38 protein-coding genes and 1 pseudogene are annotated in these 40,980 nt (G+C 68.6%); 22 read left to right on the forward strand and 17 right to left on the reverse strand.

The genetic code is table 11. The annotated features are described in order from the left end of the window. Nucleotides 1-666, forward strand: a 666-nt coding sequence (locus ABT116_RS12950) for a glycine-rich domain-containing protein (RefSeq protein ID WP_502983860.1), incomplete at its 5' end; no start/stop codon positions are given. Between the two features lie 325 nt (nucleotides 667-991). Next, a pseudogene (locus tag ABT116_RS12955) lies at nucleotides 992-1,374 on the forward strand (cyclophilin-like fold protein). A 54-nt stretch (nucleotides 1,375-1,428) separates the two neighbouring features. Here ABT116_RS12955 and hisC read toward each other — a convergent pair. Then, complete coding sequence (hisC, locus tag ABT116_RS12960; RefSeq protein ID WP_351631760.1) at nucleotides 1,429-2,508, reverse strand: histidinol-phosphate transaminase; 1,080 nt, start codon at nucleotides 2,506-2,508, stop codon at nucleotides 1,429-1,431. Between the two features lie 431 nt (nucleotides 2,509-2,939). Between hisC and ABT116_RS12965 the strand changes: the two genes are divergently transcribed. The 3 genes from ABT116_RS12965 to ABT116_RS12975 all read left to right on the forward strand — a co-directional run bounded on the left by ABT116_RS12965 (nucleotide 2,940) and on the right by ABT116_RS12975 (nucleotide 6,467). After that, nucleotides 2,940-4,052: a LacI family DNA-binding transcriptional regulator gene (locus ABT116_RS12965; protein WP_351631763.1), complete on the forward strand. Its 1,113-nt coding sequence runs from the start codon at nucleotides 2,940-2,942 to the stop codon at nucleotides 4,050-4,052. A 276-nt stretch (nucleotides 4,053-4,328) separates the two neighbouring features. Beyond that, complete coding sequence (locus ABT116_RS12970; RefSeq protein WP_351631766.1) at nucleotides 4,329-5,417, forward strand: metallophosphoesterase; 1,089 nt, start codon at nucleotides 4,329-4,331, stop codon at nucleotides 5,415-5,417. Nucleotides 5,418-5,600: 183 nt separating this feature from the next. Continuing rightward, entirely contained in the window at nucleotides 5,601-6,467 is an 867-nt protein-coding gene (locus ABT116_RS12975; RefSeq protein WP_351631769.1) for a hypothetical protein, read from the forward strand. 148 nt (nucleotides 6,468-6,615) lie between these two features. On the opposite strand, the gene thiC is transcribed toward ABT116_RS12975, so the two are convergent. Further along, a complete protein-coding gene (thiC, locus tag ABT116_RS12980) occupies nucleotides 6,616-8,400 on the reverse strand; it encodes a phosphomethylpyrimidine synthase ThiC (protein ID WP_351631772.1) in 1,785 nt (594 codons plus the stop codon). A 548-nt stretch (nucleotides 8,401-8,948) separates the two neighbouring features. Between thiC and ABT116_RS12985 the strand changes: the two genes are divergently transcribed. Further along, nucleotides 8,949-10,454, forward strand: coding sequence for a YibE/F family protein (locus ABT116_RS12985; protein WP_351631775.1), 1,506 nt, complete (start codon nucleotides 8,949-8,951; stop codon nucleotides 10,452-10,454). Nucleotides 10,455-10,581: 127 nt separating this feature from the next. Here the strand turns inward: ABT116_RS12985 and ABT116_RS12990 are convergent, their stop codons facing one another. The 4 genes from ABT116_RS12990 to ABT116_RS13005 all read right to left on the reverse strand — a co-directional run bounded on the left by ABT116_RS12990 (nucleotide 10,582) and on the right by ABT116_RS13005 (nucleotide 12,865). Next, nucleotides 10,582-11,016, reverse strand: coding sequence for an SsgA family sporulation/cell division regulator (locus ABT116_RS12990; protein WP_033309865.1), 435 nt, complete (start codon nucleotides 11,014-11,016; stop codon nucleotides 10,582-10,584). Nucleotides 11,017-11,114: 98 nt separating this feature from the next. Next, entirely contained in the window at nucleotides 11,115-11,852 is a 738-nt protein-coding gene (locus ABT116_RS12995; protein WP_351631840.1) for an IclR family transcriptional regulator, read from the reverse strand. Nucleotides 11,853-12,169: 317 nt separating this feature from the next. Continuing rightward, nucleotides 12,170-12,382, reverse strand: coding sequence for a DUF5326 family protein (locus ABT116_RS13000; RefSeq protein WP_020271174.1), 213 nt, complete (start codon nucleotides 12,380-12,382; stop codon nucleotides 12,170-12,172). Between the two features lie 165 nt (nucleotides 12,383-12,547). Beyond that, nucleotides 12,548-12,865, reverse strand: a complete 318-nt coding sequence (locus tag ABT116_RS13005) for a cupin domain-containing protein (RefSeq protein WP_351631779.1) — start codon at nucleotides 12,863-12,865, stop codon at nucleotides 12,548-12,550. 60 nt (nucleotides 12,866-12,925) lie between these two features. On the opposite strand from ABT116_RS13005, the gene ABT116_RS13010 reads away from it, so the two are divergent. The 5 genes from ABT116_RS13010 to ABT116_RS13030 all read left to right on the forward strand — a co-directional run bounded on the left by ABT116_RS13010 (nucleotide 12,926) and on the right by ABT116_RS13030 (nucleotide 16,756). After that, a complete protein-coding gene (locus tag ABT116_RS13010) occupies nucleotides 12,926-13,303 on the forward strand; it encodes a phage holin family protein (RefSeq protein ID WP_344460579.1) in 378 nt (125 codons plus the stop codon). A gap of 6 nt (nucleotides 13,304-13,309) precedes the next feature. Then, the gene (locus ABT116_RS13015) at nucleotides 13,310-13,801 is read left to right on the forward strand and encodes a low molecular weight protein-tyrosine-phosphatase (protein ID WP_351631781.1); all 492 of its coding nucleotides are present in this window, start codon (nucleotides 13,310-13,312) and stop codon (nucleotides 13,799-13,801) included. Next, nucleotides 13,798-15,042 carry a cystathionine gamma-lyase gene (locus ABT116_RS13020; protein ID WP_351631784.1) on the forward strand — a complete coding sequence of 415 codons (1,245 nt, stop codon included), beginning with the start codon at nucleotides 13,798-13,800 and terminating at the stop codon, nucleotides 15,040-15,042. Before ABT116_RS13015 ends, ABT116_RS13020 begins: the two co-directional genes overlap by 4 nt. A gap of 194 nt (nucleotides 15,043-15,236) precedes the next feature. Further along, complete coding sequence (locus ABT116_RS13025) at nucleotides 15,237-16,142, forward strand: LysR family transcriptional regulator (protein ID WP_351631787.1); 906 nt, start codon at nucleotides 15,237-15,239, stop codon at nucleotides 16,140-16,142. 131 nt (nucleotides 16,143-16,273) lie between these two features. Continuing rightward, nucleotides 16,274-16,756, forward strand: coding sequence for an NUDIX domain-containing protein (locus ABT116_RS13030; protein WP_053670118.1), 483 nt, complete (start codon nucleotides 16,274-16,276; stop codon nucleotides 16,754-16,756). A gap of 9 nt (nucleotides 16,757-16,765) precedes the next feature. Here ABT116_RS13030 and ABT116_RS13035 read toward each other — a convergent pair whose 3' ends face one another. Next, nucleotides 16,766-18,406, reverse strand: coding sequence for a globin domain-containing protein (locus tag ABT116_RS13035; protein WP_351631790.1), 1,641 nt, complete (start codon nucleotides 18,404-18,406; stop codon nucleotides 16,766-16,768). Nucleotides 18,407-18,975: 569 nt separating this feature from the next. Here ABT116_RS13035 and ABT116_RS13040 point away from each other — a divergent pair. After that, nucleotides 18,976-19,839 carry a GNAT family N-acetyltransferase gene (locus tag ABT116_RS13040; RefSeq protein ID WP_351631793.1) on the forward strand — a complete coding sequence of 288 codons (864 nt, stop codon included), beginning with the start codon at nucleotides 18,976-18,978 and terminating at the stop codon, nucleotides 19,837-19,839. Nucleotides 19,840-19,908: 69 nt separating this feature from the next. Here the strand turns inward: ABT116_RS13040 and ABT116_RS13045 are convergent, their stop codons facing one another. Continuing rightward, the gene (locus tag ABT116_RS13045; protein WP_351631796.1) at nucleotides 19,909-20,331 is read right to left on the reverse strand and encodes a GlcG/HbpS family heme-binding protein; all 423 of its coding nucleotides are present in this window, start codon (nucleotides 20,329-20,331) and stop codon (nucleotides 19,909-19,911) included. Nucleotides 20,332-20,399: 68 nt separating this feature from the next. Then, nucleotides 20,400-21,608: an MFS transporter gene (locus ABT116_RS13050; RefSeq protein WP_351631799.1), complete on the reverse strand. Its 1,209-nt coding sequence runs from the start codon at nucleotides 21,606-21,608 to the stop codon at nucleotides 20,400-20,402. A gap of 141 nt (nucleotides 21,609-21,749) precedes the next feature. On the opposite strand from ABT116_RS13050, the gene ABT116_RS13055 reads away from it, so the two are divergent. Both ABT116_RS13055 and ABT116_RS13060 read left to right on the forward strand, forming a co-directional pair. Continuing rightward, nucleotides 21,750-22,214, forward strand: a complete 465-nt coding sequence (locus ABT116_RS13055; protein ID WP_351631801.1) for a MarR family winged helix-turn-helix transcriptional regulator — start codon at nucleotides 21,750-21,752, stop codon at nucleotides 22,212-22,214. 64 nt (nucleotides 22,215-22,278) lie between these two features. After that, nucleotides 22,279-22,731 carry a GNAT family N-acetyltransferase gene (locus ABT116_RS13060; RefSeq protein WP_351631804.1) on the forward strand — a complete coding sequence of 151 codons (453 nt, stop codon included), beginning with the start codon at nucleotides 22,279-22,281 and terminating at the stop codon, nucleotides 22,729-22,731. Between the two features lie 57 nt (nucleotides 22,732-22,788). Here the strand turns inward: ABT116_RS13060 and ABT116_RS13065 are convergent, their stop codons facing one another. Together ABT116_RS13065 and dnaB are read right to left on the reverse strand one after the other, a co-directional pair. Next, on the reverse strand, nucleotides 22,789-24,174 hold the full coding sequence (locus tag ABT116_RS13065; RefSeq protein ID WP_351631806.1) for a serine hydrolase domain-containing protein: 1,386 nt from the start codon (nucleotides 24,172-24,174) through the stop codon (nucleotides 22,789-22,791). Between the two features lie 70 nt (nucleotides 24,175-24,244). Next, a complete protein-coding gene (dnaB, locus tag ABT116_RS13070) occupies nucleotides 24,245-25,726 on the reverse strand; it encodes a replicative DNA helicase (protein ID WP_351631809.1) in 1,482 nt (493 codons plus the stop codon). Between the two features lie 460 nt (nucleotides 25,727-26,186). Between dnaB and ABT116_RS13075 the strand changes: the two genes are divergently transcribed. After that, complete coding sequence (locus tag ABT116_RS13075; protein WP_351631812.1) at nucleotides 26,187-27,524, forward strand: MATE family efflux transporter; 1,338 nt, start codon at nucleotides 26,187-26,189, stop codon at nucleotides 27,522-27,524. Nucleotides 27,525-27,693: 169 nt separating this feature from the next. Here ABT116_RS13075 and rplI read toward each other — a convergent pair whose 3' ends face one another. The 4 genes from rplI to rpsF form a co-directional block, all read right to left on the reverse strand. Then, nucleotides 27,694-28,140, reverse strand: coding sequence for a 50S ribosomal protein L9 (gene rplI, locus ABT116_RS13080; RefSeq protein ID WP_033309881.1), 447 nt, complete (start codon nucleotides 28,138-28,140; stop codon nucleotides 27,694-27,696). An 18-nt stretch (nucleotides 28,141-28,158) separates the two neighbouring features. Continuing rightward, entirely contained in the window at nucleotides 28,159-28,395 is a 237-nt protein-coding gene (gene rpsR / locus ABT116_RS13085) for a 30S ribosomal protein S18 (RefSeq protein WP_003949403.1), read from the reverse strand. A gap of 45 nt (nucleotides 28,396-28,440) precedes the next feature. Continuing rightward, a complete protein-coding gene (locus tag ABT116_RS13090; protein ID WP_351631814.1) occupies nucleotides 28,441-29,034 on the reverse strand; it encodes a single-stranded DNA-binding protein in 594 nt (197 codons plus the stop codon). A 70-nt stretch (nucleotides 29,035-29,104) separates the two neighbouring features. Beyond that, nucleotides 29,105-29,395, reverse strand: a complete 291-nt coding sequence (gene rpsF, locus ABT116_RS13095) for a 30S ribosomal protein S6 (RefSeq protein ID WP_030847098.1) — start codon at nucleotides 29,393-29,395, stop codon at nucleotides 29,105-29,107. 263 nt (nucleotides 29,396-29,658) lie between these two features. Here rpsF and ABT116_RS13100 point away from each other — a divergent pair, with 263 nt between their 5' ends. The 3 genes from ABT116_RS13100 (at nucleotide 29,659) to ABT116_RS13110 (ending at nucleotide 32,365) form a co-directional block, all read left to right on the forward strand. After that, nucleotides 29,659-29,964 carry a hypothetical protein gene (locus tag ABT116_RS13100; protein WP_351631817.1) on the forward strand — a complete coding sequence of 102 codons (306 nt, stop codon included), beginning with the start codon at nucleotides 29,659-29,661 and terminating at the stop codon, nucleotides 29,962-29,964. A gap of 166 nt (nucleotides 29,965-30,130) precedes the next feature. Then, the gene (gene femX, locus ABT116_RS13105; RefSeq protein ID WP_351631819.1) at nucleotides 30,131-31,252 is read left to right on the forward strand and encodes a peptidoglycan bridge formation glycyltransferase FemX; all 1,122 of its coding nucleotides are present in this window, start codon (nucleotides 30,131-30,133) and stop codon (nucleotides 31,250-31,252) included. A gap of 81 nt (nucleotides 31,253-31,333) precedes the next feature. Next, nucleotides 31,334-32,365, forward strand: a complete 1,032-nt coding sequence (locus ABT116_RS13110; RefSeq protein WP_053670130.1) for an alanine racemase — start codon at nucleotides 31,334-31,336, stop codon at nucleotides 32,363-32,365. A 102-nt stretch (nucleotides 32,366-32,467) separates the two neighbouring features. Here ABT116_RS13110 and ABT116_RS13115 read toward each other — a convergent pair whose 3' ends face one another. Both ABT116_RS13115 and ABT116_RS13120 read right to left on the reverse strand, forming a co-directional pair. Next, complete coding sequence (locus ABT116_RS13115) at nucleotides 32,468-33,979, reverse strand: glycosyltransferase family 87 protein (protein ID WP_351631822.1); 1,512 nt, start codon at nucleotides 33,977-33,979, stop codon at nucleotides 32,468-32,470. 121 nt (nucleotides 33,980-34,100) lie between these two features. Further along, a complete protein-coding gene (locus tag ABT116_RS13120) occupies nucleotides 34,101-36,752 on the reverse strand; it encodes a transglycosylase domain-containing protein (RefSeq protein WP_351631824.1) in 2,652 nt (883 codons plus the stop codon). 402 nt (nucleotides 36,753-37,154) lie between these two features. On the opposite strand from ABT116_RS13120, the gene ABT116_RS13125 reads away from it, so the two are divergent. From ABT116_RS13125 to ABT116_RS13140, 4 genes are all read left to right on the forward strand, one after another. Further along, nucleotides 37,155-37,838 (forward strand): PadR family transcriptional regulator, encoded by a 684-nt coding sequence (locus tag ABT116_RS13125; protein WP_351631827.1) that lies wholly within the window; start codon nucleotides 37,155-37,157, stop codon nucleotides 37,836-37,838. A 44-nt stretch (nucleotides 37,839-37,882) separates the two neighbouring features. Continuing rightward, nucleotides 37,883-38,965 carry an inositol-3-phosphate synthase gene (locus ABT116_RS13130; protein WP_351631830.1) on the forward strand — a complete coding sequence of 361 codons (1,083 nt, stop codon included), beginning with the start codon at nucleotides 37,883-37,885 and terminating at the stop codon, nucleotides 38,963-38,965. Nucleotides 38,966-39,052: 87 nt separating this feature from the next. After that, a complete protein-coding gene (locus ABT116_RS13135; RefSeq protein ID WP_351631832.1) occupies nucleotides 39,053-40,315 on the forward strand; it encodes an MFS transporter in 1,263 nt (420 codons plus the stop codon). Nucleotides 40,316-40,437: 122 nt separating this feature from the next. Further along, nucleotides 40,438-40,950 carry an LppU/SCO3897 family protein gene (locus ABT116_RS13140; protein WP_351631835.1) on the forward strand — a complete coding sequence of 171 codons (513 nt, stop codon included), beginning with the start codon at nucleotides 40,438-40,440 and terminating at the stop codon, nucleotides 40,948-40,950. The last annotated feature ends 30 nt before the right edge of the window (nucleotides 40,951-40,980 follow it).

Here is a 40,980-nt window from a genome sequence, read left to right on the forward strand (position 1 = left end):
GGTTCGGGAACATCACACACCTCTGCCAGTAGCCGAATCCCCGGTCCTGGGGGCGGAGGCGGCTCGGTGATCCAACTCCTCTCTCAGCAGCGCAAGAAAGTCGATGACCACGTGGTGGTGACGATCGGGATCGGTGGACAAGGCGCCGCGCAGGCGGCGTCGGCCAACGGTTCGTTCAACCCAGGGGAGGACGGCGGGGTCACTCAGTTCGGCGACATCGCAACCGTGCCAGGTGGCGGCGGCGGAGGTCTTCTCTCAGGGAACCGCGTCGGCGGCTCGGGGTCGATCTCTCCTGGCAGTCGCGGCGGCAACGGTGGCAGTAACGGAGGCCCAGGGGAGTTGTCCGATTCGACACCGGTACGCCAAATCTCGGGCGGTGGTGGTGGCGGCTCGGGGAACCAGGCGGGCGGTGGTTCCGGCTGGAACAACCCCGGTGTTGCGGCCGGTGCAGTTGGTCGCAACGCGAACGTCGTGACGGCGTGGTGGTCCTATCTCGCGTCTGGCACCGGCGGCGGCGGCGGAACGGCGGCGAGCCCGGCCGGAAAGAACGGCGGATACCCGAGTGGCGGGGGTGGCGGTGGATACCAATCCGCGGTCGGAGCCGCAGGCGGTTCCGGCGCAGACGGACGGATCGTCGTCGTCGAATACTTGAAGGAGACAGCGTGAACACAGCGACACCAGTTATTGATTGCGGCGGATTCGCCGGTCCTGCAAGAGCATTCCGTGTGACGCCGCCACTTCGTGATCCCTCGAACGGCCGAACCTTCGACCATGTGATCGTTTGTTTCACCGAGTTCGGTGGCCCACGTATTGAGGTCTTTGGAGGAACCGAGCACGGTACCGCGCTCCTGATGAATCCGCTTCCGGGTTCTTGCATCCTTCAACATGCCCAAAGCCAGGTCCACGTCGCCGCTCCTTACACCGCTTGTGAAAGCGTTCACATTCACAAGCCATTATGCAGCACGGACTTTCGAGCGCCTCGAGGGGGTCCCTGTCTCCCTGGTCACAGTCAAGCCCTTGGCCCGCGAGTCATCTCACCGCCTCGCTCGACGACACCCGACCAGTCAGGCTCTCGCCAAGGCGCTGCCCCTCGTCTCCACGGCTCGCACCTGGGGCGCGGAGGTGTACTTCGACACAGGGGTGTCGGTTTCACGTGAAACAGGCGCCCGAGAGGTCGTCGAACCGGGCGCCGTCGTCTTCTGGACCGACGGCGATGCCCTCGCTCTCCCCTACGGACCCACTCCGATCTCGCGGGGCGATGAATGCCGTCTCGCCGGCCCGTGCAATGTCCTGGGCCGCTTCAACGGCGACCCCGGGCTGCTCGCGATCGTGCGGGACGGAGACCCCGTCCGCGTGGAACTCCTGGACGCCTGACCAGGCTCGGCGCGGAGAGTCACCCCTCCTTGCCCCCTGGCGGGCACACAAGCCCTACTGCTCCTTGCGGAACCCCTCCGACACCTTCAGGAAGATGTCGTTCGCCTCGGCCTCTCCGACCGTGACCCGCACACCCTCGCCCGGGAACGGCCGGATCACCACACCCGCCTGCTCGCAGGCCTGCGCGAACGCGACCGTGCGCTCCCCCAGCCGCAGCCACACGAAGTTGGCCTGGGTCTCGGGCACCGTCCAGCCCTGCGAGCGCAGACCGTCGACCACGCGCGTGCGCTCACACACCAGCGAGCCGACCCGGCCGAACAGCGCGTCCTCGGCCCGCAGTGAGGCGATCGCCGCCTCCTGCGCGAGCTGGCTCACGCCGAACGGCACCGCCGTCTTGCGCAGCGCCGCGGCCACCGGCTCATGGGCGATGGCGAAACCGACGCGCAGCCCGGCGAGACCGTACGCCTTGGAGAAGGTCCGCAGGACACAGACGTTGGGCCGGTTCCGGTAGAGCTCGACGCCGTCCGGCACCTCGGGGTCGCGGATGAACTCGCGGTACGCCTCGTCGAGGACCACCAGCACATCGCGCGGGACCCGGTCGAGGAAGCGCTCCAGCTCCGCTCGCCGCACCACCGTGCCGGTCGGGTTGTTGGGGTTGCAGACGAAGATCAGCCGGGTCCGATCGGTGATCGCGTCGGCCATCGCATCGAGGTCGTGCACATCCCCGGGCGTCAGCGGCACCTGGACCGACGTCGCGCCGCTGATCTGCGTGATGATCGGGTACGCCTCGAAAGAGCGCCAGGCGTAGATCACCTCGTCACCGGGGCCTGAGGTCGCCTGGATCAGCTGCTGGGCGACACCGACCGAGCCCGTGCCGGTGGCCAGGTGGGAGAGAGGCACCCCGAACCGCTCGGACAGCTCGTTCATCAGCGCCGTACAGGCCATGTCCGGGTAGCGGTTGAAGTTGCAGGCCGCCGCCGTCACGGACTCCATCACGCCCGGCAGCGGCGGATACGGGTTCTCGTTGGAGGACAGCTTGTAGGCCACCGGACCACCTGCCGCGGCGGGCTTGCCCGGCTTGTAGGTGGGGATCCCCTCCAGCTCGGCGCGCAGCTTGGGGCTCGTCTCGCTCACCGCAGTCCTCCTCGTGAAGACCGGCGGCCCATGACCGCCGCCGACATCCAATACTCCTCACCTTATGAGGATTCGGCGCCGCTGCGTATAGCCACGACCGAGCGGCCGGCCCCGTGCTCCCCCGTCTCACAGGCATCTGGGGCATCACCGCACCAAGGCGTACGAATCCGGGGGCGCGCCGCACATATATCTATGCGCCGGTGGTGCACGCCGTGGCGCGCATCCCTCGTGCAGGTGAGTTGAGACCTCTTCGCAACCTCGGCCCGTTGGCAGGCCCGTACGCGCCGACACAACACGTACTGGCAAGAAAGCGCTCAACACCCATGGCTTCCAAGGCAATTGAGGCTAAATGATCATGCAGAAACGTGCCTGTCAACGCGTGCATATGCGTCCGCACTACCCCACGTCATGAGCCCTACTATCGGCTCGCCATGACAGCAGCAGGGAAGCACCAGGTGAGCCGCGCGGAAACCTCACGACGAGGCAGTCGGCCGGGTCGGGCCGGCATCAGAGATGTGGCCGCCGCCGCCGGAGTCTCCATCACGACCGTCTCCGACGCCCTCAACGGCAAGGGACGGCTCCCGGACGCCACCCGGCGCCATGTCCGGGAAGTCGCCGACCGCCTGGGCTATCGGCCCTCGGCCGCCGCCCGGACCCTCCGTACCGGCAAGTCGGGCCTCATCGGCCTGACCGTGACCACGTACGGGGATGAACCTTTCACCTTCACGGAGTTCGCGTACTTCGCCGAGATGGCGCGGGCCGCCACCTCCGCCGCGCTCGCCCGTGGCTACGCCCTCGTCATCCTGCCCGCGACCTCCCGACACGACGTGTGGTCGAACGTCGCCCTGGACGGCACGGTCGTCATCGACCCCTCCGACCAGGACCCGGTCGTCAGCGAACTGGTCCGGCAGGGTCTGCCGGTGGTCTCCGACGGCCGCCCGGCCGGTGCGCTGCCGGTCACGGCCTGGGTCGACAACGACCACGAGGCCGCCGTCCTCGGCATCCTCGACCACCTGGCCGACGCCGGCGCCCGCCGCATCGGCCTGCTGACCGGCACGACGACGGACACCTACACCCATCTGTCGACCACCGCTTACCTGCGCTGGTGCGAGCGCGTCGGCCAGGATCCGGTGTACGAGGCCTACCCGGCGCACGATCCGTGCGCCGGCGCCGTCGCCGCCGACCGGCTCCTCGCCCGGCCCGACCGGCCCGACGCGGTCTACGGACTGTTCGACCCGAACGGCACCGACCTGCTCGCCGCCGCCCGCCGCTACGGCTTGCGCGTCCCCGACGACCTGCTGCTGGTCTGCTGCAGCGAGTCCACGGTGTACGCCAACACCGAGCCGCCCATCACCACGCTCTCCCTGAAACCGCGCCGCATCGGCACCGCGGTGGTACAGCTCCTCATCGACGCCATCGAGGGAGTGGACTCCGACCGCCCGGTGGAACAGGTGATACCGACGGAGCTGATCGTGCGCACCTCGTCCCAGCGACGCCCTCCGCGCACGACGGTCAGCCCTCCGCGATCACACGAGGACACGTAGGTCCCGCACAGATAAGAGGAAGAACGCCCTCCGGGGGAGAAACAGGGCCGGTCCCCCGGAGAGAAGGGATCGTTCTCGCGAAGAGAAGAAGAGCGTGGGCGGTCACACGGTGGTCAAACCCCGGCCCAATCGGGGCGAAAGCCGCGGTGAACTGGACTCTTGCTCTGATTCACCACCCCTGGGTCATCACATGGCGCGATCCGCATTCCTATGATGGGCCCACGACACCCGCGGGCCGCTACGACCAGGCAGTCCGATGCGGTGCAATGCGGCGCGATGGTGGAGGGGTCGATGACTCAGGGGGCCGGTCAGGGACCCGAGGTGGAGCGGACGGCGACGTTGCGCGACTTCCGGGTGCCCGCGTACGTCCACGAGGCCGGTCCGTACGTCCACAGCGTCCACCCCGGTGACGTCGCCCCGCCGCCCGAGGAGACCTACCCCGAGGGATACACGCCGACCCAGCGCGACCTTCCCGTCGTCAACCGGGGTGACACTGTTCAGGTGACCGTGGATCCCGAGACCGCCGCCCCGCAGTCCACCACCGGGCAGGGCCCGCTGTACGTCGTGGGTGACGTGCACGGCTACCTCGACCAGCTGGTGTCGGCCCTCCAGGAGAAGGGCCTGCTCGACGCCGCCGGCAGCTGGTGCGCGGGCACCGCCCGGCTGTGGTTCCTCGGCGACTTCACCGACCGCGGCCCGGACGGCATCGGCGTCATCGACCTGGTGATGCGACTGTCCGCCGAGGCCGCCGCGGCCGGCGGCTACTGCAAGGCGCTCATGGGCAACCACGAACTGCTGCTGCTGGGTGCCAAGCGGTTCGGCGACACGCCCGTCAACTCCGGCGCGGGCACCGCCACCTTCCAGGCGGCCTGGTTGCTCAACGGCGGCCAGAAGACCGACATGGACCGCCTCCAGGACCACCACCTGCAGTGGATGTCCCGCTTGGACGCCGTCGAGGAGGTCGACGGCCACCTGCTCGTCCACTCCGACACCACCGCCTATCTCGACTACGGCCGCTCCATCGAAGAGGTCAACGACACCGTCCGCGAGACGATCACCCGTAACGACGCGGACGAGGTCTGGGACCTGTTCCGCAAGTTCACCAAGCGGTTCTCCTTCCGCGACGAGGGCGGCGCGGACGCCGTGCGCTCCCTGCTCGATACGTACGGGGGCACCCGCATCGTTCACGGGCACAGCCCGATCCCCTATCTGCTGGGCGAGGTCGGCTCCGAGGACGACGAGGACAACCGCGACCCCGTGATCGAGGGACCGCACGTCTACGCTGACGGACTCGCCATCGCGATGGACGGCGGCGTGACCATGGCCGGAAAGCTGCTGGTCCAGCAACTGCCCCTGGATACGTGAACGTTCACCGGGCAGGCGTTCCCGGTCGGAGGACCGGGCCGGTGACGGGTCAATTTCGGTAAACCCCCTGTCACCGCATACCGTCACCGCTCTACCATCGGCTTATCCGTAGCAGGCTCCCCTCCGTTTCTGCCCGACGGCTCGTCAGCATGCCGAGCCCCAAGCCCTACGGAGCATCGGGGGATGCACATGAACAGCGTTCCGCAGCACCTGCTGAGCGAGGACCGCCAGGAATACGAGCGGATCCTCGATGAGGCGCTGCGCTCCGCACCACACCGTCCGGAACTGGCCGCTGTCGGACAGCGGCTCAACCCCGAACAGCTGCGCACCATGGCGCTGAGCGCCACCGCGCTCATCACGGCGGCCGCCTCGACCGAGTACCAGCACTACGTCAAGGTCCGCGACGAGCTGCGTCAGCCGGCATCGGCCGGCTCACCGGCCGTGCGCGGGTCCAACTCCTCCGAGCCGGGCACGGGTGCGTCGGGGCTCGCCGCCACCGTGGGAGGGGTCGCCGAGACCACCGGCGCGGGCGCCGTCGCCGTCGTCGCCGTCCTCGCCCCCGTCCTGGCCGGTACCGCCGCGGCGATCTTCCTGCTCGTCGGCTACATCCTGCGGATGCTCGACCCCGAGCAGGGGTTCGCCCGGACCATGCTCACCACGGGCTGGGTGTTCGGTGCCGTGACCGCGGTCGCGATCCTCGTCGCCGGGGTGGGGCTGCTGCTCACCGCTCTGCGCAACAAGCCCACGGCCGACGGCGGGCCGTACGGCGAACTGCAGGCCGAGGTGGCCCAGGCCAAGGAGGCCTGGCACGAGGCCCTGCTGCAACGCGGCATCCTGCCGTTCCTGCGGGAGGCACTCGCCGACCCCGGCGCGGCCGCCGCGCTGCACCACACGCCCTCGCCCACTCCGGTCAGCCGCATGCCGCACCTCGGCTACGACCGCCCGGGGTTCACCAGCCCGGACGACGGCGACCGCGGCTCGCGCCCCAGCTTCAGCAGCCCGGACTACAGCAGCCCGGACTTCGGAGGACCGGAGCACCGGCCCGAGTAACCGTCGGAGCCCGTCCGGGCGCCCCGCCCTCCACGGGAGGCGAGACTCCGGGCGGCTCCCCGCACGGCATCTCCCACAGGCCGGGGCCCGTCGGCCCCGGGCCTGTGCGTGGCGCGGGGCCCGTGGGCCCCGGGCCTGTACGTGGCGGTCAGTCCGCGATGGGCAGGTACACGCGGTTCCCGCTCGCCGCGAACTCCTTCGACTTCAGGGCCATGCCCTCCTCGACCTCGGTCCGTGTGCCGCCGTGTTCGCGGCGGATGTCCTGCGAGATCTTCATGCTGCAGAACTTGGGACCGCACATCGAGCAGAAGTGGGCCGTCTTGGCGGGCTCCGCGGGCAGGGTCTCGTCGTGGAACTCCCGTGCCGTGTCCGGGTCGAGGGCCAGGTTGAACTGGTCCTCCCACCGGAACTCGAAACGAGCGTCCGACAGCGCGTCGTCCCACTCCTGCGCGCCCGGGTGTCCCTTGGCGAGGTCGGCTGCGTGGGCGGCGATCTTGTAGGTGATGACGCCGGTCTTGACGTCGTCGCGGTTCGGCAGGCCCAAGTGCTCCTTGGGAGTGACGTAACAGAGCATCGCCGTGCCCCACCAGGCGATCATCGCGGCACCGATGCCGGAGGTGATGTGGTCGTACGCGGGGGCGACGTCCGTGGTCAGCGGGCCGAGCGTATAGAACGGAGCTTCATCGCAGATCTCCTGCTGAAGGTCGATGTTCTCCTTGATCTTGTGCATCGGGACGTGGCCCGGGCCCTCGATCATGGTCTGAACGTTGAAACGCTTCGCGATCCGGTTGAGTTCCCCGAGCGTGCGCAACTCCGCGAACTGCGCCTCGTCGTTGGCGTCCGCGATCGAACCGGGCCTGAGGCCGTCCCCGAGCGAGTACGTGACGTCGTATGCGGCGAGGATCTCGCAGAGCTCCTCGAAGTTCTCGTACAGGAACGACTCCTTGTGGTGCGCGAGGCACCAGGCCGCCATGATCGAGCCGCCCCGGGAGACGATGCCGGTCTTGCGGTTCGCCGTGAGCGGCACGTACGGCAAGCGCACACCCGCGTGGACCGTCATGTAGTCCACGCCCTGCTCGGCCTGTTCGATGACCGTGTCCTTGTAGATCTCCCAGGTCAGCTCCTCGGCCCGGCCGTCGACCTTCTCGAGGGCCTGGTAGAGCGGCACGGTGCCGATGGGTACGGGGGAGTTGCGCAGCACCCACTCACGCGTGGTGTGGATGTTGCGGCCGGTGGACAGGTCCATGACCGTGTCGGCGCCCCAGCGGGTCGCCCAGGTCATCTTCTCGACCTCCTCCTCGATGGAGGAGGTCACCGCCGAGTTGCCGATGTTGGCGTTGACCTTCACCAGGAATCGCTTGCCGATGATCATCGGCTCGATCTCCGGGTGGTTGACGTTGGCCGGCAGCACGGCCCGGCCTGCGGCGATCTCGTCGCGGACCACCTCGGGCGAAACGTTCTCCCGGATGGCCACGTACTCCATCTCGGGCGTGATCTCGCCGCGGCGGGCGTACGCGAGCTGCGTGACCGCCTTGCCGTCCCTGCCGCGACGCGGCTGACGGGGCCGGCCGGGGAAGACCGCGTCCAGGTTGCGGAGACCGCCACGGGGCGAGGTGTGCTTGATGCCGTCGTCCTCGGGACGGACGGGGCGGCCCGCGTACTCCTCGGTGTCGCCGCGCGCGATGATCCAGTTCTCGCGCAGCGGCGACAAACCCCTGCGGACGTCGGTGTCGACGAGTGGATCGGTGTAGGGGCCCGACGTGTCGTACAGCGTGACCGACTGGCCGTTGGTGAGGTGCACCTGGCGAACCGGCACGCGCAGGTCGGGGCGGGTGCCCTCGATGTACGCCTTGTGCCAGCCGATGGACTTCCCGACCTCCTGGGACTTCTCGTCCTGAACGGAGGCAGGCGTGCGTGCGTCCTTGTTGGTCATGAGACCTACTCCCTACGCCGGCATTACCCGGTAACAGGTTCGGCGGTCGACGCAGCGGTTTCCGTCCGGCGATGTTTCGTGTGAAACATCACTCGACTCCGGCGATGTTTCATGTGAAACATCGCCGGGACGGAGGTCAGCGCCCTCTCAGCCCGGTGCTCCGAGCTCCCGCGTGTACAAAAGGTGCCCCCACGCTAGCGGCAATTCTGGCGCGGTGAACAGAGGGCCCCCCTCGTTCTTGCGATGATCGGGCGGTGACCACGACGCAGCGTCCCTCCTTCCCACCGCCCGAGCCGCGCCGCGGATCCGGCGCCGGAAACGGCAACGGCCGTGGTGACGACCACGATTTCGCCGCCGGGGCCGGGCATGGACCGGCCAGGCAACAGGGACCGGCCAGAGCACAAAGGCCGGCCAGAGGGCAGAGCCCTGAGCTCGGGTACGGGCAGGACGAGGGGTTCGGCCCAGGGGACCGGGGTGAGTACGGGCCTGGTTCCGGCGGCGGCCGGGGCGCCGGTTCTCCGGCCGGTCATGCCGGCCACAGTGGCCCCATGGGTGGGCAGGGCCCCGGACATGGCACCGGTGGTGGGTACGGATCGGGGCCCACCGGAGGCGGCGGTCACTGGCACGGCGGAGGAAACGGGCACGGCGGAGGCAACGGACAGGGCCACGGTCACGGTGGAGACGACGGGCACGGCCCCGGCCAGGGCGGTGGCGACGGACATGGCCATGGCCATGGCCCAGGTTCCGGCTCGGGTGGCGGGCACGGACATTCCCACAGTCACGGTCCGGCCACACCCGTCTCCCTGCATCTGCGCAAGGTCATCGCGGCGATCCTGATCCCGTTCGCCGCTGCCGTACTGGTCGGTCTCGCCGTGCTGTGGCCGGGCGGCGCTCCGGCGCACGAGCGCACGGGCGTCGGTTTCGACCGGCAGACGCAGGACGCCACCGTCACCAAGGTGGTCGAGGTGAGCTGCAAGGAAGCCGGTGCTTCGGGCGTGCCGCCGACCGGTGACACCTCCACCGCCGAGGGCTCCTCCGCGGTGCAGCAGGAGAAGGGCACCTGCAAGCGGGCGACGATCAGGGTCGACAGCGGCGACGACAAGGGACGAACGTTCACCGAGATCGTCCAGCCCGACCAGTCCCGCCAGCTGCACGAGGGCCAGGAGGTCGTGGTCGCCTACGAGCCCTCCGCACCGAAGGACCTGCAGTACTCGGTCACCGACATCAACCGCCGTCTGCCCATGGCTCTGCTCGCGGGCATCTTCGCCCTGGCCGTGGTGGTCGTCGGGCGGATGCGGGGTGTCATGGCGCTGGTCGCCCTGGCCATCAGCTTCATGGTGCTGAACTTCTTCATCCTGCCCGCGATCCTGCAGGGCTCCAACCCGCTGGTCGTGGCGGTGGTCGGCGCCAGCGCCATCATGCTCATCGCCCTGTACCTGTGTCACGGCCTGTCCGCCCGGACATCCGTGGCGGTGCTCGGCACCCTCATCTCACTACTGCTGATCGGCATTCTCGGCTCGGTGTTCATCGACTGGGCCGCCCTGACCGGGAACACCGACGACAACACCGGCTTGATCCACGGCCTCTACCCGACGATCGACATGAGCGGTCTGCTGCTGGCCGGTGTCATCATCGGCTCGCTCGGCGTACTCGACGACGTCACGGTCACGCAGACCTCGGCGGTGTGGGAGCTGCACGAGGCCAACCCGTCGATGGGCTGGCGGGGGCTCTACCGCGCGGGCATCCGGATCGGCCGCGACCACATCGCCTCGGTCGTCAACACGCTCGTCCTCGCCTACGCGGGTGCCGCGCTGCCGCTGTTGCTGCTGTTCTCCATCGCACAGAGCAGTGTGGGGACGGTCGCCAACAGCGAGCTGGTCGCGGAGGAGATCGTGCGCACGCTGGTCGGTTCGATCGGCCTGGTCGCCTCGGTGCCGGTCACCACCGCCCTGGCGGCGCTGGTGGTCTCAGCCGATCGCTCCGGCGCGGAACCCGCCCCGGAGGCCTCCGCGGTCCCGGCGCGCGGGGGGAGGGGCAGGCGCCGCAAGCGCTGACGCCTGAGAGCCCGAGGCGTACTGCACGGCTGCAGGAAGATCGTAGGACGATCGCAGGAAGAAGCGTTCCTGCACAGCTCGGCGGCGCCCGGTGAAGCGTTACTCCACCGTGCCGCCGGGCCATGTCTCAGCCGGCGCCCTGCTCGGCGAGGATGCGGTCCAGGGCCTCGTCGAGGTGCGCGTCGAAGTCGGCGAGCGAGCCTTCCTGGCCCAGCGGCACCAGCTTGTCCGTACGGTCGAGGAAAGCGACGAGCGGTGCCGTCGACGAACGGAACAACGCCTGGTCGCTGCCCACCTGAAGCCGGATCAACACCTCGCCCAACGCGTCGGGTTCGACGGGTGTGACGCGCACATCGCCCTCCCCGCACGGCCGGCCGACCCCGTCGATCAGCAACTCCCGCCCGAAAGCCCACGTCACGGGGGCATCACCGGGCAAGTGGAACGTCAGCCGGACGGCATAGGGATCACTGGACTCATAGCGCAGCTCCACCGGGATGCGGAAGGAGAGCTCCTCGGACACGAGGAAGCTCATCATGACCTCTGCTTGTACGGACTCGCGCATCGATAACCCCGTCAATCGCCGCTACTGGCCGGGAACGAACCTCTGACACTTGGTGGAATCTTGCTGAACGTACACAGCAGATCACAAGGAGTGAGTTTTCACATACTGATAGAGAGCGCGAGTGAGCCGAGCAGCCGCCCCATCTCGGCCTGCAATTGCCGGGCCGCGGGCAGCAACCGGTCGGCCTGGTGTGCGGGGAGTGAAATGGCCATCGTCGCTGCCGTGGTGCCGAGGGTGAGGGGGATCGCGGCGCAGACCGCGCCCAGGGCGTACTCCTGGCGCTCGGTCACCGGCTCCATCCGCCGGATCCGCTCCAGGCGCCTGAGCAGGCTGTGGTTGTCGCGCACCGTGTAGGGCGTGAGGGGCTGCACCGGATAGCGGTCGAGGTGGTCACGGCGTGATTCCTCGTCCAGTTGGGACAGCAGGCACTGCCCGACGGCGTGCGCGTGCCCGGTCTCGCGGAAATCGGCCCATTCCTCGACCGCCGGGTTGACGGGGGTGTCGGAGACGCACATGACCTCGATCTCGCCCTCGCGGTAGACCGCGTAGTACACGGGCACGCCCAGGGCGTCCCGCCAGTGTGCGAGGGCGTCGACGATCGTGCTGCGACGTTTCTGCCGCGCCCCGCTGCTGCTCAGCCGCTCGGCCGCGTCACCGAGGAAGAACAGGCCCTTGTCCCGGCGCAGATAGCCCTCGTGCACGAGCGTGCGCAGCAGGTGGTACGTCGTGGGCAACGCCAGCCCGGTCTCACGGGCCAGTTGCTTGGCCGGGGCGCCGTACTCGTGCGCGGCGACGGTCTCCAGCAGGCGCATCGCACGCTGCACCGATCCGATCAGGGTCGGCGCAGGCGGTGCGGCGTTGGAGGGCGGTGACCCGGAGGGCACTGCCGAGCGGGGTTGCGCGGGGACCGTGCCGAGGTGGACGGGTGCGGTGTCAGCCGGGACCAAGGGGCTCTCCCGAAGCGCGAGGGGGCAGACCCGTGCGGGGAACACGGGTGGGGGTGAATGCCGCTCGCGGGGAAGTCCCCGCGTCGAGTTCCGGACTCTATTCGCCTGCCACCGCATGCAGACGGCCCCGCGGGGAAACTTCCCCCGCCCGAGGGAACCGGTGATTCCAGGCGTTTCCCGCTACCCCCACCGGTTTCCCACCGGTCTCACCAGTCGCTGCGCGACGAGGAGCTCGACGTGAACTTGCGTACGACGTAGATCAGTCCGCCGACCAGGGCCACGAAGACCAGCACCTTGAAGAGCAGTCCGATGACGAAGCCGACCACACTGGCGATCAGCCCGCCGAACACGACCAGGGCGATGACCGGCACCGCGATCCACTTCACCCACCACGGCAGTCCCGTGAAGATCTCTCGCATCGCCCTCGTCCTTACCTCTCCGCCCGTTCGAGTGCCGGGTCCTGTCGGTCCTGTCGGATCTCTGATGTCCTGCACTCGATGCTAGGTCCGGGAGGGGGTCGAACGGGTGCCTCGCATCCCTTGTCCTCCCCTGACCGATCCCCTAGGGAACCCCGAGACGCTGCGTCACCTCTCGGGCGGAGAGAAGACCACCAGCACCCTCAGGTCCTCGGTGATGTGGTGGAACTTGTGAGCGACGCCCGCCGGCACGTAGATCACGCTGCCGCGCGCCACCTGGGTCGTCTCCATGCCGACGGTGATCGCGGCCCGGCCGCTCACAACGAAGTAGACCTCGTCCTGATTGTGCGGCTTCTGTGGATCCTGTTCGCCCGCGTCGAGGGCGTACAAGCCGACCGACATGTTCTGCTCCCGCAGAAACTGCAGGTAGGCGCCCTCGTTGGCGGCGCGCTCCGCCTCCAGTTCGTCCAGCCGGAATGCTTTCATCGCCTTGTCCGCCCCTGCCTCTTGTGCCCGTGTCCGATCAGGTCTGCCACGATCAGACACATGAAGAATTTCCTAGTCAAGACGATCGCGAACGCGGGCGCCCTGGCGGTCGCCGTATGGCTGCTCGACAAGATCACCCTGACCGGTGACAGCACGGGCAAGGAGTTCGCCACCCTGATCATCGTGGCGCTGCTCTTCGGCCTGGTGAACTTCCTGGTCAAGCCGGTGGTCAAGCTCCTCAGCCTGCCGTTGCTGATACTGACCCTCGGCCTGTTCACGCTGGTCGTCAACGCGTTGATGCTGCTGCTCACCTCGTGGCTGGCGGACAAGCTCGACCTGAGCTTCCACGTGGACGGCTTCTGGACGGCTGTAGTGGGCGGCCTGATCATCTCGGTCGTCTCCTGGGCGCTGCACGTCATCCTGCCCGACGGGGACTGAGCGGACATGACGTACCGGGTCTGCTTCGTCTGCACGGGCAACATCTGCCGCTCGCCGATGGCCGAGATCGTGTTCCGCGCGCGGGTGGCCGAGGCCGGTCTCGGCGAGCTGGTGGAGGTCGACAGCGCCGGTACGGGCGGCTGGCACGAGGGCGACGGCGCCGACCCGCGCACCGTGGCCGTCCTGGAGGACAACGGATACCCGGGCGGCCACACGGCCCGGCAGTTCCAGTCGTCGTGGTTCTCCCGCCTCGACCTCGTGATCGCCCTCGACTCCGGCCATCTCGGGGCCCTGCGCCGCCTCGCGCCCACGGAGCAGGACGCGGGGAAGGTACGGCTGCTCCGCTCGTACGATCCCGCCGCCGGCGACGACCTCGACGTACCGGACCCCTACTACGGGGGAATGGACGGCTTCGAGGAGTGCCTTGAGATGGTGGAGGCGGCGAGCACCGGTCTGCTCGCCGCAGTGCGCGAGGACGTGGAGGGACAGGCGGCATGAGTGATTCCGCGACGGGTGCCGGAGGTGGCGGGGCACATTCCGCAGGTGACGTCGCCGGTGCCGCAGGTGACGTGGCCAGTGCCGCGGGCGAGGTGACGGGCACTGCGGGGCTGGCCGCGGGCGCCGGTGACGGCACGCGTGCGGTGCGCGCGGGGCTGCCCGAGCCGGTCAAGCACGAGCCCACCCTGCCCGGCCCGGTGTTCGCGGCCCACTTCCATCTCCCGGGCGACCCGACGGGTCCCTACACGTACGGCCGCGACGAGAACCCGACGTGGACGCTGCTGGAACGCGCCGTCGGCGAGCTGGAGGCGCCCGGCCGGGACGACGCGGAGACCCTCGTCTTCGCCTCGGGCATGGCGGCGATCTCGGCGGTGCTCTTCTCCCAGCTGCGCACCGGCGACGTGTGTGTCCTGCCCGACGACGGTTACCAGGCGCTGCCGCTGGTCCGCGCCCAGCTGGAGGCCTACGGCATCGAGGTGCGCACGGCGCCCACCGGCGGGGACGCCCAGCTCGACGTCCTCGACGGTGCGAGGCTGCTGTGGATCGAGACCCCGTCCAATCCCGGGCTCGACGTCTGTGACATCAGGCGGCTCGCCGAGGCGGCACACGCGCGCGGTGCCCTGGTGGCCGTCGACAACACCCTCGCGACCCCGCTCGGCCAGCGTCCGCTGGAGCTCGGCGCCGACTTCGCGGTGGCCAGCGGCACCAAGCAGCTCACCGGCCACGGCGATGTCCTCCTCGGCTATGTGGTCGGCCGGGACGCCGAGGCCATGGCTGCCGTGCGCCGCTGGCGCAAGATCGTCGGTGCGATTCCCGGGCCCATGGAAGCCTGGCTCGCACACCGTTCGATCGCGACGCTCCAGCTGCGGGTCGACCGGCAGAGCGCCACGGCCCTGGCGGTCGCGAAGGCGCTGCGCGAGCGGCCCGAGGTGGCAGGACTGCGCTATCCCGGACTGCCCGACGACCCTTCCCACGAGATCGCCGGGCGGCAGATGCGGCGCTTCGGCTGCGTCGTGTCGTTCACGCTGCCCACCCGCGCGCGTGCCGACCGGTTCCTCGACGCGCTGCGCCTTGTGGACGACGCGACGAGCTTCGGCGGTGTGCGGTCCACCGCCGAACGGCGGGGCCGCTGGGGCGGGGACGCGGTGCCGGAGGGCTTCATCCGGCTGTCGGTAGGCGCCGAGGATCCCGAGGACCTGGTGGCGGATGTGCTGCGTGCGTTGGACGAGTCGGCCGACTGACCACCCCCACGGACGGTCCGAGCCTCCCCCCTCGTGGCTCGGACCGCCCTCCGGTTCCGCGCGCGAGAACCGCGCGACCAAGGCTAGTTGACTCTCTGTCAGTGTCCAATCACAGTAGCGACAGAGACCTATCGACATATTTATAGTTGGGCACGGCCGGGGCAGGGAGCAGGGGCCGAAGAAGGGAGTGTGCGGTGGATCTGGCCTTGCTGCGGACCTTCGTGACCGTGCACCGGGCCGGCTCCTTCACCCGCGCCGCCGCCCTGCTCGGCCTCTCCCAGCCTGCTGTCACCTCGCAGATACGGACGCTGGAGCGGCAACTGGGCCGCCCTCTGTTCCTGCGGCAGGCCCGCGGCGTGACCCCGACGAGCATCGGCGACGAACTCGCCCACAAGGCCGCACCTCATCTCGACGCCCTGGTGGAGATCACCGAGACCGGCCTCGACGACGACTCCTCCTTACGGACGCTGCACCTCGCGGGTCCTCCGGAGTTCACCGCCGAGCGAGCCCTGCCCGCCCTCACGGAGCTGACCGGCGAGGACGGCCAGGGCTTCGCCTTGCGCGCCTCGTTCGGTACCGCCGAGGAAACCCTGGAAGGGCTTTCCGCCGGGCATCATGATCTGGCCATCAGCACGGCACAGCCACGCGGCGCCCTGCTCACGGCGACTGCGCTCTGCGACGAGGAACACGTTCTGGTCGCCGCACCGCGCTGGTCCGAGCAGATCGGCGACGGGCAGCCCGACCGCAGGCCGGAACCGGCCCTCGAGAAGGTGCCGGTGGTGGAGGTGCACGAGTCGCTGCCGTTCGTCTCCCGCTACTGGGCCTCCGTCTTCGACTCGCACCCGGCCGCCCCCGGCACCGTGATCGTCCCCGACCTCCGTGCGGTCCTGGCGTGCGCGGTCGCGGGCGCCGGCCTGGCGGTGCTGCCCCGCTATCTGTGCGCGGCGGCGCTGGAGCGGGGCGATGTCGTCGCACTGCACGAGCCGGCGGTGCCGCCGCTGCGGACGTACTTCCTGGTGGTCCGGACCGGGACGCTCGCGATGCCCCATATCGCGCGGGCTCACGACTGGCTGCTGCGGTCCTCGGCCGACTGGTGCTGAGGCGCTCGGAGACGCGCGCCGGGTTGCACGGACGTGAGTTGCGGGCGCTCGGGGCAGTGCCTCACTCTGGGAGCTCGACCGGTGACGTTTCGCGATGTTTCACGTGGAACCAGCCGGGCCACATTTCACTCATGACCGTCCGACCCGTGGTCAAGCGCACCGCCCGCGCCGTTCTGCTGGACGGTGCCGACCTGATCCTGATCAAGCGCACCAAGCCGGGTGTCGATCCCTACTGGCTCACCCCCGGTGGCGGGGTCGAGCCCAAGGACTCGACCGTCGTCGATGCCTTGCACCGCGAGGTGTACGAAGAGCTCGGCGCGAAGATCACCGATGTGGTGCCCTGCTTCGTGGACACCATGGAGCACATAGGAGAGGACGGCGGTGCGACCGGGGTGAAGGTGCAGCACTTCTTCGTCTGCCGCCTGGAGTCCATGGACCCCTCCCTGCGCCACGGTCCCGAGGTGGACGAGCCGGTCGGCGAGTACGAGATCGTGCGCGTGCCCTTCACCAGGGTCGGAATCGCCTCCGTCCATCTCGTGCCACTGTCGTTGCGGCACTACCTGGACGGCAACATCGAGGGCGTGCTCGCCATGCACGCGCCGGACCTGGGCTGAGACGCCTGATCAGCTTCCGGTCGCGACCAGTTCCTCCACGGAGTCGTGCCGTATGCGGTCCGACGGGATACCGATGTCCCGCAAGGCGTCCACACCGCTGCGGATCATCCCGGGCGGGCCCGAGAGGTAGGCGTCGAACTGGTCCCACGGCCCGTAGCTGCGTATGGCGTCCGGCAACTGCAGGTGCGCCTGCTGGTCGATGATCGCGCGGACCGAAAGCCAGGGGTGGGTCTGCTGGAGGCGGAGCATGGTGTCGATGTCGTACAGGTCTTGGTCGGTGCGGGCACCGTAGAAGACCTCGACCGACCGGCGATCGCCATGCTCGGCGACATCCTCGACCAGGGCCTTGATGGGCGCTATGCCCGTGCCGCCGCCCAGGCAGAGCAGGCCGTTGTCGGTGGTGTGGTCGACGGTCATGGAACCCGCGGGCGGGCCGAGCCGGATGATGTCGCCGGGGCGGGCACGGTGCACCAGGGCGTTGGAGACCCAGCCGGCCGGTACGGCCTTGACGTGGAACGACAGCAGACCGTCGGACCGGGGCGCCGACGCGAACGAGTAGTGCCGCCAGATCCGCGGCCACCAGGGCGTCTCCACGCTCGTGTACTGCCCGGCGAGGAACGGGTACGGCTGGTCGGGTCGGACGGTGACCACCGCGACGTCCGGCGTTCTCAGGTCGTGCGTGACGATCTCGGCGTACCACCAGGCCGGGGCACGCAGTTCGTCCGCGGCCGCTGCGTCGATCATGACCTGGGAGATCGTGGTGTAGGCCCGGATCCAGGCCGCCTCCGTCTCCGCGTTCCACACCCCGGCGGCGTACTTGCTCAGCGCGCCGATGAGGCACTCGCCGACGGCCGGGTAGTGCTCGGCCCGCGTCCCGTACTTGCGGTGGCCCCGGCCGAGTTTTTGCAGGTAGTCGACGAGGACGTCCTTGTTGTCGATGTGCTCGGCGGCTGTGAGCAGCGCTCTGAGGAGCCGGTCCCGCTGGGTGTCCATCGCGGCTGGGAACAGCGACCGCAGGTCGGGGTGGCGGACGAAGAGCAGGGCGTAGAAGTACGACGTGACCTTGTCGGCGACCGGCGCGACCTCGGCCATGGTGCGGCGGATGAGGAGGGCGTCAGGGGAGCCCTCTTCGGCCGGTGGAGTGGTGGCCTGGCTTGAGGGTGGCACCGGTGCGTGTTCCTGGGCGGGAACCCGCTGTTCGGGGTGAGTGCGGGGCGGAGCCACGGTGGAGGCGAAGGGCGTCGGGGTGAGCGCCGTGGGTGCGGGGCCCGGCGACGAGACGGTGGTGGGGCCGGAAGCCGCAGCGGGGGACGGAGCGTGCTGTACGGCCGGAGGGGCAGGCGTGGGTATCGCGGCCGGATGTTCACGCGCTTGGTCGGGCCGACCGGTGTCCGTGCTGCGGGATGTCGAGCCGGGGAGCCTGGATGTGGCGTCTGCCGGTGCTTCCGGGGCGGAGCCGGGCCTGCCCACCGGGCGTATCGTGGCCGGTCGACGCCCTTCCGCCGTGCTGTCCGGCGTACCAGCGGCGGCGCTTTCCGGTGCTGTCGTCGGGTTCTTGCGGGGTGTGAACCAGTCGCCCCCGCCGCCAGAAGTGCCGTTGTCGGCCGACGTGGTGGTCGGAGCGTCCATGGTGTGCCTCGCCTCGAGCATCTTTCGGTCGGTCTGCGCACTTCCGAAGCCGGAAGGTGCCTGCTTCCCCCGTGGACGGTCTCGTTCCCATCCTTGTCGCGGCCAACGCGGCCACATTCAACCCGTATTCCGGCTCCGTACGGACAAGTAAGGCGAGAGTGTGACATTGGCCGCAGTGACTCTCATCGAGCTTCCCACCCGCCTGCCCGCTTCCGGCGCATACCCGGAAACGCGGGTCTTCGATCTCTCCGTCCCGTTAGGCTGCATTGCCCTGCACTGCCCCATACTGGGCAGGGCGTCCCGTCCCGGATGCGAACCGGACTCGACCCTACCGGCCACTGCCGTGCACACAAGTCCCCCCTTCACTCGTCACGAATGAGGGCACGACGCGAATCGCCAAGTCCGTCAACGATGAGGCCGGAAAGCCCCGTTCAGCGTCCCGACCGGACGCCCGGCGTTCTTACCTGTTTCACGTGAAACATCCGGCACCGGTCCGCGTCCTGTGCGGGCGGCGACAACTGGCCAAAAGCTCGTACGTCTCCGCTGAAACAGGTGGACGTCAGGGGCCCTCGTCGGACAGCCTGACCTGCGTGCCGACTCCTTCCCTTGCCTCATTGCCCATCCGTCGTCTGACGCTCCACGATCAAGCCGCCTGCGCCGACTTGTCCGAGGACCGGGGGTGGCCACGGGAGGAGCACAAGTGGGGCTTCCTGCTCACGGCCGGGAAGGGCTACGGCATCGACGACCCCGAGGGTGGTCTGGTGAGCGCCTGTGTCGTCACCGAGTACGGACCGCAGGAGCCCGCCCTCGCCGCGGTCGGCATGGTCCTGGTCGCCGGACGGCATGCCCGGCAGGGCGTGGGACGGCGGCTGATGCGGCACGTCGTCTCGGCGATGGGCACCACGCCCCTCACTCTGCACGCGACGCCGAACGGCCGCCCCCTCTACGAGGAACTCGGCTTCAAGGTCACAGGACAGGCCGAGATGGTCCTGGGGCGCTTCACTCCCGGCGGACCGGAACCGGACGTCGCCACCCGCACCGCCACCGCCGAGGACCTCACCGCGATCCTCCGTCTCGACGAGCAGGTGTTCGGGAGCGACCGCACACACATCGTCACCAGACTGCCGGCATTCGCCGACCAGTTGCGCGTGGCCGAGGGCGGCGGGCGGATCATCGGGTACGCGGCCGCCTGGCCCAACATGGACACCCACGTCGTCGGGCCGCTCATCGCACGCGACACGTCGGTGGCCCAGGCTCTCATCGCCTCCCTTGCCGCCCACACCGACCGTCCCCTGCGCACCGACATCGACGTGCGGCACGAGGAACTCCTCGCGTGGGTGAAGGAGCGCGGCCTGCGATCCGTCGCCTTCAACTCGGTGATGGCGTACGGGATCGCCGAGTTGCCCGGCGACTGGACCCGGCGGTTCGCGCCGGTCACGGTCGCGGCGGGCTGACGAACCCGATACGACGACGCCGGCTCCCCGGGGACGGGGAACCGGCGTCGTCGCGCTGCAGGGACCGGGTCAGGCGAGAGCCTCCACGGCGGCCGTGGCGAAGCCGTGGTCCTCCTCCGGGGCACCGCCGCCGACGCCGATCGCGCCGATCAGTCGGCCCTCGCGGTGCACCGGGACGCCACCGGCGATGAACAGCAGCGGCCGGTCGAGCGCGGTCGGCAGCGTGTGGAAGAGGCCTCCGGGCTGCACCGCGTCCACCAGGTCGGCGGTGGGCGCGTTCAGCTGGAGCGCCGTGTAGGCCTTGCGGGTGCTGGTCTCGCCGGAGATCAGCACGGCTCGGTCGTCACGCCGGAAGGCGAGCAGATGGCCGCCCGCGTCCAGGACGGTGACACTGACGGTGACGCCTGCGACCTCGGCGGCACGTCGGGCTGCGGCCACGAGGACATCGGCGTCCTGGGTGGTCAGCGGGGCGACTGCGGTGGTGGTGCTCATGAAGGGGTTCTCCTGGAGGACTTGCGGTCGTTCCGGGTCATGGAGCAGGTGGCAGGTGGTCCCGTCGCTCAGTGGCGGACGGCAGCGCGCTGCTCAGCTGGTGCGGCTCCCGTGACGACGGTGCTGGGCCCATCGGCGCGGCGCTCCAGGGCGGCCGAGAGGAAGGCCAGGACCAGAGCACCGGCGGCCAGGGCGGCACCGACCCAGTTGGGGGCGGTGTAGCCGAGGCCCGCCGCGATCACCAGGCCGCCCAACCAGGCGGAGAGCGCGTTGCCGAGGTTGAAGGCGCCGATGTTCACCGCGGAGGCCAGGGTCGGGGCGCCGTGCGCCTGGTCGAGCACGCGCTTCTGCAGCGGCGGCACGGTGGCGAAGCCCAGGGCACCGATGAGCGCGATGGTGATCGCCGAGAGCAGCTTGTCGTGGGCGGTGAGGGTGAACAGGGCCAGGACGACGGCCAGGGCACCCAGGGAGACGTACAGCATGGGCATCAGGGCGCGGTCGGCGAACCTGCCGCCGACCAGGTTGCCGCCGACCATGCCTAGGCCGAAGAGGACCAGCAGCCAGGTGACGGAGGCGTCGGCGAAGCCCGCGACGTGGGTCATCATCGGCGCGATGTACGTGATGGCCGCGAAGACACCGCCGAAGCCCAGGACGGTCATGGCCATCGCGAGGAGGACCTGCACGTTCTTGAACGCGGCCAGCTCGTGTCGCAGACGCACGCCCTCCGCCTTGGGCATGTCGGGGACGAGCCGGGCGATGCCGGCCAGGCCGACGACGCCGAGGGCGGCGACGATGCCGAAGGTCACCCGCCAGCCGACGGACTGCCCGACGAGCGTGCCCAGCGGGACACCGACGACGTTGGCGACGGTCAGACCGGTGAACATCATCGCGATGGCACCGGCCTTCTTGTCCGGAGCGACGAGGTCCGCCGCGACGACCGACCCGATGCCGAAGAAGGCGCCGTGGGCCAGCGAGGCGACGATCCGGCCGATCAGCATGACGGAGAAGGCGGGGGCGAGGGCCGAGAGCAGGTTCCCCACGATGAAGAGGCCCATCAGCAGCATCAGCATCCGCTTGCGGGAGATTTTGGTGCCGAGCACGGTCATCAGCGGCGCGCCGACCATGACGCCGAGCGCGTAGCCGGTCACCAGGTAACCGGCGGTGGGGATGGGGACCCCGTAGTCGGCCGCGACCTCGGGCAGCAAGCCCATGATCACGAATTCCGTCGTTCCGATCCCGAAGGCCCCGATCGCGAGGGCCAGAAGCGCGAGAGGCATGGAGGGGTTACCTTCCAGACGATTGCAGGAGCGCTTAGCATGCGTCCACAATAATTGCATACGCGGGCTATGTGCAAACGCCGTCAATTGCGGTTCTGCTCTATCCTGGGTGTCAGCCGCTCCGGGACGGAGGAAACGCCAATGACAGCGACGGACCCCGCGCTCACCGCTCTCGCCCAGAGCTGGTGCGCCCTCTCCCTGCTCCACGGGAGGATCGAGGCCAACATCGAGCGCGCCCTGCAGGCCGGGCACGACCTCAGCGCACGCGAGTACTCCCTGCTGGACGTACTCAGCCGGCAGCACGACGGGGACGGGGGCCATCTGCAGATGAAGCAGGTCGCCGACGCGGTCGTTCTCAGCCAGAGCGCCACCACGCGCCTGGTCACCCGGCTGGAGGACCGGGGGCTCCTGGAGCGTTACCTGTGTCCCACCGACCGCCGGGGCATCTACACCAACGTCACCGCGGCGGGCCTCGAGTTGCTGGAAGCGGCACGTCCGACCAATGACGCCGCCCTGCGCGAAGCCCTCGACGAAGCGGCAAAGAACCCCGAGCTGGCACCCCTGGTCCGAGTTGTGGAGACACTGAAGGCTCCGGTGCCCGCATAGGGCGCCCGAGCACAGAGTCGGCGTGCGGCAGCTGCGCACCGCCGACTCTGCGTAAGGTGCGTCCATGGGAGATCTTGAGATACGTGCCGCCGTCGCCGACGACGTCCCTGCGATCGTCGCCATGCTCGCTGACGACCCACTGGGCGCACAGCGCGAGTCGCCGGACGACCTCGCTCCATACCTGGCCGCGCTGGAGCGGCTCAGCGCGGACCCGAACCAGCGCCTGGTCGTGGCGGTCCGGGAGGGCAGGGTCGTCGGCACACTCCAGCTCACGATCATTCCCGGGCTCTCCCGAAGGGGTGCAACCAGGTCGATCGTCGAAGGGGTGCGCATCCATGCGGACGAGCGCGGCAGCGGCCTGGGAACCCAGCTCATCGAGTGGGCGATCGAAGAATCCCGGAACGAGAGGTGCCAGTTGATCCAGCTGACCTCTGACAAGACGCGCACCGACGCCCACCGCTTCTACGAGCGCCTCGGGTTCACGGCCTCCCACACCGGCTTCAAGCTCCAGCTGTGACCGATGGGCTGGGCGTCCTGTTTCACGTGAAACAGGACGCCCAGGCATCCCACCGCGCTAACCGATTCCGCGCCATCCCTCGGGGTCGACACCACCCGGCACAGGAGCACCCTCGTCGTACGGCTGACGCGTGAACACGAACGAGCCGAGGTCCAGGTGGCTCACGGCCCCGTCCGGCCGCCGTACGGCCTTCAGAAACTCGCCGGCGTAGTACCCCTCCAGTCCCGTCCAGGTGCCGTCACCGTTCGGGCGGAACCGCGATCGGCGGCCTCCGCCGGTCAACGGCCCCAAGGAGACGAGCCCGTCGGCCGTCAGTCGCAGAGCGAAGGCGTGCGTCCCCCAGTACCACTGCCCCGTCAGCTCCAGCAGCGACGGGTCGACATCACGGAGCGGCTTCCACGGTGCGGGGATCCGCGGCTCCGCATCGGCGACGATACGGACCAGGTCGGCGGCGACGGGGAACAGCAGCGGTCCTGACGTGGAGTTGGCCAGGGCGATCGCCGCCACATCGTCCTCGACGCTGATCATGAGGCAGGCGAGGAAACCGGGCAGCGACCCGGTGTGGCCGACGAGGGACCGTCCGTTCCGTCGCCGGATCTCCATGCCCAGGCAGTAGGCGTAACCGCTCGCCACGTCCGCCGCCTCGTGGGGCGCGGCCGGCGTCCTCATCTCCCTCACCGATCCGGCACTCAGCACCCGCTCGTCGCCGTTGAGCAGGAAGGCCGCGAACCGCGCCAAGTCACCGGGCGTGGACCAGAGTTGACCGGCCGGCGCCATGCGCCCCAGATCCTCGGTGGGCTCGGGAAGCATCACGTCGGCCCAGGGATGCACGGCCCAGCCACCCGCGTGGGGCGCCTGCGGCCGCACACTCGTGCGATGCAGCCGCAGAGGTTCGAGCACTTCACGCCGAAGGACATCCTCCCAGGAAGCCCCGCGGAGCTTCTCGATCAGCGCGCCGAGCAGGGCGTAGCCCGGGTTCGAGTAGTGGAACCGGCGGCCTGGCGGGGTCAGCAGGGGGCGATCACCCAGTACGTCGGTCAGCTCGGGCCGCAGGGATCCGGGGCTCCGCTCCCACCACGGGCCCGGAGACTCGGCCGCCAATCCCCCCGTGTGCGCGAGGAGTTCACCGACGGTCGCCTCCCCCACGCCGGTGCCCGGCAGATGCTTCTCGAGCGGATCACCCAGATCCAGAGCGCCCTCGTCGCGCAGCCGTAGTACGAGAACCGCCGTGAAGGTCTTGGTGATCGAACCGATCCGGTACTGCACGTTCTCGTCCGGCGCGTGCCCCTCCACCGAGGTCCGTGCGCCCGTCCACACCGTCGTACCGTCCCGCACGACGGCCGCGACAAGCGACGGAGCCCGTCCCTCGGCCTGCGCGACGGCGATGCGGTGCAACAGAGCGCGACGGGTGCCGGGAAGCAACTCTCCCTGAGATGTCGTCATGGGCCCAGTCCACCCGGCCGGCAGTCCCGCGTCGAGCACATTTGGGCAGGGGCTGTGAGACCTGGTCGGATCAGGTCTGGGCCATGTCCACGAACCGTGAGTAGTGTCCCTGGAAGGCCACCGTGATCGTCGCCGTCGGGCCGTTTCGGTGCTTGCCCACGATGATGTCCGCCTCGCCCGCCCGGGGCGACTCCTTCTCGTACGCGTCCTCGCGGTGCAGAAGGATCACCATGTCGGCGTCCTGCTCGATGGAGCCCGACTCACGCAGGTCGGACACCATCGGTTTCTTGTCCGTGCGCTGCTCGGGACCACGGTTGAGCTGGGACAGCGCGATCACCGGAACCTCCAGCTCCTTGGCCAGGAGCTTGAGGTTCCGGGACATGTCCGAGACCTCCTGCTGACGGCTCTCGGAGCGCTTGGAGCCCCCGGCCTGCATCAGTTGCAGATAGTCGATGATCACGAGCCTGATGTCGTTGCGCTGCTTCAGCCGACGGCACTTGGCGCGAATCTCCATCATCGACAGGTTCGGGGAGTCGTCGATATAGAGCGGTGCGGACGAGACCTCGGGCATTCGGCGCGCCAGACGCGTCCAGTCCTCGTCCGTCATGGTGCCGGACCGCATGTGGTGAAGGGCGACGCGGGCTTCGGCGGACAGCAGGCGCATCGCGATCTCGTTGCGCCCCATCTCCAGGGAGAAGATGACGCTCGGCAGGTTGTGCTTGATCGACGCGGCCCGGGCGAAGTCCAGGGCCAGTGTCGACTTACCCATGGCGGGACGGGCAGCGATGACGATCATCTGCCCCGGGTGCAGGCCGTTGGTGAGCGAGTCGAAGTCCGTGAACCCGGTCGGCACCCCGGTCATCTCGCCGCTGCGCGAGCCGATCGCCTCGATCTCGTCGAGCGCGCCCTCCATGATGTCGCCGAGCGGGAGGTAGTCCTCACTGGTGCGCTGCTCGGTGACCGCGTAGACCTCCGCCTGGGCGCGGTTGACGATCTCGTCGACGTCGTCGTCGGCCGCGTATCCCATCTGCGTGATGCGCGTACCGGCCTCGACCAGGCGGCGCAGGACGGCCCGCTCGTGAACGATCTCCGCGTAGTACGCCGCGTTGGCCGCCGTGGGCACCGTCTGGACGAGGGTGTGCAGATACGAGGCCCCGCCGACCTTGTTGATCTCGCCGCGCTTGGTCAGCTCGGCGGCGATCGTGATGGGGTCGGCCGGCTCGCCCTTGGCGTAGACGTCGAGGACGGCCTGGTAGATCGTCTCGTGGGCCGGTTTGTAGAAGTCGTGGCCCTTCAGGATCTCGACGACGTCGGCGATGGCGTCCTTGGACAGGAGCATGCCGCCCAGGACGGACTGCTCGGCGTCGATGTCCTGCGGCGGTACCCGCTCGAACGACGGGGACGATCCACCGTCCCACGCCCCGTTGTCCCTGCCGCGCTCGTGCTGTTCGTCGCGGCCCCGGGCTCCGTCACCACGTCGGCGGGAAGCGGGCAGACGATCACTGGGACCGCTGTCGGCCCAGGGGTCGTCCAAGGGCTCGGAAATGCTCACCGAGCCACCTCCTCCCGTCCGCCGAAGCAGACCTAGCCGTGCCCCTCTGTTCTACGGCACGGCACTGACAAATAAGAGGCCCAACTCCGGTTGGCTCGCGCCGGTTTTGTGGCGTTTTGGAAACCGGCGGACGGAGCGGGCGCCGGACTACCGTAGGCCTGTCGGCAGCGTCAGCCAATCTGGTTATCCACAGGCCATGTGGACGACGGCCCAGATGCTGTGGAGAACTCCGCGAAACCTGTGCACGACCCGGTGGACAGGCCTGTGAACAAGCCCCCACTCCTAGCAGAGCAGGCCCACTGACCTGCGCCTTTGCCGTCCACGGGCTGTGCAGAAGAAAAACTTTCCCAACCGGCCCAAGATCACCTCGAACACTGCACAGCAGTGCGCACACCGAGACGGAAAGTAAGGGTCTCGAATCCTTTGCATCTCTTACCTGTGGACGATTAGATTGGTGCACATGACACAGGCCCCCGCGCGCCACCCCTCCGGCCGGAGACAGCACGATCGAGAGATCATCGCGCTGGCCGTGCCTGCCTTCGGTGCCCTCGTCGCCGAGCCCCTCTTCCTCATGGCCGACACCGCCATCGTGGGCCATCTGGGCACGGCTCAACTCGCCGGTCTCGGCGTCGCCTCGGCCCTGTTGATGACGGCCGTCAGCGTCTTCGTCTTCCTCGCTTACGCCACAACAGCCGCGGTGGCCCGTCGTGTCGGCGCGGGCGACCTCCAAGCGGCCATCCGACAAGGCATGGACGGTATCTGGCTGGCTCTGCTCCTCGGCGCTGCCGTCGTCGCCGTCGCGCTGCCCACGGCACCCCACCTCGTTGATCTCTTCGGCGCTTCGGACGCGGCAACTCCCTACGCGATCACGTATCTGCGCATCTCCGTTCTCGGCATACCGGCCATGCTCGTCGTCCTGGCCGCGACGGGTGTCCTGCGCGGGCTGCATGACACAAGAACCCCGCTCTATGTCGCCATCGCGGGCTTCGTCGCCAACGGTGCCCTCAATGCCGGGCTCGTCTACGGTGCGGATCTGGGGATCGCAGGTTCCGCGTGGGGCACCGTCATCGCCCAGTGCGGCATGGCCGCGGTCTACCTCGTAGTGGTTCTGCGAGGGGCACACAAGCACGGGGCTTCGCTGCGCCCGGATGCCGCTGGGATCAGGGCCTCCGCACAAGCCGGTGTCCCCCTACTGGTGCGCACCCTCTCGCTGCGGGCGGTCCTGATGATCGCCACGGCGGTCGCCGCCCGTCTCGGGGATGCCGACATGGCCGCCCACCAGATCATCCTCTCCCTGTGGAGCCTGCTGGCCTTCGCCCTCGACGCCATCGCCATCGCCGGGCAGGCCATCATCGGTCGCTACCTCGGAGCCGGTGACACCCAAGGCGCCCGGGAGGCGTGCCGCCGCATGGTGGAGTGGGGTATCGCCGTCGGCGTCGTCCTCGGCGTCCTGGTGGTTCTCGCCCGACCGGTCTTCCTGCCCTTGTTCACCAGCGACCCGGCCGTCATGGACGTGGCGCTGCCCGCCCTGATCATCGTCGCTCTCTCCCAGCCGATCTCCGGCATCGTCTTCGTCCTGGACGGCGTACTGATGGGCGCCGGCGACGGCCCCTACCTCGCCTGGGCGATGCTGCTCACCCTGGCGGTGTTCACACCGGCCGCTCTGCTGGTACCTGTACTGGGCGGTGGGCTCACGGCCCTCTGGGCCACGATGACGCTGATGATGACGGTGCGGATGCTGACCCTGTGGCTTCGTAGCCGATCGGGCCGCTGGATCGTGACGGGCGCGACCCGCTGAGCGTTTCACGTGAAACGCTGCCTGTTTCACGTGAAACAGGGGCTGCTCGACAGAAACGCGGTGTTTCACGTGAAACATGGAGCCGCCCGGCAGGCCACCACCCAGCAGAGACGAATGGGGCCGCACCCCTGAGGGTGCGGCCCCATCGCTTACTGCTTCAGCGCGGCACTCAGGCCGCGACGACCTCGATGTTGACCTTGGCGGCAACCTCGGGGTGCAGACGCACGGACGTCTCGTGAGCGCCCAGCGTCTTGATCGGCGAGCCGAGCTCGATGCGGCGCTTGTCGACCTCGGGGCCACCGGAAGCCTTGATCGCGGAAGCGATGTCGGCCGGGGTGACGGAACCGAAGAGACGACCGGCGTCGCCGGAGCGGACGGCCAGACGGACCTTGACGCCCTCGAGCTGGGCCTTCACAGCGTTGGCCTGCTCGATGGTCTGGATCTCGTGGATCTTGCGAGCACGACGGATCTGCTCGACGTCCTTCTCGCCACCCTTGGTCCAGCGGATAGCGAACTTCCGCGGGATCAGGTAGTTGCGAGCGTAACCGTCCTTGACGTCGACGACGTCGCCCGCGGCACCGAGGCCGGAGACCTCGTGGGTGAGGATGATCTTCATGAGTCGGTCACCCTTCCCTTATCGCGCGGTGGAGGTGTAGGGCAGCAGCGCCATCTCACGGCTGTTCTTCACGGCCGTGGCGACGTCACGCTGGTGCTGCGTGCAGTTGCCGGTCACGCGGCGGGCACGGATCTTGCCGCGGTCGGAAATGAACTTCCGCAGCATGTTCGTGTCCTTGTAGTCCACGTACGTGACCTTGTCCTTGCAGAATGCGCAGACCTTCTTCTTCGGCTTGCGCACAGGCGGCTTAGCCATGGTGTTTCTCCTGTGTGATCAAGAAGTGTGAGTGCGAACCCGCCCCTAGAAGGGGGGCTCGTCCGAGTAGCCGCCGCCACTGCCGCCGCCGGAGTTTCCACCCCAGCCACCGCCACCGCCCTGGTTGCCACCGGCGGGAGCGCCGGTCGCCCACGGGTCGTCGGCGGGAGCGCCGCCACCCTGCTGGCCGCCACCGGGGCCGCCGCCCCAGCCGCCGCCACCCTGGGCGCCGCCACCGCCGCCGTAACCACCCTGGCCGCCCTGTCCACCGCGACCGGTGGTCTTGGTGACCTTGGCCGTGGCGTTGCGCAGGCTGGCGCCGACTTCCTCGACGTCCAGCTCGTAGACCGTGCGCTTGACACCCTCACGGTCCTCGTAGGACCGCTGCTTCAGCCGACCCTGCACGATGACGCGCATGCCTCGCTGGAGCGACTCGGCGACGTTCTCCGCCGCCTGACGCCAGACCGAGCAGGTGAGGAAGAGGCTCTCGCCGTCCTTCCACTCGTTCGTCTGGCGGTCGAAGGTGCGGGGGGTGGACGCGACACGGAACTTCGCGACCGCCGCACCCGAGGGGGTGAAGCGCAGCTCGGGGTCGTCGACAAGATTGCCGACAACCGTGATGACGGTCTCGCCTGCCATGGGGGAACCTCTCGGCGGGTTTGCTCTGGCTGCTTGCTACTCGAATCCCGGAATCAGCTGAGCTGGAAGCTCAGTGGGTCTCGGGACGGAGGACCTTGGTCCGGAGGACCGACTCGTTCAGGTTCATCTGGCGGTCGAGCTCCTTGACGACCGCAGGCTCGGCCTGCAGGTCGATGACCGAGTAGATGCCCTCGGGCTTCTTCTTGATCTCGTACGCGAGACGACGACGGCCCCAGGTGTCGACCTTCTCGACCTTTCCGCCGCCGTCACGGACGACAGAGAGGAAGTTCTCGATCAGCGGAGAGACAGCGCGCTCCTCGACCTCGGGGTCGAGGATGACCATCACCTCGTAGTGACGCATGTGGAACCCACCTCCTTTGGACTCAGCGGCCACGGTCGTTCCGTGGCAGGAGGGTTGTGATGCGTAGCAACGGTATCGGCCACCACTGACAGTCGGGGGTTCTGACGAGAAGCCCCTGCCATGACGTGGGCAGACACCGGTGCGGACGGTACAGAGTACCCGCACAGCGGCTTGCGGTTGAAATCCGGCCGTCAGGGCAGCCAATCTGTACACATCGGGTGTGTATGGCGCTACGATGCGCCGACTTTCGCAGGAGGTGCCCTATGGCACAGGCATTGCGACCCAACCCCGCCGGCGGCCTCTTCGCCACGGACGGCAAGCCCCATCCCCTCCAGGACGCCCTGCTCGCGGTGACCCTGGTGCTCGGCCTCATGTCGTTCCTCACGGCGATCATCGACGAGGACCTGCATCTGCTCAGCTCCTGGGCCGGTCTCGTGGGCATCCTCACCGGCGCGTACGGCCAGTGGATCTCGGAGACGACCCGGGAGCGCTTCGGCCTGATCCTGGGCCTGGGCGCATCGGGGGTCGGGTTCTTCCTGGGCATGGCGCACGGCGGCCTCATCGGCTGACGCCAGGACACCCTCATCTGAACACCGGGTGACGCCCCGGCCGGCCTCGGGCCGGGGCGAAGGTCCCGTACGCCCAACCGGCGCGCTCCCAAGGCGCAGTAGGCTTCGCGCGAGAGCCGGAGCCCCTGTACCCATGGGGACACACCAGCCCGAGGAGCGCCCCTAAATGAGCCTGACCCTGAGGACCATCAGTCGCGAGCAGCATCTGGCCTACATCCAGAGCCTGCCGTCGGCGAGCCACATGCAGGTCCCGGCCTGGGCTGACGTCAAGGCGGAGTGGCGCTCCGAGAACCTCGGCTGGTTCGACGACCGCACCGGCGAGATGGTCGGTGCCGGTCTGGTCCTCTACCGGCAGCTTCCCAAGATCAAGCGCTACCTCGCCTACCTGCCCGAGGGGCCGGTCATCAACTGGTTCGCGCCGAATCTGCAGGAATGGCTCGAACCGATGCTGGCGCACCTGAAGCAGCAGGGCGCCTTCTCCGTGAAGATGGGCCCGCCGGTGATCATCCGGCGCTGGGAAGCCCCCTCCATCAAGGCGGGCATCCAGAACCCGGACGTCAAGCGCCTGCGTGACATCGAGGCCGACCACATCGAGCCGCGCGCCTTCGAGGTGGCCGACAAGCTGCGCCGCATGGGCTGGCAGCAGGGCGAGGACGGCGGTGCCGGCTTCGGTGACGTCCAGCCCCGCTACGTGTACCAGGTGCCGCTGGCGAACCGCTCCCTGGAAGAGGTCCACAAGAACTTCAACCAGCTGTGGCGCCGCAACATCAAGAAGGCCGAGAAGGCCGGCGTCGAGGTCGTCCAGGGCGGCTACCAGGACCTCGAGGAATGGCAGCGGCTGTACGAGATCACCGCCGTGCGCGACCACTTCCGGCCGCGCCCCCTGTCGTACTTCCAGCGCATGTGGACGGCCCTCAACACCGAGGACCCCAACCGCATGCGGCTGTACTTCGCCCGCCACAACGGCGTGAACCTGTCGGCCGCCACGATGCTGATCGTCGGCGGGCACGTCTGGTACTCCTACGGCGCCTCCGACAACATCGGACGTGAGGTCCGGCCCTCGAACGCGATGCAGTGGCGGATGCTGCGGGACGCCTACGCGCTCGGCGCCACCGTCTACGACCTGCGCGGTATCTCCGACTCGCTGGACGAGACCGACCACCTCTTCGGTCTGATCCAGTTCAAGGTGGGTACCGGCGGCCAGGCGGCCGAGTACCTCGGCGAGTGGGACTTCCCGCTGAACAAGCTGCTGCACAAGGCGCTCGACATCTACATGTCCCGCCGCTGATGTCCCGTTCAGTGCTTCCATACCTCTGACACACGGAAACCGCCGATACACGGCACCACGAGAAAGGTTCCAGGTCCGGCCATGGCGCTCACGCTCTACGTCGACACCGCGCGCTGGCGTGCGCACCACAAGCACGTGCAGGAACAGTTCCCGGGCCTCGTACCGGTCTGCAAGGGCAACGGCTACGGCTTCGGGCACGAGCGGCTGGCGGAGGAGGCCACCCGGCTGGGTTCGGACGTCCTGGCCGTCGGCACGACGTACGAGGCAGCCCGCATAAAGGACTGGTTCGGCGGTGACCTGCTGGTGCTGACGCCGTACCGGCGGGGCGAGGAGCCGGTGCCGCTGCCGGACCGGGTCATCCGTTCCGTCTCGTCGATAGACGGTGTCTACGGCCTGGTCGGCGCCCGCGTGGTGATCGAGGTGATGTCCTCGATGAAGCGGCACGGCATCAGCGAGCAGGACTTGGCGCAGCTGCACGCCGCCATCGAGAACGTCCGCCTGGAAGGCTTCGCCATCCACCTCCCGCTGGACCGCACCGACGGCTCGGACGCCGTCGAGGAGGTCATCGGCTGGATGGACCGGCTGCGTGCCGCCCGGCTGCCCCTGCACACCATGTTCGTCAGCCACCTCAAGGCCGAGGACCTCGCCCGGCTCCAGCAGCAGTTCCCGCAGACCCGCTTCCGGGCCCGCATCGGAACGCGGCTGTGGCTGGGGGACCACGACGCCACCGAGTACCGCGGCGCGGTCCTGGACGTCACGCGTGTCGCCAAGGGCGACCGTTTCGGCTATCGGCAGCAGAAGGCGGCCTCCGACGGCTTCCTGGTGGTCGTGGCGGGCGGTACGTCACACGGAGTGGGCCTGGAGGCTCCCAAGGCCCTGCACGGCGTCATGCCGCGCGCCAAGGGAGTCGCCCGCGCCGGCCTCGCGACGGTGAACCGGAACCTTTCTCCGTTCGTCTGGGGCGGCAAGCAGCGCTGGTTCGCGGAGCCGCCGCACATGCAGGTCTCGATCCTGTTCGTCCCGGCGGACGCGCCCGAGCCGAAGGTCGGTGAGGAGCTGGTGGCCCATCTGCGGCACACCACCACGCAGTTCGACCGGATCGTGGATCGCTGACCGTCGCGGCGCACCGTCCCTCGCAGGACAGCAAGAAGGCCGTACACGGCGTCCCGTGTACGGCCTTCTGCGTTCCCGGCTACGGCGTCTCGCGCCGTTCGCTCAGAGCGAACCGCCCGTCGCGCCCGGCCTGCCCCATTCGACCGGCGGCCCGTCGAACTGGGCGGTCACCTGCTGCCGGGGGCGTGCCGCTGGACCGAAGACGAAAACGTCCGCAGCGCCGTCGAGGACTCCGCCCGAGGGATCGTCGTCACCGGACCGGCGCACCGGATCCCGCTCCGGCATGAAGATGTCGCGCACGACCATCACGCACAGATACAGCGTCCCCAGCAGATGCAGGCCGATGGCCCAGTGGTAGCCGTCGGTGGGCAGGCCCTTGTGAGCCTCTCCGCTGGTCGTGTAGGCGAGGTACAGCCAGATCCCGAGGAAGTACGCCACCTCGCAGGCCTGCCAGATCAGGTAGTCCCGCCACTTCGGCCGGGCCAGAGCGGCCAGCGGCACCAGCCACAGGACGTACTGCGGCGAGTAGACCTTGTTGGTGAGGATGAACGCCGCGACGATTAGGAAGGCGAGCTGAGCGAACCGCGGGCGGCGCGGGGCGGTCAGTGCGAGGGCCGCGACAGCCGCACAGCACACCAGCATCAGCAGCGTCGCCAGTGTGTTGACGGTGTCGGTGCTGAGGGGGTCGTCCGAGTTCTGGGCCATGATCAGCCAGAAGGAGCCGAAGTCGACGCCCCTTTCCTGGCTGAACGTGTAGAACTTCGACCAGCCCTCGAAGGCGAAAAGCATCACCGGCCCGTTCACGACGACCCAGGCGACGATCGCGCCCCCCAGAGCCGTCCCGAACTCGCGCCACCTGCCCGCGCGCCAGCACAGCACCATCAGTGGCCCGAGGAGCAGGAAGGGATAGAGCTTGGCGGCCGTGGCAAGCCCCAGCAGGACGCCGAAGGCGAGGGAGCGGCCACGTGACCACATCAGCATCGCCGCGGCCGTCAGGGCGACCGCGAGGAGGTCCCAGTTGATGGTCGCCGTCAGTGCGGCGGCGGGCGCCAGAGCGACGAGCAGGCCGTCCCAGGGGCGCCGGGCGTGGGTGCGGGTCACGCAGACGGCGATGACGGACGCACACACCATGAGCATTCCGGCGTTGACCATCCAGTACCACTGCTCCTGGTCCTGGATGGCGCCGCTGCCGGGCGTGAGCCAGGAGGCGACCTCCATGAAGACGCCGGTGAGCACCGGGTACTCCAGGTACTGCATGTCGCCGGGAAGCCGGTCGAAGTACGGCACGAGCCCGTCGGCGAAGCCGCGCCCCTGGTACAGGTGCGGGATGTCCGAGTAGCACGCGTGCGTGTACTGGGAGCTGGCGCCGAAGAACCAGGCGCCGTTGTAGCAGGGCGCCTTCTGGACCAGGCCGAGGGCGAACATGCCGATCGCCACCAGCGCGATGACCCGCACGGGCGTCCACCAGGACGACCCGAGCAGGGCGCGCCGCCCGAGCGGGCCGCCGATCAGCTCGCTGCCGGCCGCGGCGACCTCGTCCTCCTTGGTCGGCCGCACCGGCTCCGGCTCATGGACGCTCGCTTGCGTCGATTCTGCACTGGGCATGTCGCACATCCTGCCGTACGTGCCTGGGAATACGCCGAGGGCCGCCGTCCCTCGAAGGGACGGCGGCCCTTGTTTCACGTGAAACACCCTCGCGTTTCACGTGAAAAACCCAAGCCGGGCGATCGGTCGGCTATCCCTCAGGGCCTCCGAAGATGCCTCCGTTGCCGTTGCCCCTGCTGTTGCCGCCATCCACGTTCGTATCGGTCGGTGTCGGCTCCGGGGAAACCCCTCCGTCTGTGCCTCCATTGCCAGTGCCGCCGTTCTGCGCGCCACCGTCCTCCTCACAACCGAAGAACCCGCAGGTGTCGCTCGGCGACGGCGACGGCGACGAGCTCGCGGTCGGCGTGGGGCTCGGCGACTCGGTCACGGTCTCGCTGGGCTCGACGCTGGGCGTCGGGGTCGGCGTCGGGGCGCCCACCTCGTCCTGGATCTCGCCGATCTCCTCGGCGTCCGGGAAACCGAGGTCAGGCTCGCCCTTCAGCGCGGCCTTCATGTATTCGGTCCAGACCAGCGTCGGGACGTCACCACCGTGGATGGACTTCTCACCCGCCGTGCCGTTCATGGAGAGCAGCCTGGCGCTCTTGGGGTCTTCGCGGAACATCGCGACCGAGGTCGACAGCTGCTGCGTGTAGCCGACGAACCAGGCCGACTTGTTCTCGTCGGTGGTACCGGTCTTGCCGGCCGCCGTACGGCCCAGGGAAAGCGCCTTCTTGCCCGTTCCGTTCTGGATGACGTTCTCCAGAACGTTCGTGACGTTGTTGGCCACCTGCTCGGACATCGCCCGCGTGACCCTCGGCTTCTCGAAGCCCTCGACGTCCCGGCCGTTGGACTTGACGCTGGTCACCGAGTACGGGGCGGCCTGCTTGCCCGCCGCGGCGAACGTCGCGTAGGCGTCGGCCATTCGGATCGCACTGGGAGTCGACGTACCGAGCGCGAACGAAGCGTTGAGACCGGCGAAGCTGCTGTCCAGGATGCCGGACTTCTCGGCCAGGTCGGCCACGTTCTTCATCCCCACGTCCATGCCGAGCTGCACGAACGGCGTGTTGACGGACTGCTCCATCGCCTTGCGCAAGGAGATGTAGCCCCAGGGGTAGTCGCTCTCGTTCTCCTGGAAGAACGGTGTGTTGTCCTTCTTCAGGACGTAGGTTCCGTCGTTGTTCTTGACCTTGAGGTGGTCGTTGCCGTTGTACTTGCTCAGCGGCGAGAGGGGACCGTTGCTCCGGTAGGTGCCGTGCTCCATCGCGGCGGCGAGCACGAACGGCTTCCATGTCGAACCGACGGGGACACCCGAGGTGTCCGCGTTGTTGTTGAAGTGGCCGTTCTCGTACCCCGCGCCGCCGTAGAGCGCGACGATCGCCCCGTCGTTGGGCTTCACCGACGCCGCACCGAACTGGACGTGCTTGTCCAGCTCACGGTTCTCCGGGTCGAGCTTCTCCTTCTCGACCTTCTTGACGGCCTTCGCCAGCGCCTCGACGTTCTCCTTCTTGAAGGTCGTCTTGATCTGGTAGCCACCCAGGTCGAACTGCTTCTCGGAGATGTTCGAGTGATTCAGGACGTACTTCTTGGCCGTGTCCGCCAGATACCCGATCTGACCGGTCATGCCCTTGGACGCCTTGCGCGGGTCGGGCATGGGGTACTTCTTGATCGCGTCCTGGTACTGCTTGTCCGTGATCCTCTTGTCGTTGTGCATCTGCTCGAGGATCCAGGCCCAGCGGTCCTTGGACCGCTTCGTGTTCTTGTCCCTGCTCGCGTTCGTGTCGATACTGTCGTTGCCCGCGGGGTCGTAGTACGTCGGGCCCTTCAGGAGGGCGGCGAGGAAGGCACACTCGCTCGGTGTGAGCTGGTACGCCTCCTTGCCGTAGTAGGCCTGGGCGGCGGCCTGGATGCCGTACGCGCCACGGCCGTAGTACGAGGTGTTCAGGTATCCCTGGAGGATGTCGTCCTTGGAGAGCTTCGTGCCCACCTTGATCGAGATGAACATCTCCTTGAACTTACGGCTGACCGTCTGTTCCTGGCTCAGGTAGGTGTTCTTGACGAACTGCTGGGTGATCGTCGAACCACCCTGCGTGTCGCCGCCCCGGGCCATGTTCGCCAGGGCCCGGGCGATACCCATGGGGTCGACACCGGAGTCGTCGTAGAAGCTCTTGTTCTCGGCCGAGATCACCGCCCACCGCATGGCTTTGGGGATTTTCGCGAGCGGGACGTTCTGCCGGTTCTGCCCGCTGCCCGCCGCGACCATCTGGGTGCCGTCGGCCCAGTAGTAGACGTTGTTCTGCGACCGGGCAGCAGCGTTCTCCTCGTTGGGGACGCCCACCATGGCGTAGCCGATGCCCGCCACGGCCACCAGGCTGCCGAAGAAGGCGATGCACAGTCCGGAGACGAGCTTCCAGGACGGCATCCAGCGCTGCCAGCCGTACTTGCCCGCTCGCGGATAGTCGATCAGCCGCTTCTTGTCGGGGACGGCGGCCGCGCGTCCCCGGCCCCGCCCGGGCCCGTTCGGCCCGCCAGGGGCGGCGCGCCGGCCGCCACGGGCCGGTTCGGCCGCTCTGCGGCGGCTGCCACCCGTACTTCTCTGCGCCGCACGACGGGCCTCGGCTCGGCTGCCGTACTGGCGCTCCTCACCCCCCGAGTCGTACGAGCCCGACCCATAGGAGTCGGACGGAGACTCGGTGGCGCCTCGCGGTGCCGCGCGGCGGCCGGAGGCCGAGCCGGACTGACCGCGTCGGGCCGCGGCACGTCCGCCTCCCTGCGGCTGCGGCGGTTTGCGACGGTGCTCGCTCATCGAACGACTACTCCTCGGGCAGGCGCACCCCTGCGCGCCTGGAAACGGCGGCTAGTTTCCGGTCCCCCCGAAGTACGGATGCGGTCGGCTCCGCATTCATCGGTCCCGCATGCACCCGTACTACACCGAAGACGACGACGCTCTCAGGCGTCACTCGGTTCCCGGTGATGTGCATGGCGCACAGACTACGCACCACCAAAACCTGCCGAGCCCCGAAGTTCACCTCAAATCAGGCAACTCGCGTCGGATGAATCGGTGATGTGATCCCGTTCACCCACCCCCCTCTTGTCGCATCCGGAAGGCCGTTCTATCGTCGTGATGTATCGACTCGATACATCAGCTCGACACATCGGCCCGACATATCGGACTGTTACACGCGCACCGCGGCGAGAGGAGGCGACGATGAGCCGGCGTTCCGGGATCCTCGAGTTCGCCGTACTCGGCCTGCTCCGCGAATCTCCGATGCACGGCTATGAGCTGCGCAAACGGCTCAACACATCGCTGGGTGTGTTCCGTGCCTTCAGCTACGGGACGCTCTACCCCTGCCTCAAGACGCTGGTCGCCAACGGCTGGTTGATCGAGGAAACGGGCAGCACCTCCGAGGACGCCCTCGCCGCCCCGCTCACGGGGCGCCGCGCCAAGATCGTCTACCGGTTGACGGCGGACGGTAAGGAGCACTTCGAGCAGCTTCTCTCGCAGACCGGGCCGGACGCGTATGAGGACGAAACCTTCGCAGCCCGTTTCGCCTTCTTCGGGCAGACCTCACGCGATGTCCGTATGCGTGTGCTGGAGGGCCGCCGCAGCCGGCTGGAAGAGCGGCTGGAGAAGATGAGCGCGTCCCTGGCCCGGACCCGGGAGCGCCTCGACGACTACACGCTCGAACTTCAGCGCCACGGAATGGAGTCCGTGGAGCGCGAGGTGCGCTGGCTGAACGAGCTCATCGAGAGCGAGCGGGCAGGGCGGGACCTCAAGGGCCCGGCCACCGAAGAGCCCGCTTCGCGTGACACCACATCTGGAACGTCGGGCGTCCTGCCCCGGCCGGGGGACGACCCCCGGCCGGATACGCCTGGCGACACCGCCACGTGAGAGCCCACTCAGGGCCTCACTCGTACACACAGGGAGCAACCGGAATGGGTTCGGTTCGCGTAGCCATCGTCGGTGTGGGCAACTGCGCCGCATCGCTGGTGCAGGGAGTCGAGTACTACAAGGACGCCGACCCGGCGTCCAGGGTGCCGGGCCTGATGCACGTCCAGTTCGGCGAGTACCACGTCCGCGACGTCGAGTTCGTCGCCGCGTTCGACGTGGACGCCAAGAAGGTCGGTCTCGACCTGGCGGACGCCATCGGCGCCTCCGAGAACAACACCATCAAGATCTGCGACGTGCCCAGCACGGGTGTCACGGTGCAGCGCGGCCACACCCTCGACGGCCTCGGCAAGTACTACCGCGAGACCATCGAGGAGTCCGCCGAGGAGCCGGTCGACGTCGTGCAGGTCCTCAAGGACCAGCAGGTCGACGTCCTCGTCTGCTACCTGCCCGTCGGCTCCGAGGACGCGGCGAAGTTCTACGCCCAGTGCGCCATCGACGCCAAGGTCGCCTTCGTCAACGCCCTCCCGGTCTTCATCGCCGGCACGAAGGAGTGGGCCGACAAGTTCACCGAGGCGGGCGTCCCGATCGTCGGCGACGACATCAAGTCCCAGGTGGGCGCCACCATCACGCACCGCGTGATGGCGAAGCTGTTCGAGGACCGGGGCGTCATCCTGGACCGCACGATGCAGCTGAACGTCGGCGGCAACATGGACTTCAAGAACATGCTCGAGCGAGACCGCCTCGAGTCGAAGAAGATCTCCAAGACGCAGGCCGTCACCTCCCAGATCCGCGACCGCGACCTGGGTGAGGGCAACGTCCACATCGGCCCGTCCGACTACGTCGCCTGGCTGGACGACCGCAAGTGGGCCTACGTCCGCCTCGAGGGCCGCGCCTTCGGTGACGTCCCGCTGAACCTGGAGTACAAGCTCGAGGTCTGGGACTCCCCGAACTCCGCCGGCGTCATCATCGACGCCCTGCGCGCCGCGAAGATCGCCAAGGACCGCGGCATCGGCGGTCCGATCCTGTCGGCGTCGAGCTACTTCATGAAGTCCCCGCCCGTGCAGTACTTCGACGACGAGGCCCGCGAGAACGTCGAGAAGTTCATCAAGGGTGAGGTCGAGCGCTGACGCGCGCAGCAGTCGCTCCTGCCAGGGCTGTGTGGGTCCCCGGGTCGTACGACCCGGGGACCCTCCCCGTATGTGAGGCTGGGCCCCATGGCCGTCGTCCGTGACCTGCGCGTCCTGTTGCGCTTCCAGGGTTTCCGGCGCCTGCTCGCCGTGCGCCTGCTGTCCCAGGGTGCCGACGGCGTCTACCAGGTCGCGCTCGCCGCGTATGTGGTCTTCTCACCGGAGAAGCAGACCTCGGCGGCCGCGGTCGCCTCCGCGATGGCGGTGCTGCTGCTTCCGTACTCCCTCGTCGGCCCCTTCGCCGGTGTCCTGCTGGACCGCTGGCGGCGCCGTCAGGTCCTGCTGTACGGGAGTCTGTTGCGCGCTGCGCTGGCCTGCGCCACGGCCGTGCTGATCCTCAGTCCGGCTCCGGACTGGCTCTTCTACGTCTCGGCTCTGTGTGTCACCGCCGTCAACCGCTTCGTCCTGTCAGGTTTGTCCGCCGCTCTGCCGCGTGTGGTCGACGCCGATCGCCTGGTCCTCGCCAACTCCCTGTCACCGACCGCCGGAACGCTGGCGGCGACCGCCGGCGGCGGACTCGCCTTCGTCGTACGCCTGGCCGTGGCGGACTCGGACGCCGCTGTGGTGCTCGTGGGGGCCGGGCTGTATCTGTGCGCGGCCCTGGCGTCGCTGAGCATGGCGCGGGAACTCCTCGGCCCTGACCGGCCCTTGCCGCGCGAGCAGATCCGGACGGCCCTCACGGGCACCGCCCGCGATCTGGCGGCAGGCGTACGTCATCTGGCCGCTCCACAGCGCCGGCAGGCCGCCTGGGCGCTCGCGGCGATGTCGCTGATGCGGTTCTGCTACGGCGCCCTGCTGGTCATGCTGCTGATGCTTTGCCGCTACGCCCTCACCTCGACCACGGACGACGGACTGGCCCTCCTGGGGCTGGCGTTGGGCGTCTCCGGGGCGGGATTCTTCGCGGCGGCCGTGGTGACGCCCTGGACCGCGGGGCGGCTCGGGCCGGGCCGCTGGATCGTCGTGTGCGCGGGCGCCGCGGCGCTGCTGGAGCCCGCTCTCGGGCTGCCGTTCGCCACCGTCCCGCTGCTGGCCGCGGCCTTTGTTCTGGGGCTGACCACCCAGGGCGCGAAGATCGCCACCGACACCATCGTCCAGTCCTCGGTGGAGGACAGCTTCCGTGGCCGGATCTTCTCGGTTTACGACGTCCTCTTCAACGTCTTCTTCGTCGGCGCGGCCGCCGTCGCGGCCCTGATGCTGCCGCCGGACGGCCGATCCGTGCCGCTGGTGATCACGATCGCCGTTATCTACGCGGCAGTAGCTGTGGCTATGGCCCGGTTTGGCCGCCAGTAAGTGTCACATCAATGACACAGAGCCACTTCTGACTACTGCGTTGTCAGTGGGGACCGCTACCTTACGTGGGTCTTATCTCGCGACATGTTCGCGTCACTCACCATGTTCTAGGGGGACCCCAAGTGACTACTCCGCCGCCCCAGGGCAATCCGTTCGCACAGAACCAGCCCGCGGCTGCACCCCAGGCTCCGTTCCCGCCCCAGGGCGGTTACCCGCAGCAGCCCGGGCAGCCCGGCTTCCCGCCCCAGGGCGCGGCTCCGTATGCTCCGGTTCCCCCGCAGCCGTCCGGCCGCAAGCTCAGCTTCAAGACGATCAAGAACATACTCGTCGTCATAGCCGTGGCGACCATCGCCATCGTCGGCTACGTAACGAGCCGGGACGACGCCAACACGGCCGCCGTCGGCGACTGCATGCACCGCGGCAGCACCAGCGACAACAACCCGGACCTGGAAGTCGTGAAGTGCGACGACGCCAAGGCCCAGTACAAGGTGCTGGCCAAGATCGAGGGCTCGTTCCTCACGGACACCCTGGCTTCCAGCAAGTGCGAGGCCGAGGCGAAGGACTTCCAGTACACGTACACCGAGAGCGGTGACGGCAAGGACTTCCTGCTCTGCCTGAAGGACTACAAGAAGTAGGCAGAGACGACGAGGGGCGGTGTTTCACGT

It is taken from the genome of Streptomyces sp. NPDC002130 (genome assembly GCF_040296465.1).
Classification (GTDB): domain Bacteria; phylum Actinomycetota; class Actinomycetes; order Streptomycetales; family Streptomycetaceae; genus Streptomyces.

Bases quoted from the DNA above. Each gene is read 5' to 3' on its own strand.
- ABT116_RS12965 (WP_351631763.1), top strand. From the start codon at position 2,940: ATGACAGCAGCAGGGAAGCACCAGGTGAGCCGCGCGGAAACCTCACGA.
- ABT116_RS12970 (WP_351631766.1), top strand. From the start codon at position 4,329: ATGGTGGAGGGGTCGATGACTCAGGGGGCCGGTCAGGGACCCGAGGTG.
- ABT116_RS12975 (WP_351631769.1), top strand. From the start codon at position 5,601: ATGCACATGAACAGCGTTCCGCAGCACCTGCTGAGCGAGGACCGCCAG.
- thiC (WP_351631772.1), bottom strand. From the start codon at position 8,400: ATGACCAACAAGGACGCACGCACGCCTGCCTCCGTTCAGGACGAGAAG.
- ABT116_RS12985 (WP_351631775.1), top strand. From the start codon at position 8,949: ATGGGTGGGCAGGGCCCCGGACATGGCACCGGTGGTGGGTACGGATCG.
- ABT116_RS12990 (WP_033309865.1), bottom strand. From the start codon at position 11,016: ATGCGCGAGTCCGTACAAGCAGAGGTCATGATGAGCTTCCTCGTGTCC.
- ABT116_RS13000 (WP_020271174.1), bottom strand. From the start codon at position 12,382: ATGCGAGAGATCTTCACGGGACTGCCGTGGTGGGTGAAGTGGATCGCG.
- ABT116_RS13005 (WP_351631779.1), bottom strand. From the start codon at position 12,865: ATGAAAGCATTCCGGCTGGACGAACTGGAGGCGGAGCGCGCCGCCAAC.
- ABT116_RS13010 (WP_344460579.1), top strand. From the start codon at position 12,926: ATGAAGAATTTCCTAGTCAAGACGATCGCGAACGCGGGCGCCCTGGCG.
- ABT116_RS13015 (WP_351631781.1), top strand. From the start codon at position 13,310: ATGACGTACCGGGTCTGCTTCGTCTGCACGGGCAACATCTGCCGCTCG.
- ABT116_RS13020 (WP_351631784.1), top strand. From the start codon at position 13,798: ATGAGTGATTCCGCGACGGGTGCCGGAGGTGGCGGGGCACATTCCGCA.
- ABT116_RS13030 (WP_053670118.1), top strand. From the start codon at position 16,274: ATGACCGTCCGACCCGTGGTCAAGCGCACCGCCCGCGCCGTTCTGCTG.
- ABT116_RS13035 (WP_351631790.1), bottom strand. From the start codon at position 18,406: ATGCTCGAGGCGAGGCACACCATGGACGCTCCGACCACCACGTCGGCC.
- ABT116_RS13045 (WP_351631796.1), bottom strand. From the start codon at position 20,331: ATGAGCACCACCACCGCAGTCGCCCCGCTGACCACCCAGGACGCCGAT.
- ABT116_RS13050 (WP_351631799.1), bottom strand. From the start codon at position 21,608: ATGCCTCTCGCGCTTCTGGCCCTCGCGATCGGGGCCTTCGGGATCGGA.
- ABT116_RS13055 (WP_351631801.1), top strand. From the start codon at position 21,750: ATGACAGCGACGGACCCCGCGCTCACCGCTCTCGCCCAGAGCTGGTGC.
- ABT116_RS13060 (WP_351631804.1), top strand. From the start codon at position 22,279: ATGGGAGATCTTGAGATACGTGCCGCCGTCGCCGACGACGTCCCTGCG.
- ABT116_RS13065 (WP_351631806.1), bottom strand. From the start codon at position 24,174: ATGACGACATCTCAGGGAGAGTTGCTTCCCGGCACCCGTCGCGCTCTG.
- ABT116_RS13075 (WP_351631812.1), top strand. From the start codon at position 26,187: ATGACACAGGCCCCCGCGCGCCACCCCTCCGGCCGGAGACAGCACGAT.
- rplI (WP_033309881.1), bottom strand. From the start codon at position 28,140: ATGAAGATCATCCTCACCCACGAGGTCTCCGGCCTCGGTGCCGCGGGC.
- rpsR (WP_003949403.1), bottom strand. From the start codon at position 28,395: ATGGCTAAGCCGCCTGTGCGCAAGCCGAAGAAGAAGGTCTGCGCATTC.
- ABT116_RS13090 (WP_351631814.1), bottom strand. From the start codon at position 29,034: ATGGCAGGCGAGACCGTCATCACGGTTGTCGGCAATCTTGTCGACGAC.
- rpsF (WP_030847098.1), bottom strand. From the start codon at position 29,395: ATGCGTCACTACGAGGTGATGGTCATCCTCGACCCCGAGGTCGAGGAG.
- ABT116_RS13100 (WP_351631817.1), top strand. From the start codon at position 29,659: ATGGCACAGGCATTGCGACCCAACCCCGCCGGCGGCCTCTTCGCCACG.
- femX (WP_351631819.1), top strand. From the start codon at position 30,131: ATGAGCCTGACCCTGAGGACCATCAGTCGCGAGCAGCATCTGGCCTAC.
- ABT116_RS13110 (WP_053670130.1), top strand. From the start codon at position 31,334: ATGGCGCTCACGCTCTACGTCGACACCGCGCGCTGGCGTGCGCACCAC.
- ABT116_RS13115 (WP_351631822.1), bottom strand. From the start codon at position 33,979: ATGTGCGACATGCCCAGTGCAGAATCGACGCAAGCGAGCGTCCATGAG.
- ABT116_RS13120 (WP_351631824.1), bottom strand. From the start codon at position 36,752: ATGAGCGAGCACCGTCGCAAACCGCCGCAGCCGCAGGGAGGCGGACGT.
- ABT116_RS13125 (WP_351631827.1), top strand. From the start codon at position 37,155: ATGAGCCGGCGTTCCGGGATCCTCGAGTTCGCCGTACTCGGCCTGCTC.
- ABT116_RS13130 (WP_351631830.1), top strand. From the start codon at position 37,883: ATGGGTTCGGTTCGCGTAGCCATCGTCGGTGTGGGCAACTGCGCCGCA.
- ABT116_RS13135 (WP_351631832.1), top strand. From the start codon at position 39,053: ATGGCCGTCGTCCGTGACCTGCGCGTCCTGTTGCGCTTCCAGGGTTTC.